This is a genomic window from Chryseotalea sp., assembly GCF_057350905.1.
In genome coordinates, this window is sequence record NZ_JBMRCF010000015.1 from 1 (window position 1) to 57,671 (window position 57,671).

Genomic DNA, 57,671 nt, shown 5'->3' on the forward strand with positions numbered 1-57,671 from the left:
ATCACTTCCCACTCAAAGGTGCTGCCCGCTACATTTGAAGTAAACACGGTAGTCGGTGTCCCATCACTACAGATCGTCTCTGCTGTTGCGCTCGTCATCACCGGCTTGGGTGTAATCGTAATCACGATGTTTTGGTAAGCTCCTATACAATTATCTGGACCAGGACCAATCCCACGAACACGATACGTAACCGTAGCTAATGCGCCTGATACGTTAACTAAGGCCTGATTCAAATTACCTGTGCCTACATCGCCAATCGTGGATCCTGTTGAGGTACCTGTCTTGCTCATCACTTCCCACTCAAAGGTGCTGCCCGCTACATTTGAAGTAAACACGGTAGTCGGTGTCCCGTCACTACAGATCGTCTCTGCTGTTGCGCTTGTCATTACAGGTGATGGATTTACTGTTATCACAACATCGCGACTAGTACCGATACACGCCCCATCAAAAGTTGTTATGGTGTACGTTGCTGTAATTGGCAACCCTGTAGTATTTGTTAATACATCGGTAAGGTGTAAAGCATTGCTTTGCAAAACACCACCAACAGGGCTAGCACTGCCCTGTGCACCACCACCAGACATTGCAGGTGCAGTCCACTCAAAACGCGTATTGGCTGGTAAGGCTGCCGGGTTCAATAGAATTTTATAATCTACAGCATCACCACTACAAATGGTTTTGACCTGACTTGGAACAATGACAGGTTCCGGATTAACAGTAACAAATACAGTTTGGGTTGCTCCCTCGCAATTTGGTGGGTTAGGCACATCATTTTCTATGGGTGTTACTTCAAAAGTTACGATACCCGCTACACCAGATATGTTGTTTAAAATCGCATTAATGTTTCCTGTACCTGTTTGCCCTTGAACAATACCAGTTACATTGGCGGGAACATTTACAGCCTCCCAATTAAAAGTAACTGGACTAGCTGGTGGTGCACCTCCAACTAGCGCAGAGAAGGTTAATGCAGAAGATGGTGCTAATCCACTACAAATAGTGGCCGTAGTCCCGGAGCTCATTACTGGCAAATCACGTAAAAACACATTGACTGAAACATCAGTACCTGAACAACCACCTGAGTTAACCTCAGTAACTGTTACAGAAGGTTGGATAACCGTTGATGTACCCCAGTTAATGGTTACGCTTGTAAAATTACCAGCGGATGGTCCAACGACTGAACCTCCGACAACGGTCCATGTATATGTTGAGCCGGGATTGGGAGTAGATGTTAATGAATACACAACACTTTGCTGACCTTTACAAAGTTCTGCAGGTGCTGCTAAAAATGCTAATGGAGCCGGGTCTGCAGTGATGGTAACAACTTTTACATTATCAGCACCAGTACATCCATCGATGGTTTCACTGGTAGTAAAAGTGAAAGTTCCCGGGTTAGGGAAACGCATAATGATGAGTGAAGATAAACTTCCATTTAACACGAAGTTATCTGTGCTTATGAATGTAAAAGTGGTAAGATCGAATACATCAAAGTTCACGCCTGCCCCATCAATCTCCCAATTGTACTGACGCAAGGTCCCAAAGTTATTAACTGTTGTATTAAAGTTAAAAGAAGTTATCGCGGTAGCATCAGAGCAACTCGTACTGATACCTTGTATAGCAGGCTGCTGTGGTAACGGATTTACAACAATCGGCACTGTTTGGTAATTAACACAGGTATTCACCCCAGTTACTAATGCGGCCAAAACATCTCCATTTGTTACAGCGTAGTTTTGCGTTTGACCAGCTCCAGCACCAGCAACAATTTCGTTGGTCAGCGCTTGAGCATCTGCTAAAGTAGGGAACCATCGTATAGTAGCAGCTCCATTAATCTGACTATTATAAAGTGTTTCAAGATTAATACCCGAAGCAAACAATGCTCCACCCTGAACATCATCACAAAAGGTTCTACTTGACAATGTTGGCAAAGCAACTGCCGGCAATGGTGTAACTGTGAAAGTAATTTCTCCTGTGTTTATACAAGACTGTGGTGCTGCTGACGTAACTCTGAAATAAAACTTTTCAGTAGTCGTATACGTTGCGTTTGTGTTTACATCAACAGTAGCAGGTGCTGCAATTGTTAAGGCAGCGTTTTCGAACCACTCTATAGTTGATGTTGCAGCATTGTTAGTTATTGATGTGTTATAGGTTGTTAAATCAACACCTACTACTGTTCTGCTTCCAAATGTGTCTTCGCAAAGCACTGGCAAGGGATCAACCGCAGTGGGTAAAGGATTCACAGTAAGAATTACATCACTCGTGCCAGGGGCGCAAGTACCTAATTGACTACTAGTTACCCATCGAAGTGTAGTTGCAATCGGTGCTCCACCAGGTGCATCCTGTGGTAAACCGCTTACAGTACTTGTCGGACTATTGGCATCTGCAAATGTAATAGCTGACGCTGCAGCAGTTTTTACCGTAACATTATCAAAGGCAATTCTATCGGCTACTCCGTCATTCGCCACGCGAACGCGTATCTCCAGTTGATTACCTGTTAATCCTGTTGCTGTAGCTGTTACATTAGCAAAATTGCCATTTCTGTTTCCATTAGTCAAGGTCGTGTATCCGCCAACCTGATTGAGTCGATATTCAGCAATAATGAAGTCGTCTGTTCCACCCAAACCACCAGATACATTAACTAAATCAATTGACAAATTAACAGCACCAAAAGTTGAAATATCAATCACGCTTGAGTTCCACACAAGCTCTGCTACATTGGCTCCACCCGCACCTAACGTTCCATTGGTATTATTAGCTTCAAATCGGTTAGATATAATATGAAAATATCCAGATCCACCATTAAAAGTTTGTGGATCACTTACTACATCTCTGGTATAACCATTAAATGCTGTAGAAGTATTAGTTGAATTGGGTGCAGTAAAAGTTTGGTAATAGGCAACAGCTCCCGGAATTGTCCAAGTGCCTAATCCTCCAGCACCAACTGAAGTAGCTGCTAATGTTATGCTATTCCCTGAACATAGGCTGGGTTGATCGAGGCCAGCATCTGCAACTGCCGGCAACTCATCAGAAGTTAGTGTAACGGCAGTTCTTGTACTGCTGGTACAAGTTGTGCCAGCATCTCTGGCCTCTGCATAAAGAGTAACAGTCGCGCCAGGTGCAGGTTCATTTCCAGCAACAGGGTTCAAAACAGGATTATTGGTTAACAGCAGATTACCCCCAGTTGGTGCATCGTACCAATCAATTTGAATGCCTCCTCCCGGGTTCACCACACTCACCGTTGCTGCGCCAATTACATCAGAGCATGAGATGATATTACCGTTTGATGTTGGTGCCGCGGGTCTCGGTTCAACAGTATACGTAACTGTGGCAACACTAAAGCAATTAGGTGTTGCATTTTCTCTTACCCTTGCATAAACAGCAACGCCATTGGTAACAGTAGCAGTTGCTGGTGCACCTATTGGTGTAGTCAGACCTGCATCACTAAACCAATTGATAGTAACCGTGCCTGTATTATTAATTGAATTTTGTAATGAGGTTAAATCTACAACTGCCGTGGTACCTCCACCTGTTGTTGAACATATCGCAGTAGGCGTCTGATCATTAGCTACCGGTAGTGGATTGACAATAATCGTAATGTTCTTAGCTGGATCTGTTGTGAAGCTACAACCTCCATTATCCTCAACGAAGTAGCTTAATTCATAAGTTCCAGGAGTTGTAAAGTTAAAAATCGGGTTCGGAATATTAGTTGCTGATAAGGAACCAACAGCACCACCTGGTTGGACTTCGATAGTCCATACATGGGTAGTATATGTTCCTGAACCACCTGTTGGATTACCATTTAAGAATAAATTTGTTCCTGCACAGATGGATGCGTTTAGTGTGTTGTCAGTTATCGTACCTGCATCAAATCCATACAAAATGTTGGCATCTACCTGGGTAACATTTATGGTAATCTCATCAAAATCTGTACATCCTAAATTGTCAGTAGTGGTGAGTCGTAGAATATACACACCAGTTTTATTTGGTCCTAACCCATCTGAATTAAAAATAGGATTAAGGGCTGTTCTTCTAGAACCAACTCCTCCATCGGTCAACAAAGCATCAAGATCAGCAACTGTCAGTGGAATTAAGGCAGTAGGTCCGGTTTCATCATAAGTACCAGTCCAAATCCTACTGGCAAAACTCGTATTTGAAAAAGATTCATTCGCTAATAAATTTAAGTTAGCATCCGCACAAACATTTGCTGATGCGCCTGTCGTTATATCCACTGTGGGGCCATCAACTGTTAGCAACGCATCAATCGATGTGTCTGTATTACCAGCGCACTGAGCACCACTTGTGCCAACAATCACTCTATATAAAAATCCATCGAAGGTTGATCCTAATCCACTAGTATTCACAGTAAGTGTCGCGGATGTTGCTCCACTATATGCCCCACCATTACTGATGTTGCCAAAACCAAGGCCTGTATCTACCTGCCATTGATAAGTTAATGTAGTTTGTCCTGTGGCAACCACATTAAAGGTTGTGCTTCCTTCAACGCAAATTACCCTGTCAATTGGTTCAGTTGTTATTAACGGTTTGGCTCGTACAGTTAATGTTCTGGCTGTAGATGTTTGGGAGGGCGAACACGTTCCACTCACAACGCAACGGTACTGAGCTCCATTAAGTGTTGTTCCAAGTCCAAGGCCAGCTAAGTTCACGTTTAATGTAGCAGAAGTTTCTCCTGTATAAGGGTCTCCACCAACTGTTGGTATAATAGCAAAACCTCCGGGACCTGCACCATCCGCATCTATTTGCCATTGGTAAGTTAGCCCGGCTCCTGTAGCGGTTACACCAAATGTTGTCGAACCATCTTCGCAAATATCCCTGTTTACTGGTTGAACTGTTATGGCAGGAAGGGCTAATACTGTAACTGCTTGAGAAATTGATCCTGAGGTACATTGAGGATTGGTGGTATACCGCCAAACTACACTAGGACTTTGGCTTCCCGCTGCTGCACTGGAATTTAAGGAGACTGTTATCAGATTAGTCCCCTGCCCAGCTGTAATTGTCCAGTTAGTGGGTACTGTCCATACATATTCTGTATTTCCACCAACAGGTCTTGCATTTGGTGCTGCTGGCATACTTAATGCAAATGTATGACCACTAGTTCCCGGACATAAACTACCATTAATAGTTGGTGTGATTGTTTGAAGAGGACTAGTAAGGCTCAATGGTTCTCTAACACTTCTTGTAACGGCAACCGGGAAACTCTCACAAAGTAAGCTACCAGATGCACCCACATAGCTTGCCCAAACAATATAGTTTTCGGCTGGCATTACGGTGCCGGCTGCACCTGTAAAAGCCGTTGAGAATGGAATAGATGAAGCACCAGCACCGTTAGCCGTAGTTGTAGTTATTAAAGCTCCAACAGTACCCGGTACTTTTGGTGTTGCTGCGTTTGTATTAGCATACCATCTAACCGTTGAGTTTGCTGTAGCTCCTGTAATAGCAAAAGTCGGCATGCCTGATCGTGTTGTTCCATTACAAACAGCATTGCTGGCTACAACCGCAGGAGCAGTTGGCTGAGCAACAACTCTAACCCTCGATTGGTTAAATTCCACAGGAGGAACACCTGCAAAATTGTAAGAATTACAAGTATTCCAATAGCGTGTAGTAATGACGAATTCTTCACCAGGTTGCGCAGTAGCTGGTATAGTTATATTAAGTGTATTCAGGGGGGTGGGAGGATTCACAAATGCAGCTGAAACTGCCGGTAAGTCAGGACCACCTCCGGGACCAATCGGTGCACCACCTGTAAGTGCATAAGTAATAACTCCTCCATCTAAACCTGTGCCTGTGGCTACTGGCGTTGCATCCACTAATACTGACCCTGTTATGGTATTCAATGCACCGGATCCTCCATATACATATTCCCTCCACCTTCTTACATTGTTAATTCTGGCTGCAGAGGTAACATCATTCGGTCCTACTACATTACAGTTAAAATTAGACCTGTCCGTGAAACTAACAGTTGTTGCTACTCCTGCACACACCTCAATTACTGCATTAGCTGGGTTATTTGTATCGGTAACTATGATATCAGAACTCGCGGAGTTTGCTATTCCTTCTCTATTATATCTTAAAATTGTCGGTGGTGTACCCCAACTAGGAAAACACTCTGCTGCACCATTTATCCGAAACTGAACAATAGGGTTGTATTCACAAGCAGTATTGGTAACAGGGAAATAGAACTTTGGACTATTTCCCCTATGAAGTCCGCCACCTAAATCAGCTAGATTAAAATACGCAGTAAACCCTAAAGCAGTTCCTGTGCCATCCCAATCTATACGAGCCTGAACAACGTCTCCAGGAAATACTTGCCCAACTGTAACCTCTAGTATTGCACCACTTGCCGCAACAAAAGCATTTGCATTATCGATGTTAACACAAGTGAATCCTGATTGAACTAAATTTACTCCACCTGAGAAAATACCATCTCCAGCAGCAGCCAAACACCCTTGAGAATAGGTTTTGTTTGTTTTGAAAAGAAATAATCCAAAAAATACCAGTGAGGCTATAAAAAAATTTCTCATGCGGGGGCAGTGCAGGTTTACAGGTGGTTAATAATCAAAAAGCCAAGGGTGTAACCGAAAACAAACCTCTAATATATGTTAAAAGTCAAAATAATGTGATAAAAAGCTCCACAAGAGGCGTCTTTTCATTTTCAACCATGGGGCTATACGAAATCTCCTTTTCAGTTTCGGCATTCCCCTTAAAAGCCTACCTTTGCACGCGATTTTTTACTGCTTTCACAACCACGCATGTCTAACGTTAAGTACATTTTTGTTACCGGAGGGGTAACCTCCTCCCTCGGAAAGGGTATTATCGCTGCTTCCCTGGCACGCTTACTTCAAGCCAGAGGCTATCGCGTTACTATTCAGAAGTTTGACCCCTACATTAACATCGACCCGGGTACCCTTAACCCTTACGAACATGGCGAATGCTATGTAACGGATGATGGTGCTGAAACTGACCTTGACCTGGGCCATTATGAACGATTCTTGAATGTGCCCACCTCTCAGGCGAATAACGTTACTACAGGCCGCATTTATAATAATGTCATCACAAAAGAGCGCAAAGGCGAATATTTGGGTAAAACGGTACAAGTTATACCTCACATCACTGATGAAATCAAGCGCAACATCATGTTGCTCGGCCAAGATGACAAGTACGACTTCATTATCACAGAGTTAGGTGGTACAGTCGGTGATATTGAGTCGCTTCCGTTTATAGAAGCGGTGCGTCAGGTAAAGTGGGAATTAGGACCTGGTAACTCACTGGTCATCCACTTAACGCTTGTGCCTTACCTGGCTGCAGCTAAAGAATTAAAAACAAAGCCTACGCAACACTCGGTAAAAGAACTCTTAGAGGCCGGTATTCAGCCGGATATATTGGTTTGTCGTACCGACAGACCCTTGCCGATGGAGATACGCAAGAAACTGGCTTTATTCTGTAACGTTAATATCAACTCAGTAATAGAAGCAATGGATGCAGACACCATTTATGATGTACCTCTTCTCATGCGCAAAGAAAAACTAGACGAGCGCGTACTCTCTAAACTCAAAATACCAGTTAAAGGCGAGCCTGATCTGGAAGGCTGGAAGGAGTTTTTAGGCAAGCTCAAAAATCCCGATGAGGAAGTAACTGTCGGCCTGGTCGGTAAATACGTCTCCTTGCCAGATGCTTACAAATCCATCGCTGAGGCTTTTGTACATGCCGGTGCAGAGAATGATTGTAAGGTAAACGTCAAGTGGATTTCCTCTGAAGATATTAATAAAGACACTGTTGTCGATGTATTAAAAGGCCTTGATGGTGTATTGGTCGCGCCTGGTTTTGGTGAACGTGGTATGGAAGGCAAGATTGAAGCCATCCGTCACGTACGCGAAAATAAAATCCCCTTCTTCGGCATTTGCCTGGGTATGCAGTGCTGCGTTATTGAATTCTCCCGCCATGTTTTAGGCTGGGCAGATGCAAGCTCAACTGAATTAAACGCTGCCTCCAAACATCCTGTTATCGACATGATGGAAGAGCAGAAAAAAATAACCACAAAAGGTGGTACCATGCGCTTAGGTGCTTATGCTTGTAAAATCAAGAAGGGAACCAAGGCTTACGCCATTTATGGCGAAACATCCATACAGGAGCGGCACCGCCATCGTTACGAATTTAACAACAAGTACTTCGATAAAATTGAAGAAGCTGGTTTGAAAGCTTCAGGTATTAACCCTGATTCCGGTCTTGTTGAAATTGTAGAATTGAAGGATCACCCCTGGTTTGTTGGTGTGCAGTACCATCCGGAACTGAAAAGCACTGTTATGAACCCACATCCGCTGTTTGTAAAATTTGTTGAAGCAGCTATTAATCACAAGAAAGAAGCAGAGAAATAATGGATAGAAACACCGCGATCGGGATGACCCTCATGGGCGCCCTCTTATTAGTTTATTTTTATTGGTTTAGCCCCACCCCTCAACCACAGGCAGCACCGACTACTTCCACTGAGTTAAGTACTCCAGCTGCGGCAACGACAAGCGACAGCAGCGTAGCTGCAACGACTCCCCTGCTGGACAGCGCCAAAGTGTCTGCCTTACAGGGCTTCGGAGCTTTTGCTACAGGCCGTGATGAGAAGGTTAGTGTTGAGACACAAGATCTAAAAATTGAATTCTCTACTAAAGGGGGTGTTATTAAATACTTGGAACTTAAAAACTATAAGACTTACTTTGGTAAGCCATTGGTTTTAGTGGAACCTCGTTCTAATGCTTTTGAGCTCTCTACAAAAGTGAAAGGTGAACCACTTGATCTCTATTCACTTTATTATAGCTCTCAGGTAAGCAAGAAGAATGACACTACCTTAGTAACTTTTACCCTGCGAAATGAGACAGGTTCATTCACTCAAACCTATAGCATTCCTCCTGTTGGTTTTGAGATTGGTTACAGCTTAAAAAATAGCGGTCTTGCAGAACAGCTGAGCACCGAACAACTGACCTTCAACTGGACTAACATACTTCGTCCATTAGAGAAGGATCTGGCCGATAGCCGTAATAACACCACTATCAATTCATATACGGCTGCAGGTGAATTCGATTATATCAGTGAGCGTTCTACTGATACTGAAACTGAAACCTTTGCAGATCCTTTAAAATGGATCAGTATTAAACAGAAGTTCTTCCTGGCATCTATCATTGCTAAGGACAGTTTTTCGGGTGGTGAATTACAAACCTCTGTTAACCAGTCAGATACTTCGGTTGTAAAACGTGCCAATGCAAAACTATTTATTCCGCTAAAGGCTGTTACAGACAATAAGGCTGACTTCACTTTCTATTTTGGCCCTAACGATTATAATCAATTAGAAAAAGTAACAACCGGCTTCAACGAAAACGTTTATTTAGGTTGGGCGCCCATCAAGTACATTAACAAGTTTGCTATTCGTCCACTCTTTAATGTGTTGGTTGATTTCAACATGAATTACGGTTTGGTAATTCTTGTGCTTGTATTGGTCTTGCGCCTTGTTTTATTGCCTCTCTCCTACAGCTCGAATTTAAGCATGGCGAAAATGAAGGTGTTAAAGCCTGAGCTTGATGAGATCAAGGAGAAATTCCCGGATGATATGGCCAAGGCTCAGCAAGAGCAAATGAAGCTATACCAGCAAGTGGGTGTTAACCCTCTCAGCGGTTGCATTCCTGTATTGCTGCAATTGCCCATCTTAATGGCCATGTTCTATTTGTTCCCCAACAGTATAGAGTTACGTCAAGAAAGTTTGTGGTGGGCTGAAGACTTGTCTTCTTACGATTCTATCCTAACATTACCGTTTACAATTCCATTCTATGGTAACCACGTTAGTTTGTTTGTATTGTTAATGACAGCTGCCACGCTATATTATACCTGGCAGAATAATCAAATGACTACCGTACAAGGCCCGATGAAATCCCTGGGTTACATCATGCCCGTTGTGTTTATCTTCGTATTGAACTCATTCCCTGCAGCACTAAGCTTCTATTACTTTGTCTCCACAATGGCTACCATTGTGCAGCAAATTGTGATTAAGCGTTTTGTAGACGAAGACAAAATCCGTTCAGTAATGGACGAGAACCGTAAGAAGATTGCAGCTGGTGGCGGTTCTAAGTCGAAATTCATGAGCAAACTTGAAAATGCCATGAAGGCCAGCGAAGAAGCCAGGAAAAAAGCTGAAGAGGAAAAAAAGAGCAAGAAAAAGTAATTTCAAATTTGAAATTTAAAATTTCAAATTATTGACTAGCAGATACTTAATCTTAAATTTTGAATTTTAAATTCTGAATTGTTCGATTGTGGATAAAGCGTGGAACGTTTGTGGAACATAAAATATCCACCACATAACAAATCATCTATATTTGAAGCCCTGACGAAATTTTAACCGTCAGGGCTTTATTTTTTTACTTATTCTATCCGTACAATGGGAAAAATTATCGCAATTGCGAATCAAAAAGGAGGCGTAGGCAAAACCACTACAGCCATCAACCTGGCAGCCAGTTTAGCAGTACTCGAGCAAAGAACGCTACTCATTGATGCCGACCCACAAGCAAACTCAACCTCTGGCTTAGGGATCAATCCCAAAGATGTTGAAAACGGAATTTACGAATGCATGGTAGACGGTGTGAAAGCACAAGATGCCATTGTAAAGAATGAGCAATTGAAGATGCTCGATATCATGCCTTCACACATTGACCTGGTTGGTGCCGAAGTGGAAATGGTGAGCATTGAGCGCAGAGAAGAAAAAATGCGAGAAGCACTCCAGCTTATTAAAAACGATTATGATTATGTAATTATTGACTGCTCACCTTCCCTGGGTTTAATTACCATTAATGCCCTCACAGCAGCCGATTCTATTATTATTCCTGTACAATGCGAATACTTTGCCTTGGAAGGATTAGGCAAATTGTTGAATACCATTAAAATTATTCAAACCCGATTAAACCCTGGCCTGGAAATTGAAGGTATTTTGTTAACACTTTATGATTCACGCACAAGCCTGGGTAATCAAGTGGTAGAAGAAGTAAGAACACATTTCCAGAAAATGACTTTCAGCACAATAATACCACGCAATGTAAAGTTAAGTGAGTCGCCCAGTTTTGGTTTACCAGCAATTGTGCATGATGCGGAAAGTAAGGGTGCTATAAGCTACCTGAACCTGGCCAATGAGATTTTAAAGAAAAATGGTAAGTCGAAATGAGTAAGAAAAAAGCTTTAGGCCGTGGACTCAACGCCTTGTTGAGTGATAACGATACGACCGACCGTCTGGAAGCAGAAATGGCCGTAGCCAACGTTGCGCCTGTTAGCAGCCCCAGAAGTGGCATAAATGAAATACCGGTTTCTGAAATTGAAACCAACCCCTTTCAACCCCGCACGCATTTTGATGAGGATGCTTTGCTTGAATTAGCCGAATCTATCAGGGTGCATGGTATTATTCAACCTATTACTGTAAGACGCTTAGCCCATAATCAATACCAACTGATTTCTGGTGAAAGACGTTTCCAGGCATCTAAACTGGCTGGTCTTGAAATGATTCCGGCCTACATCCGCGCGGCCGATGATCAGCAAATGTTGGAGATGGCGCTGATCGAAAACATTCAGCGCGAAAACCTGAATGCCATAGAAATTGCCCTTAGCTATCAGCGCTTATTAACGGAATGTAATCTGAAACAAGAACAACTGGGTGAGCGCGTGGGTAAGAACAGGGCCACTGTAACCAACTATTTGCGACTGCTTAAACTCCCACCCGATATTCAGATTGCCGTAAGGGATAACCGCATTACCATGGGCCATGCCCGTGCTATTATTAATGTAGATAGTGCCGACCAGCAGCTTTATATTTTCAAAAAGACCTTAGCAGAAGAACTATCGGTACGCAAGGTAGAAGAATTAGTGCGCGAAATGGGGGGTGCTAAAACTGAAAGTACTCCAAGCCCAAGTCAGGCAGGTGGAAGCGCGGCTGCCAAAGAAATGACGCAGCTTCAATCCAAGCTTTCATCGCACTTCAGCACGAGGGTGATGGTAAAAAGTGATGGGCGAAAAGGTGAGATTAAAATACCTTTTGTTTCCGTTGAAGATTTGAATCGCATACTCGACATTCTTCGCGTATCTTAGCGCCTCAATGCGTAACAGTAGCAATACCTTCCTTAAAATGAATCCTTCAGCAACTGCAAAAGTGCTGATGGTAAGCTCGCTTACCTGGCTCTTGTTTAATTGCGCTTTGTCGGTGCAGGCACAAGATAGTCTGGCAAATAAAGTCATCAACACCTCTCCCGTCCGCATTCAACAGGAAAGTCAAAGTCAGGCCGACTCTGCAAAAATGGCCTACATAGCGAAACGTTTCAATCCGCAAAAAGCCTTATTGTATGCAGCTATTTTACCAGGGGCGGGTCAGGTTTACAATAAGAAGTATTGGAAGGTGCCCATTGTTTACGGAGGCTTTGCCTTTTTTGGTTACTACATAGACTTTTACAATGACAGATACCGCTTTTACCGTGGTGAAACTTTTCAATTCTTAAATACCAAATCAAGTTCCACTGGCTTACCCGAAGCAAGTCTAAGAAGCATTACTGAGCGTTACCGTAGAGAAAGAGATTTCTTTATTATCCTAACAGGCTTGTGGTACGCCTTGCAAATCATCGATGCCCATGTGGATTCTCATCTTAAAGAATTTGACATTAATCCCAATCTGCAGGTAAGGGTTGAGCCAACCTTTCAACAAGACATGCTTCTAGGAAGACAAACTGGCTTTACAGTGTCCATCAGATTTTAAAATATGAATATTCTACTCATTGGTTACGGGAAGATGGGTAAAACCATCGAAAGTCTGGCAGTAAAAAAAGGGCATCGAATTGCCGGGATTATCGACATCCATAATCAGGAGGAGATCAAGCAGGTAGAAGCCGATGTCGCCATTGAATTCTCCAGGCCAGAAGCGGCATACGAGAATGTAAAACGTTGTATTGAAAGAAGGCTTCCGGTAGTCTGTGGCACTACAGGCTGGCTGGAAAAGAAAAAAGAAATAGAAGCACTTTGCCAGCAACAACAAGGCACTTTCTTTTATGCCTCTAACTTCAGTGTTGGTGTTAATATCTTTTTTAAAGTAAATGCTCACCTAGCCAAAATCATGAACAGCTTTCCTGGCTATAATGTATCGGTAGATGAGATTCACCACACCCAGAAAAAAGATGCCCCTAGCGGAACAGCCATTACTATTGCGGAGGACATATTTAAAAACTTACAGCGCAAGAATAGTTGGATCAACAAAAGCGAGGAAAACCCTGAACAACTCTCCATTATTTCGCATCGTATTGACCCCGCCCCCGGTACCCACAGCGTTAAGTATAGTTCTGCAATTGATGATATTGAAATAAAGCACACAGCTCATACCCGGGAAGGCTTTGCCTTAGGTGCTATAGAGGTAGCCAATTGGATAGTCCAGGAAAAGCAACAGGGTGTTTTAAATATGGACGACTTTTTGAAATTATAGTCTTATCTGTGCGACTTACTACCCTGTAAAGATGCGATTCATTCAAAATGAAGCCCCTTTCTCTTAAAAGTCGTGTTTTCAAAAGATTTAACTTTATTTGCAACCTGATATTGAATTATGAACTGGCAGTTTTGGAAAAAGAACAAAGAGGAAAAAAAGGAAGTACAACCTAAGTCAAAAGTACGGGAGTGGGTTGATGCTATTGCTTTTGCAGTCGTGGCTGCTACTCTCATCCGTTGGTTGATTATGGAAGCTTACACCATCCCCACACCTTCCATGGAGAAATCCTTATTAGTGGGCGACTTCTTATTCGTAAGCAAGTTTCATTATGGTACACGCACACCGAAAACACCACTGCAATTACCCCTCACCCACCAAAAAATATGGTTCACGAATATTCCTTCCTATAGCAAGGCTATCCAACTACCTCAATATCGTTTACCCGGCATCTCCAGTGTTAAGCGTAACGATGTTGTTGTGTTTAATGTGCCTGGTATAGAAGAAAACAATCTTTACGTACCCAAATCAAAGTGGATTGATTATCCTGTTGATTTGAAGACTAACTACATCAAACGCTGTGTAGCTATTGCCGGTGATACCCTTCAGATTAAAGATCATCAGGTCTATATTAATGGTGTTTTGTCCGAGCAGGAACCTGGCATGCAGCACGACTACTCTGTGTATGCTAAGAGTCTGATCAACGACAGGATATTAGATAAGTATGAAATAGATGGATTTCAGATTATTAGTAATACTGAAAACCAGGTAAGGTATGCCATGCCGCTCACCCAAAATACAGTAGAAGAATTAAGAAAGCTTCCCTTCATCGACTCGGTGGTGATGGAGACGCGAAAGAATGTTGAGTTCAATATTTACCCGGACGCTGCTAAATTTCCCTGGAGTGGCGACTTCTTTGGTCCTTTAGTGGTGCCGAAGGAAGGAATGACAATTACCATTGATTCTACAACGCTCACTTTATTCGGAAAAATGATCGAGCGCTATGAGCACAATGAAGATGTTAAGATCGAAAACGGAAAGCTCTTCATCGAAGGAAAAGAATTAAGCACCTATACCTTTAAGCAAAACTATTATTTTATGATGGGCGATAACCGTCATAATTCGCTAGACTCGCGCTATTGGGGCTTTGTACCTGAAGATCACATTGTAGGAAAGGCCTTCTTTATCTGGTTGTCGCTGGACAGCAACGCAAGCTTCTTTAATAAAATCAGGTGGAGTAGATTCTTTAATCTGATTCACTAAGATCAAAATTGCTTCAAATAAAAATGCCGGAGTAAATTCCGGCATTTTTGTTTAAAACAGCTTGGGGATGATCTGTAAATCCGAGAATAAATAAAACTACATTCTTTCAGTTGACACCTCAGGCCAACTGCATCACTCATTTCATTCAGTTGGTAACTACGGACTGACTAATAACAATACCTTACCTGATAGCGGGCGGTTGCCTGCAGATGCCCCCCCCACAGGAAACGAAGATCTACCCGCTACCGGAAGGTAATGTTAATAGGTATGCGTCTTACTAAACCGAAATACCCTAATCAAAATAGCGTTGGAATTGCGACCAAAATTATTTTGATGAAGCAATTTGCTATCAACTCAACATAATACCTAAAAATAGATGTATACAAAGGGTAGACAAATAATAAATCTGTAAAAATTCGGGTAGGCAAACAGTAGACTAGGATAAGAACGAGAACTACTTATTCTATTTGGATCAAAATATTAATAAATAAGCTCTATGTTATTTGAAATAGAAACGATGCCTATGCATACTGCAAAACCATTCTCCTCACCTGATCCTCAAGTTTCTCACTACTTATCTTCTCTCTCAGACGATCAACCATAATGGGAAAAGCAAAAGGCGTTGGTTTTTCCGGACTTCTAAGAATGATTTTTTGGTTATTAATTCTATCCAGCGCTTTCCTTAGCCTGCCTTCTTCCAACTGAAAATCCATTACTTCGTCAAAGGCTTGTCTCAATAATAAATTATGTGCTTCGTAATCATTAAATACATTAAAAAAAAGTTGTGTGCTTGATTGTAAATGCCTGTCTTTAATAGGTTGACCGGGATATCCTTTAAAGACTAAGCCCGCTATAGCCGCAATGTCTCGGAATTTTCTCCTTGCCATTTCAGTGGCATTAATGCTGGCCTGTATATCTTTCAATAAGTTTTCAGTATCAAAAAGATTTTCTTCTAATGCCTGCTCAATTGGTATTGCCTGATCGCTTAACAATTCGAAACCATAATCATTCATTGCTATAGAAAACGTAATGGATTGAATCTGAGAAATCCGGTAGGCCACTAATGCGCCCATGCCTTCATGTACAAAACGACCTTCAAAGGGATACATCACCAGATGATATCCTTCTTTCGTTTCGAAATATTCAATCAGAAATTCAGTTTTGTCAGGTACATGCGATCTTTCCTGTTGTAACTGAAATAAGGGCTTCAGAAAAGTCATCTCTTCATCATGGTCTGTACCCTTCACCATCTCATGAATCTTATTGCGAATCAATTCGCTCATCTGTGAGGATAAAGGCATACGTCCACCCTGCCACGATGGAACTAAACCAGTTTTCCTTTTTGAATTGCGCACGTGTGCCTCCATGCCCTGCATGCGAATGAGCTCCAGATTTCTGCCGGCAAACCAAAATACATCCCCCGGCTTTAATCTAGAGATGAAGTACTCCTCTATGGTTCCTAAAAATTTACCTGATTGGTATTTTATAAGAATTGAAGTATCACCCACGATGGTGCCAATAGACATGCGGTGGCGCATGGCAATTCGCCTGTTGTCTACTTTATATACGTTATCTTCTATAACAACCTTCCTGTATTCATCATAAGCCTGCAAGGAATCTCCGCCTGTAACGATAAACGCCAGCAACCACTCCCACTCCTCTTCACTCACGGAAGCATAACTAAATGTGCTTTTAACTTCCTTAAAAATTTCTTCGGAAATAAAACCACCCCCTACTGCCAACGTAATCAGGTATTGTACTAAAACATCAAATGATCTTATGTAGGGGAAGCGGTCTTCCACAATATTGTGTTCTATGGCTTCGCGAATGGCAGCAGCTTCCATCAGTTCGAGTGAATGCGTAGGCACAAAATGAATTTTACTGATAGCCCCGGGTTGGTGCCCACTCCTGCCAGCCCGCTGCAGAAAACGTGCAATGCCTTTGGGTGCGCCCACTTGTATAACTGTTTCTACTGGTCGAAAATCTACGCCCAAATCAAGACTGGACGTACACACAACTGCTTTTAGTTTACCTTCATGCAATTGTTCTTCAACCCAGTTGCGCAGGTCTTGTGAAATAGAGCCGTGATGCATGGCTATTAAACCGGATAACTCCGGGGCTACATCCAGCATCTTCTGATACCATATCTCTGCAAAAGATCTTGTGTTGGTAAAGATCAGGGTTGTCTTGCTGGCTTTTACAATGTCAACCACCTTCTCTAACAGGTGTATACCTAAGTGGCCAGCCCAAGGCATTTTCTCAAGTGTATCCGGCATGACGGATACAACCTCTATTTTCTTTTTTATATCCGCCCGGATAATTTTACCGGGCACTGTCAATGTGTTTCCTAACAATGCCTCTACGGCCTGGTCCATATTACCAATGGTGGCTGAGATACCCCAGATCTTTAGGGAAGAAGATAATTTTTTAAAACGCGAAAGTGCCAGTTCTACTTGTACACCTCGTTTTGATCCCATCAGCTCATGCCATTCATCGACCACCATCACTTTTAAATCAGCAAAAAGCATAGCGTGATTTTTCTGTGCTAACAGTAAATGAAGACTCTCGGGTGTGGTAATGAGTAATTGTGGTGGTTTCTGCTTTTGCTTCTCTCTTTCTTTGATACTCGTATCGCCAGAACGTATAGCCACTTCCCAGGGCAAATGCATTCCTTCAATCATTCTGCTGGCTGACAGATATATCTCTTTAGATAAGGCACGTATAGGAGTAACCCAAATGGCCTGTAAACCCTGTGGCTTCTCCTTTTTATAATCTGGGTGCGTGCGCATGTACTCCAACACGATGGGCACTAACAATGAATACGTCTTCCCACTTCCAGTGGGCGCATTTACCAAACCACTTTCGCCATTCAGGTAAGCTTGCCAGGCATCGGTTTGGAATGCAAATGGTTTCCAGCCCCTGGAATCAAACCAGTCAGTGCCCTGCTTGAGCAAATCAGAACTATGGCTTAACTTAGGGGGCATAACAAAAGTTTAAACAATACTAAATAATTGCTGTTATAGATGGTTAAAGATTGGCTAAAAGCAAGGTTTATCCAACAAATTTCTTGAACCAAAAACAAATGGGATCATATTCAATTAAAGAGCTGGAGCAACTGTCGGGGATTAAAGCCCACACCATACGTATTTGGGAAAAGCGACATAGAATTATTGAGCCCGCCAGAACAGATACCAACATCCGCTATTATTCTGATGCCGAATTAAAGAAGATCATTAGTGTTTCGCTCTTAAATAACAACGGCATCAAGATCTCCAAAATTGCTGACATGAGCACGGATGATCTTAATAAAAAGGTATTAGAGATCAGTGAACTCAAGAGCGATGTAACCATACACATAGACCAATTGGTAATGGCTATGATTGATATGGAAGAAGAGAAATTTGAAAAGATACTCTCTAACCTGATTTTACGGTATGGCTTTGAAAAGACCATTACGGAAATAACATATCCCTTTCTTGAAAAAATTGGTTTGCTATGGCAAACCCAGAATATAAGCCCTGCCCAGGAACACTTCATTTCAAACCTGATCAGACAAAAAATGATTGTGGCCATTGACGGCCTGTCCATCCCATCTCATGAATCTAAACGGGTGGTGTTATATTTAAGAGAAAGGGAATTGCACGAGATTGGCCTGCTATTCTACCATTACATTGTTAGAAAAAGTGGGTACAGAACTTACTATCTAGGCCAGAACGTTCCGCATGAAGATTTACTCCAGGTAGTTCAACAACATAAGCCCGAAATATTAATAACCTCCATTACCAGTGGCAGCGAATTGATTACACTAGAGGATTACCTGAGTAAACTTTCTTCTGATTTTCCACAAAATCGTGTTTTTGTATCAGGAATGCAATTGGCTAGCTATACGGGGCGAGTACCGGAAAACATCGTTTTGTTTAAAAATGCCCTGGCATTAAAAGATTTACTTTAAGATATCCATCTAATAGACTGGCAGTCAAGGAAAAGAGGCATTTGTCTCTTTTTTTGTTTAATACCATTCATATAAATATTAAACAAATAATAAATCAAAATGATGTTTAATTTCTTTTTGTTTAACTTTTATCTCATATTTGTTAAACAAAACAAAGAAGCATATGACCGCCATCGAATTCTCTGATAAAATTGCTGGTTTGCGTCCAACGCTCCAGACCTTTACGCGCAGGTTTACTTCAAGCCGTGAAGAATCGCAAGACTTAGTACAGGACACCATCATGAAGGCCCTGATGTACAAAGACAAATTTCGCGATGACACTAACCTGAAAGGTTGGTTGTTCACCATCATGCGAAACACATTCATTAATAACTACAGAAAGAATCAGCGTGCTAAAACATCGCACGATACTACGAAGGAGCTCTACTTCCTTAATGTGAAAGATGATCATACCTTCAACTCACCAGACTCCAGCTATGAATACAAAGATGCCTGGAAGAAAATTGAAACTGTGAAAGATGAGTTGTTGATCCCATTCAAGATGCATACTTCAGGTTATAAGTATAATGAGATCGCTGATCATTTGAACATTCCTATCGGTACTGTTAAAAACAGAATCTTCCATGCACGCAAAGAGATTCAAAAACAGTTGGAGGGTTATTAGTAACTTCCGCAAAACATTTTGAATGAAGAAAATTGCTGTTATTGGTTCCGGCTTTGCAGGCTTGTCGGCTGCCAGTACTTTAGCCAAGGCAGGCTATGAGGTTACTATATTTGAGAAGAATGAAAGTGCCGGTGGCCGTGCGCGTAAATTCGATGTAGACGGTTATATGTTCGACATGGGGCCAAGCTGGTATTGGATGCCCGATGTTTTTGAAAACTACTTTAACTTCTTTGGCAAGAAAGCTTCCGATTTTTATACACTTAAAAGATTAGACCCCTCCTACCGCATCTATTACAGCAAGGAGGATGTATTGGATGTTCCTGCAGGGCTTGAAGCCTTGTATCAAATGTTTGATACGCTCGAACCAGGTAGTAGCGTACAGCTTAAGAAATTCATAGCTGAAGGCAAATACAAATATGAAGTAGGCATCAATAAATTGGTAAGAAAGCCTGGGCTTTCGCTTACTGAATTATTAGACCTGGATCTTTTTAAAGGTCTCTTTAAACTTCATGTTTTTGAATCCATCAGTACTTACGTTAAGAAATACTTCAAACATCCACAACTTGTACAACTGCTGGAGTTCCCTGTTTTGTTTTTAGGTGCAACACCCGAGAATACCCCAGCGCTATATAGTCTTATGAATTATGCTGACCTGGCATTGGGTACCTGGTATCCGGAAGGCGGCATGCATAAAATTGTTGAGGGCATGGTGAGTGTCGCAAAAGAACAAGGCGTTAAATTTGAGTTCAATAGTGCAGTACAAGCCATTGACGTTGATGGAAATAAAGCCAAGGGCCTAACTGTTAATGGTACATTCAGGGCATTTGACTTTGTTGTAGCAGGCGCGGATTACCACCACGTAGAACAGACCTTGTTACCCCCTGCTTACAGACGTTACACGGAGTCATATTGGGATAAACGTGTGATGGCGCCCTCATCACTTATCTTTTATTTGGGCATTAATAAAAAACTTAACAAACTCCTGCATCACAACCTCTTCTTTGATCAGGATTTCAGTAAGCACGCTGTTGAGATTTACGATAAACCTGCCTGGCCCAGCAATCCGCTTTTTTATGTGTGTTGCACATCCAAAACTGATACAAGCGTAGCTCCGGAAGGCCACGAAAACGTCTTTATTCTTGTTCCTGTGGCGCCTAACCTGGAAGACACAGAGGCAATACGCCAAAAGTACTTCAATATGGTGTTGGATCGCCTTGAAAAACTGACGGGCGAAAGCCTGCGTGATAATATTGTTTACAACAGAAGCTACGCCCACCGTGATTTCATCTCGGATTACAACGCTTTTAAAGGAAATGCCTATGGTTTGGCGAATACCCTTAAACAAACAGCAAATCTTAAGCCTTCGATCTTAAACAAAAAGCTAAATAACTTGTTCTATACGGGTCAACTCACTGTTCCCGGGCCCGGAGTTCCCCCTTCATTGATCTCTGGCCAGGTGGTTGCAGAAGAATTGATGAAAAGAGATCGATAAAATTGGCTAACTTATAACAAATGACCTCTAAACAACTCTTCGATAAAGTATCTATTCGCACAAGTCGCATGACTACCCGTGCCTATAGCACCTCTTTCTCCCTGGGTATTTTCTGTTTAAAACCCGAATACCGCGATCCAATTTATGCGCTTTATGGCTGGGTTAGGTTTGCCGATGAAATTGTAGACACTTTTCACGACTTTGATAAAAAGACTTTACTGGAGCGTTTTCGCAAAGATACTTATCAGGCTATTGAAGAAGGCATTAGTTTAAACCCAATCCTCAACAGTTTTCAACATACTGTTAATACTTACAAAATTGAGAAAGAACTTACGGATACTTTTTTAAGAAGTATGGAGTGGGATCTTTCAAAAACAGTATACGATGAACAAAGCATGAAAGAATACATCCTCGGCTCTGCCGAAGTTGTAGGCCTGATGAGTCTGCGTGTATTTTGTAAAGGTGATAATGCACTTTATGAGCAGTTGAAGCCCGCAGCCATGAGCTTGGGTTCTGCATTTCAAAAAGTGAATTTCCTTCGCGATTTAAAGGCAGACTTTAGTATGGGGCGTGTCTACTTCCCTGAACTGGAACTGGATAATTTAAATGAAGAGAATAAACAACAAATTGAAGATAGCATACAACGTGATTTTGATAATGCCTTAATCGGTATTAAAAATTTACCAAGAGGTGCAAGATTTGGTGTATATGTTGCCTATGTTTATTACTTGTCGCTGTTTAAAAAGATCCAAAACTCACCCTCTGAAATAGTATTGAATAACAGAATACGTGTGCGCAACAGGCACAAAATCCGTTTGCTCGCCTATTCTTATGTTAAACACCAGCTGAATTTAATCTGATGGAGCACGTAGTACTGGTAGATACCAACGACAGCCCTATTGGAACCATGGAAAAGCTGGAGGCGCATCAAAAAGCCTTACTGCATCGTGCATTTTCTATTCTACTTTTTAATACCAAAGGCGAATTATTATTGCAAAAACGGGCTGCAAGCAAATACCATAGTGGTGGCTTGTGGACAAATACTTGTTGCAGTCACCCCTTGCCAGAAGAAAGCATGGAAGAGGCTACGAAACGAAAACTTTTGCAGGAAATGGGCATTGAAGTTGAACTGGAGTTTGCCTACAAGTTCATCTACAAAGCTGAGCTCGATAAAAATCTAATAGAACACGAATGTGATCATGTTTTCATAGGCCAGTTTGATGGTGTGCCCAACACAAATCCCGCTGAAGTCGAGGATTGGAAGTACATTAACCTAAGCCAACTGAGAGAAGATATCCGAAAGAATCCTGAACAATATACTGCCTGGTTTAAATTGATTATGCAGCATCCTGAAATGACAGCCATTGCCATCTGATTTTATACTATTCAACTTGTAAAACATGTTCGGTTTATTCAAATCTAATCCTGTGCAAAGCCTTGAAAAAAAGCGAAGTAAGCTTTTAGAGGAAGCTATGCATATTCAACGCAGTGGTGATTTAAAATTATACGCTGTTAAAATGGAGGCCATCGATAAACTGGAAAAGGAAATTGAAAATCTCAGAAATTCAAAATCTTAATAAGTTAGTCACCAAAGACACAACGCTTGTCTGGCTCAGAAGGGACTTACGCCTGCAGGATAACGCGGCACTTTACTATGCACTTAAAGAAAACAAAGAAGTTCTTCCTCTTTTTATATTCGATTCCGCCATACTTGAGCAACTCGAGGATAAAACAGATAAGCGTGTGGTCTTTATCCATCAAAGTTTACTGCAAATACAAACAGAGCTCAGTAAACTAGGCTCGTCATTGTTAGTTCTGCATGGTAAGCCTGAAGATATTTATCAAAAATTAAGCCCTAAAGCTGTTTATACGAATCATGACTATGAGCCTTACGCCATAGAAAGAGATGCAGCAGTTAGTAAAATACTGACAGCTAAAAGCGTTGATTTTAAAACGTATAAAGATCAACTGGTCTTTGAAAAAGATGAGGTTTTGAAAGATGATGGCAAGCCTTACACCGTTTTTACACCGTATAGCCGTAAATGGAAAGCTAAACTCAATAAATTTTATTTAAAGAGCTATCCTACAGAAAAATACTTTTCGCATTTTAAATCATGCGAATCTATCGCCATTCCATCTTTGAAAAGTATTGGCTTTGAGTCTGTTGATGCGACTTTTCCAGAGCGCATTATCAAACAAAGCATTATTGAAAAATACGATACGCAACGTAATTTTCCTGCTATTGCCGGAACAACAAGGTTAAGTGTTCACCTGCGCTTTGGCACTGTCAGCATTCGCAAGTTGGCTCAATTGGCTGTCAAGAAAAATGAAGTCTGGTTAAATGAACTGATTTGGCGCGATTTTTACCACATGATTTTGTGGCACTTTCCGCAAACGGTTAACAAAGCTTTTAAGCCAGCGTATGATAACATTCCCTGGCGCAAGGATGAAGAACAATTTGCATTGTGGTGCGAGGGAAAAACTGGCTACCCCATTGTTGATGCGGGCATGCGCGAACTCAATGCTACTGGCTTCATGCACAATCGGGTACGTATGATTGTTGCGAGCTTTTTAACCAAGCATTTACTGATAGATTGGCGTTGGGGCGAAGCCTACTTTGCTAAAAAATTACTCGACTTTGATTTAGCAGCTAATAACGGAGGCTGGCAATGGGCCGCGAGTTCTGGTTGTGATGCCGCACCCTACTTCCGGGTGTTCAATCCTACTTTGCAAACAGAAAAATTCGACCCGAAGTTTGAGTACATCAAAAAATGGGTGCCTGAGTTTGGTACAAAAGACTATCCTGCGCCAATGGTTGAACACTCCTTTGCGCGGGATCGCGTACTAAAAACCTACAAAGAGGCACTTGCCGAATAAGTAAACATCAGTGGTGTTTGCTTTTACATATAGCAGACCCTCATCATATGAAAATACTCCTTACAGGATCAACCGGGTACATCGGCAGACGTTTACTGCCAGTACTCGTAGAAGACGGACACCACGTGCTTTGTTTAGTACGTGATAAAAGACGTTTCGACTTTGAAGATTTTTCTGAGGCCCATCTCAAAAACATTGAGGTAGTGGAAGGAGATTTAACTGATGCCAACACACTTCAACATCTACCTATAGATATAGATGCCGCCTATTACCTGGTGCATTCTATGGGAAATAATCTGAATTCATTTCAATCACAGGAAGCATTACAAGCGAATAACTTTATCAGGTATTGTAATAAAACCACTGCACAACAAATTATATACTTGGGTGGTATTGCCAACGATGTTAAACTCTCCAAGCATTTAAGCTCACGCAAAGATGTAGAAGAGATCTTGAAATCAGCCAAAACTCCACTGACCGTTTTACGTGCAGCCATCATTATCGGTTCAGGAAGTGCCTCCTTTGAAATTATTCGCGACCTCGTAGAAAAATTACCTGTGATGGTGGCGCCAAAGTGGCTAAAGACTAAATGTCAACCCATTGGTATTCGCAACATCATTGAATACTTGCGTGGGGTATTACTCAAGCCTGCTGTTTACAATCAGACTTTTGATGTAGGTGGCAAAGATGTACTAAGTTATCATGATATGTTGATGACTTACGCCCGCATTCGCAAATTAAAGCGGTGGATTATTCCTGTGCCACTTCTTTCTCCTAAACTTTCTTCGCATTGGCTTTATTTTGTTACGTCAACTTCATTACCCCTTGCCAAAACATTGGTGAGCAGCTTACGCAATGAGGTAGTCTGCCAGGATGATCGCATTCAGCAGCTTGTGCCCATTAACTTACTTAGCTACGAAGAAGCACTTCAAATGGCCTTCGAAAGGATTCAGCAGCGCAATGTCGTTTCCAGTTGGAAGGATGCAGTAAATAACCCATCCATCAACACACATTTCTTAAATTATGCAGAGGTGCCTTATTTTGGTTGCTTCCTGGATAAGCGCGTTGTGTCTTACACGGATTCTAATGAAGTAATCATTAAAAGACTTTGGGGTATAGGCGGAGAAAAGGGTTGGTTTTTTGGTAACTGGATGTGGCGCTTACGTGGTGTGGCTGATAAAATGGTAGGTGGTGTTGGTTTAGGAAGAGGCAGGCGAAGTGAGGACGATTTAAAGCCGGGCGATGCCCTTGATTTTTGGAGAGTGTTGGTGGCAGATAAAGAACAGGGCAGACTTTTGTTGTATGCCGAAATGAAATTACCCGGTGAAGCCTGGTTAGAGTTTAAGTTAAAGGTCCATGCCGGTAAAAAAGTGCTGATCCAAACGGCTACCTTTCGGCCCTTAGGAATTTGGGGACGTTTGTATTGGTATGCGGTGTTGCCCTTCCATGGACTAATCTTTCCCAAGATGGCCAAGGGCATAGCATTAGGTAAATAGAAATATTAATTTCAAGTTTAAAATTTGAAATTTGAAGTTACTGAATGATGATTGAATTTAAAGTAAGGGAGATCAGAGAAGAAACGGCCGATACAAAATCATTTGTCTTAGAAAAGCATCAGGAGTTATCGTATCAACCTGGTCAGTTTTTGACCTTGATAAAAAAAGGGTTAAATGGAGAAATACGAAGACAATATTCTTTCTCTTCACATCCTATACTCGACCCCTTCCCTACCATTACCGTTAAGCGCATTAATAATGGTGAAATCTCGCGCTGGCTTTTTGATGAAGTAAAAGTAGGTGATACGCTGATGAGCAATGGTGCTTCCGGACTATTCACCTTGCCAAAAGACAACACACAATTCACTACGATCATTTTACTGGCTGCAGGCAGTGGCATTACACCACTCATTTCTCTTATGAAAGAGGTATTACACTTTCAGCAACACCTGAAAGTAGTTTTGATCTATAGTAACCATGATGAAAAAAGTACCATTTTTTTAGCTGAACTCAGAGAACTAGAAAATAAATTCTCAGGACGGCTGCGTATAGAATTTCTGTTTAGTAACGCTAAAAATCTAATGCGCGCACGACTAGGTAAAAGCGTGTTGGAGGAGCTTTTTCAATTGTATGTAGATCAGCCGGCCAAAACTTTAGCCTATGTTTGCGGACCTTTGGATTACCGGCAGATGGCTATGGTTACGCTTATTGCGCAAGGTGTCCCTCCTGCGCAAGTCTTCAAGGAAGTTTTTCATACACCACCTGCACGCCAACAAGCACTTCCGCCCGAAACAAACAAGCATACTGTATTTATTCAGTTTGAAGGGACCCTGCATAAAATTACTACCCAATATCCTATTAACATTTTACAAGCAGCCAAAGCGAAGGCTATTGATTTACCCTATAGCTGTGAAGCTGGTCGCTGTGGGGCTTGTGCCGCTACTTGCACAAAGGGCGAAATATGGATGCAACGCAATGAAGTGTTAACGGATGCTGATCTTGCCAAAGGAAGGATACTGACTTGCACCGGCTTTCCAGTTCATGGCGATGTGTATCTTCAATTTTAAATTTTAAATTACCTACCTAGCTGAAACGTGCGCGTTATGTTAAATCCGAAGTGAATATCACCATCAAAGAAATCACCTGACGTTTCATTAATGATGGTGCGCTCAACCATACCTTGAGTATTAGATACAATCAATTGAAACACATGCCCCCCCGTTTCAATATCCAATCCAAAAGCCAGTGAATTATAATAAGGGCTTGGGTCTATTGGATCTACACGATAATAATATTCTGAATTAAGCGAAAGACTCCTCGTCAACTTATATCTACCTGCTATACCAAGGGCATACTGATCATTCTTCATCATTTGCTGATCGACTCTGTTGGTATGAATAATGGTCGGTGAGAGTTGCAATGAAAGTTTCGGAGAGAATTTCCTTCCGATATGCAGCTGTGCTGTATAAGCAAGTCTGTCGTTAAAAACAAGGGTTGGATCATCGCTGCTCCGCGGTGCAGATTGTATGGCCAAACTACCAAAGGCAGTAACCGTTACAGGAACATTCTTTATACCGCTTTGCTGACGCAACACTTTGTATTTTATGTAACTGTCATAAATTTTATTGAAAGAATTGCGCCCTACGCCTACGCCAAGCCTGTCGTTAATACCATATTCAAAACCTAACCTGATAAATGCCTGATCGAGTCCCCAAAACTCATAGGCGCCTGAGTTAAGCCTGCCAAAGCGATGACTGATCAAAAACTCTAACTCACCTTTACGCTTCGTTTCTATTGAATGCCCATTAACAGCCCTCGTTCCCTTAAAAGTTGCTTCGGTATAAATTGCTTTTACCGGTTCTGATTCTTCCAATTCTTTCAGTAAATCATCTTGTGCTGTGGCATCAACAGTCAAGATCAATAAAAAAACAAATGTGCTTAATAATGGCAGCACGGGCTTCATACTTAACGACATTTTAAAACTATTTAGTTTGTAGTGTAAAATCGATTGTGACCTTTACTTCTTCTGCTATATTTTCCCAAAGCAATTTCGGTATTTTTACATTGTAATCCTTTAAGGCTACAACAAAGGCTGCATTCAATTTAATTTTGCCATCTGTTCCTGCTACTAGTGTTCCTGTAATCTGCACATCTTTAGTAACACCATGTATCATCAGCTTACCTTTGGCCGTTACTGTTTGGGAAGCAGTATTCGTTAATGAAAAATCTGATAGTACACCCTGAAAGGTGGCTTTAGGATATTTTTCTGTCTCCATATACTTCTCATTAAAATGTTCCTGCATCAGTTTTTTCTCGAATTGAAATTCAATGACAGGTACTGAGAAAGCCAATTGACGGGAACTCGCGTCAAGTATGGCGAGCGCAGCAGTATTCTCTGCAGCAATGTCTTCTATTACAGCATCGGATAAAAAAGAAATACTTCCTTTTATGGAGTTATATTTTTGCGCTTCTGCGGCTGTACTTAACAACAGGCATAGTATGAAGAGGGCTTTGCATATTTGCTTCATGTAATTAGTGTTTATCCGACTTGTGTCAGCCATTGCCATTAAAAGCATAACAGACGTCTTTCCTTATTTCCATTTTTAAAGTAAGGAATGCTGGTATAACCGTTACTTATAGCATAACAACAAGTTACACCAAACTAATGTTTGCTGATATTAAGTTTCTTACAGGACGTAAGAAGTTGTGTATTCGTTAATCGAAAATGATATTTTAATCTTTTACCCTGTTTAGGGAGAGCATGCCTAGCATCCAGTTAGGAAGCGGCTTTTCCGGAGCCCTGTTTTTGATATTCAGGAACAAGCCCAGCTTTTCGATAATTGGAATTTTATGCGTTTCCACAAACTCGATAAGGGTTTGATCCGGATCTTCTATGTATGAAAAGTGACCGGCTGCTTTCCCCATGTCAAATGAATTGCTGCTATCTACAGTAAATGCATTGCCAGCTTCCGTACATTTTTTGGCCAACAATTTCATACCACGTATATCGAAGCAAACATGGATGAAACCAAGATCGCCCCAGTTTCTGCTTTCGTAGATTTTGGCTGGTTTACGCTCCTTTGTCTCTACCAACTCTATCTCCGTACTGCCTAATAAATTACCAAATGCACCTCTGCAAGGTCCTGAAACCTTTAAAAGCACTCTTCTGAAAGTATCTTTTCCTCCTTCGAGATTTTCCAAATCGCTGAATTTTTGAGTGCTATCGTAACACACAGATTGATGCCCCAAAATATTTTTATACAGTGGCAATGCTTTTTCCATGTCAGAAACGCCAATGACCACACCACTCACACCACCATTGGGAAAAGTACCTCGCTTAAACCAGCTGTGGCCTTCCGTTATTTCAAACAAATTGCCATAAGGATCTTCCACAAAGAAGTGCATGCGCCCATCAGGTGATTTTTCAGGTTTACCTAAGACATGTGCGCCCTTGCTTTTCAGTGATTGATACGATTTCTCTACATTATTTGACTTAAGCTTAACTGCAAAAATTCCCGTATCTCCCAAAACGTGTTTAGCCGATGCTGCAACAGGCTCCTTAGAGGTATATTGCCAGATTTCAAAGCCGCCACCCCCTTGGAGGTTCATGGCTAAAATCGCATAGCGTGTTTCGGCAATACCCGATGTATATCTTGTCATTAAAGAAGCACGGGCTGCATCCTTAAAAATGGGTACATCAAAACCAAAATGCTTACGATACCAGGTCCAGGCCTCCTCCGCATCTCTTACCCCTATACCAACTTGTTGTATTCCACTAATTACGTATTCCATCGTGCCGATAGTTAAGCATTTTTTTGTAGGCAATCTTAATTTTTTTTGGCGACATTTTAAAACGAAACATGGAAAAGGCCACCAGATTACTGAGCTGAACCCTTAACCAGGAATTGTATTCATATTTGCGTGCACTTACGGTCACATTTTTTGGGATTATCCTAAATGAGGCCTGTTTTCGCAATCGTTTTAAAAAATCATAGTCTTCCATGATTACGAAATTTTCGTCAAAGCCATTTAAAGCCTTAAACACCTCTTTTTTTACAAAAAGTGTCTGATCTCCGCCTCTGCAAAACATCAAGTCAAATCGGGTAAACCAGGCATTGACTTTTAGCATAAGCTTTTCTGAATCAAATATATAGCGATAACAACCGGCATCGTAACCTTTTGATACACAAGCGCATATATCTTCAGCAAAAGTACTGATTAACTGTGTATCCGCATGGACAAAATAGAGTATATCTCCCCTGGCCTTGGCTGCTCCGGCATTCATTTGCAAAGATCTGCTGCGTTCAGCACAACGGATTATTCTGGCTCCAGCTTTCTCTGCATGCATAACAGTATCATCATCACTGTCCCCATCGCAGACAATTACCTCTGTAACGGCAGTGCCGCCATGTTCAAGGATGAAAGAAACCTTGTCCTTGATGAGGGTCGCTTCATTTACGGTAGGAATAATGACGCTAATCATCATAACCCCTGGCGACCACATTGTAATTTTTAAACTTGCTATACATGTTGGCCAGCACTAACCTGCCCTCTTTATACTGAAAGGAATTCTTATTGCCGATTACATCAACTTGATACAGGCCTGCTTTTGTTGTCGTTACATCTGTCATTACACCAAAACCATCCAGCAAAATTTTTTTTACTGTCTTAGGCTCTTGAAAATAAAGTGTAACCACATTGTGCGCTATGGGTGTGGAGATGTTTTTTTTGTTTACATAATCATAGCTATTCACATTAACATCATATTTATCCTTATTCCAGACGATGTCACTTGTAAAATTACCTTTGTTCGATATTGAGGTTGACTTGGAGTAAATCAATTTGTCGTTATGATAAAGCACTTGGGTTTTGTGTTCCACGTTTATGGTTACAAAAAACCAGAATTTAACCTTGCTGTCTAACGTATAGTAAGTGACTGTATCTTGTTGTTTTTTAGTAGCTTTCATTTCACCTATACTTACCCCAGCCAGTCTTATATCAAAATACCGTATATCTTCCGTTATAGCATCTTGCGAAAAGACATAAAAGCTGAACCCTAACAGAAGTATCGTTGTTAATAGTAATGATCTCATATATGCTATCTTCCAAAACTAAGTATTCTTCAACAATGTTGACCAGGCTTCCACAAAATTCTTCTTTGAGCATCTTTGGCTCGGGAAGTCTAGCTATTTTGTTACTTATCCTTTTGGCCTTCCCTACAAAAGGCTGGTCACAAACAAGTGCTCCCTCGCATACTATATACGATGCTTTGCTGAAAAAACATGTTTCACCAGAGGGAAGGGTAAATTATAAGGGTTTCATTAAAGATTCGGTTCTATTTAATCAATATCTAAACCTGATTGGCAAAAATGCACCCAATACAGCCACCTGGAATAAAAATGAGCAAATGGCTTATTGGATAAATGCTTACAACGCCTATACTATAAAATTGATCATGCAATACTATCCAGTTTCAAGTATTAAGGATATAGGCAGTAAGATTCAAATTCCTTTTGTGAACACACCCTGGGATATCAAGTTTATTCGCATCGGCAAAGAGAAAATGGACCTGAATAATATTGAGCATGGTAAACTGAGAAAAGACTTTGACGATCCGCGGATTCATATGGTGCTTGTTTGCGCCAGTAAGTCATGCCCGATTTTACTAAACGAAGCATATACTGCAGAAAAACTCAATGCGCAATTGAATAAACAATCAAGTGCATACCTGGCCGATACATTTAGAAACAAGCTAACTACTGACAGGGCACAACTGAGTATGATTTTTAAGTGGTATAGCATGGATTTCAATAAGAAAGGTGGAAGTGTCAGAAGTTTCGTCAACGAACATTCCAGCATTCAGTTATCACCTAAGGCTGAAATTTCTTATCTGGAATATGATTGGGGACTTAACGACTAATTTTTAATTAAAAAATTGTCTGAGGCAATAAAGACTTCCAAAAGGTTGTAATTTGGTGCATGAAAATCCAAATCATCAACGGCCCCAACCTTAATTTGTTAGGTGTAAGAGAAGAAAGCATTTACGGGAGTCGAGATTTTAACAACTATTTTGAAGAACTTCAGAAACGTTTTCCTGAAAATGAGCTCCACTATTATCAATCCAATGTAGAGGGTGACTTAATCAATAAAATTCATGAGGTTGGCTTTTCGTTCGATGGCATTATTCTGAATGCCGGAGCATACACACATACTTCAGTTGCCTTGCATGATGCACTTGGTGCTATTAAAACAAAAACAATCGAAGTTCATATCTCCAATATTTACGCACGCGAAGAATACCGGCATAAAAGTCTGATCACTTCAAAGTGCATAGGCTTACTTTCTGGTTTCGGGTTGGAGGGTTATGCCATGGCCATTGAATACTTTGAACGCTATAAAAATTTATAAGATGGTTTCATTTTATCCAGGCCCCTCCCGTGTTCATGATGCCATACCGGCTTATGTTAAAGATGCTGTAAAAGATGGGGTTGTAAGTATGAACCACCGAAGTCAGGAGTTTATTGCACTGGCAAAAAAAACGGATCGTCTGCTCAAGCAAAAACTTAGCATTCCTAAAGACTATACTATTTTCTATACGGCATCAGCTACGGAATGCTGGGAAATTCTGGCGCAATCCCTTAGCGGAGAAAAGAGCTACCATCTTTTTAACGGAGCTTTTGGCAAAAAATGGTTCGATTACACTGTAGCACTTAACCATCAGGCGGAGGGCATACTCTTTAGTCGGGAAGATGTCTTGCATCCTGAAGAATATGTTTTCCCATATCGGCAGGCCTTGATTTGTCTTACCCAAAACGAAACCAGCAATGGAACACAGGTAAGTAACGAAATACTGAAACGCTTCCGAATACATAATGCTGATGCGCTTATTGCTGTAGATGCCACCTCCTCTATGGCTGGTGTGTATTTAGATTTTAAACAGGCTGATATATGGTTTGCTTCAGTTCAGAAATGTTTTGGTTTACCAGCGGGACTGGCCGTCATGCTTTGCTCTCCTAAGGCCATTGAACGAGCACATCAGATTAATGAGCGACTTCATTACAACAGCCTGCCATCGATGATTAATATGATGGAGGTATGGCAGACTACACATACACCTAACGTACTGTCCATCTACCTGCTGATGCGTGTAATGGAAAACCAGGCGTCTATTAAAGTCATTCATAAACAAACGCAGTCAAGATTTAATCAATGGAAAAACTTCCTGTTACAGCAAGAGGATATCAAAATGCTTGTTGAAAATCCGGCTGTGCAATCACAGACAGTACTACCGCTTATGGCTGATCCGGCTTATGTGGTTCACGTAAAGTCTAAAGCAAAAAAGGCTGGTTTTTTACTTGGCGAAGGCTATGGCGATTTGAAGCCTACCACTTTTCGTATTGCTAACTTCCCCGCGCTGCAAAACAAGGAAATAAAGGCATTGCAGAAATTTTTAGCTGGTCTGAAGAAAAAATAAAATAGTAGATTTGCATCATGCTAGACCTAAAGGAAATATTTTCGGTAACACTTATCCTTTTCTCTGTAATCGATATTCTGGGGTCAATACCTTTTATTATCATTATCAGAAAAAGAGAAGGTCGTATTCAATCTGAAAAAGCAACTATTATCTCGGCTGTATTAATGGTTGGCTTCTTGTTTCTTGGTCAATCCATCTTAAAACTTTTCGGTCTTGATGTCGCTTCTTTTGCTGTGGCGGGTGCTATTGTAATCTTTATTGTAGCCATGGAAATGATTCTTGGCATTACGCTCATCAAAGATGATCCCGAAGCTTCGGGCACAGGATCCGTGGTGCCCCTGGCATTCCCCCTGATTGCCGGTGCTGGTACTTTAACCACAATTCTTTCGCTACGGGCTGTCTATTCGGAAATAAACGTACTTGTTGGCATTGTTGTCAATCTTGCCTTTGTCTATCTCGTTTTGCGTTCATCGGTTTGGCTGGAACGCGTAATTGGTAAATCTGGCTTCGCAGTATTAAGACGCGTGTTTGGTGTAATCCTGCTTGCCATTGCCGTTAAAATCTTCAAAAGTAATTTTAGCTTCTAAGTATGATCCGGATCTATACGGATGGAGCCGCCCAGGGCAATCCAGGGCCTGGAGGCTTTGGTACCATTCTTAAATTTGGTGCACATGTCAAAGAGTTATCACAGGGATTCCGTTTAACCACAAACAACAGAATGGAACTGCTGGCCGTTATTGCAGGACTGGAGGCCATTAAGAAAAATGACTTACCAGTCATGATTTTTTCTGATTCCAAATATGTAGTTGATTCTGTTGAAAAAGGTTGGTTGTGGAATTGGGAAAAGAAAAATTTTAAAGATAAAGCCAATGTTGATCTCTGGCTTCGATACATACCCCTGCATAAAAAGCTAAAGCCGCGCTTCACCTGGATTAAAGGACATGCCGGACATCCGGAAAATGAGCGTTGTGACCAACTGGCTGTTAATGCGGCCAATGGCACAAACTTACCGGTTGATATTGGCTACGAGCAAGGCTTAAATTGAAAAGATATTTTTATCTTTCAAACAAATTAAGCGAGTGGAACCACAATTAAACTTCTCTCCTTCTTCCCTGTTTGCACTAAATCTGTGTTTGGCTTTTATTATGTTCGGGGTGGCCCTGGAAATAAAGCCAGCGCATTTTTATCAACTGCGTCATAATAAAAAAGCCTTGCTCACAGGCTTTCTTTCGCAATATCTCTTATTACCACTGATTACTGTAGTTCTTATTTTTTTATTAGACCCAGCACCCGGATTAGCGCTTGGAATGCTATTGGTTGCTGCCTGCCCCGGAGGTAATGCTTCAAATTTCTTCACCTTGCTGGCCAAAGGTAATCTTGCCTTATCGGTAACACTTACGGCCTTTTCATCACTCTTTGCTTTTATTCTTACACCACTTGGCTTTTTTGCCTGGGCATCATTTTTTCCTGAATTGAGTAATAATTTAAAATCACTCGAAGTCAACTTCTTCGATTTATTCTATAACATGATCGGCATTTTATTATTCCCACTGTTAGCAGGTATGCTCTTTGCACATTATTTAAGTGAAACAACCTTAAAAATTGCAAAAACTGTAAGGATATTATCAATACTCATGTTAATTGCATTCATACTGGTGGCTCTCTACAATAACCAGGAAGCCTTCAAAAATCACATACTGACTGTATTCTGGATTGTGGTCTTACACAATGCATTTGGTCTTTTGGGTGCATATTATTTTAGTGCAGCTTTAAAAAATGATGAAGCAGTTAACCGAACAGTAGCTATTGAAACCGGTATACAAAACTCAGGACTTGGTTTAGTATTGATCTTCACTTTTTTTGATGGCAATGGTTCAATGGCCTTAGTGGCTGCCTGGTGGGGAGTCTGGCATTTAATTAGTGGTTTTATTTTCTCTTATTTAATCAGGCGCAAAGCGATTTTTCAATCTACATGAATCCTTCTTTTACCTATCGTTTCTTAAAATCATATTGCAAACTTGGGCTGAGATTCTACTATCAACAGTGGCAGATAAAAGGCAAGGAAAAAATACCCGCACAAGGGCCACTCATTTTTATAGCTAATCATCAGAATGCATTTATTGATGCCATTTTGATGACGTGCTCCGGATCACGCAATCCATACTATCTGACCAGGGCTGGTGTCTTCAATAAACCCTGGGCTGCTAAACTCTTAAGCATTATTCATCTTAAACCCATTTACCGCTTTCGCGATGGTTTTGGTACACTAAAAAACAACGATATTATCTTACAGGAGTGTGTAGACCTTATGAAACAAGATGAAGTAATCCTGCTTTTTCCAGAAGCCAACCACAATGAACCATGGAGCATGCGCGATTTTCAAAAAGGTTTTGCGCGTTTAGCACTCATGTTTAACAGCCAACACCCGGATATACCCTTACACATCGTTCCCTTTGGCATTCATTACACAGAGCATCATGGTTTTAATGCCAGGGTATTAATAAATGTTGGCGATACGCTATCGGTAAATGCCATCATTGCAGATGCAAAAAATGAAAGAGAAAAGCTTGATCTCCTTGTTGATGAAGCGTACAAAGCCATTAAAGCGTTAGCACTTGACTTAAAACCTGAAACTGAATACCATGAGCGCCAACAACATTTGGTCAGCAACAGAGAATATCATGCAGATATGATCAAACAGTTTGAAGCAGATTGTAAAGTGGCTGCACAATACCCTGAAAAATCTGAAGCTAAAAAAACCAATTCGATACGATCAATTCTGCTCCTGCCCATACAACTCTATGTTTATCTAACACATGGACTTCAGTACTGGTGGATTAATACCTTGATAAAAAGTAAAATCAAAGATCCTCAATTCATCAGTTCGGTAAAATTTGCATTAGGCGTTTTTACCACACCGCTTTATTATGGTTTGATAACGATGATCTTTTACCTGATAACGAAAGACAGTACATGGACATGGCTTTTCCTGGGATCGCTTCCGCTTAGCTTACTTACCTTCAAAAAGCTGAAAAGAAATTAAACTTACTTTAATCTTCTCTCTGCTTCGTGCATACGAATACCCAAGCCATCAAGCTCCTGTAAGATTGGCTCATACAATGTTGGTCTAATCGGTAAAGAAACACCACGCTCGGCTATTTTATCCTGTAATAGAAGTTTGGCTGCAATGGCCAGGGGCCAGCCTACTGTTTTGGCCATAGCTGTATATGTAGCATCATCCCCTTTAGCGACCAATGAAGCTTGCACCTCATATACTTGTTCTCCCAGTGCATAAGTAAACCGATGCCACATCACTATCATATCTTTGTCATGAGGTGAGAGTGTCCAGCGCTTTGACAAAATGTGCTCAACTACCAAAGCTGGTGTTCCCTTTGTGAGTGTTATTTTTTCATCTGAAAAGAAACCAGACCAACGCAAACGCTTCATTTCCTCACCCTGCTTATCTAGCTTTAACTGTTTACACAAACGATCTTCAACAGAACCTGATCCTGACGCAAGATAAGTATCTATAAAAGATTGGTGCGTCATTTCATGGAGATTATCCAGTTCATACCCTTCATCACAGCAGCCTAACTGAACCAGGACATTCCAGGCACTACAATAGCCTTGGTTTCGCAAAGTACCCCGTATCATGGTTTGAATATTTTTCAAACCATAGGTATCAATATATTGCAAGGAGTCTCTATTGGCATATCCTTCGTAAGCGCCAAAACCGGGCACCTCAACGGGCGTTGTTCTTGTAAACAATTGCTGATAAGGAACATACTTAAATTGTCCACCTTCCAGAAACCTGGCTGTACCATGCCCTGCCATCACCACATTGCGTGCATTCCAGGTAAACTTGTAACGCCAGGGGTTTTCCGGATCTGTCTCGGGCGCGATCAAACCACCAGTATACGATTCAAATGAGATCAGTTTTCCTTGCTTAGCATGTATCCTATCAATAATCTGCATAGCGCTCATGTGATCGATCCCTGGATCCAGACCACATTCATTCAGGAATAATAAACCTTTGTTTTGCGCTTCGTCATGCATTGCCTTCATTTCAGGCGATATATAACTCGCGGTGAGCAAATGCTTGTTTAAGGCCAGACACAACTTTGCAACTTTAGGATGCAGGAATGCAGGCAGTAATGATATAACACAATCTGCTTTTGCGATCCATGTACTACTTAATGCAGTATCCTCAATAGAAAAGAAAATTCCTTCGCCATTTTTATGTTTTCCAATCTTTTCCCGTGCAGCCTCAATAGACAAATCACCTACGATGATATGCCAGGCGTGTAGTCTGGCCTCATTGAGTAAATAGTTTATTAAGCTGGAAGAAGAGCGACCGGCACCCAGAACAAGTATACATTTCATGAGCAGCAAATTAATGTAATTTTTCTTGTTCCTAGCGACCAAAACCTTGTTGACATGGTTAAACTTTTTTTTCTTAACTTGACCTCCCCATGAGTGATTTTAAATACTATAAGCGCCTGGATGAGTTAGATCCGGAAACACAATACCTGGCACATCGTGCAACAGAATGGCTACCGCATGCTTATGCACCTTATTCAAATTTTCACGTATCGGCTGCCGTCCTCCTCGAAGATGGTAACATTGTGCTCGGCACAAACCAGGAAAATGCTGCTTACCCTGCTGGTTTATGTGCCGAACGCTTAGCTGTTTTTTCAGCCAATGCCCAGCATCCAGATAAAAAAATAAAGAAGGTTGTGATTGTAGCCAGAAAGAAAGACCATAAAGATCTTACACCTGCAGCATCGTGTGGAGGCTGCCGACAAGTAATGCTGGAAAGTGAAAAACGTCAAAACACTCCTTTTGAAGTTGTTATGCTTTCGCATGATCATGAATGGATTGTAGCACCCTCAGCAGCTTCCCTCCTTCCTTTTGCATTCAGTAAAAGTAATTTATAAACTGTGCTTACTCAGGCATTCAATACAACCTCTTTACTGAAAATAATTTTCCCTGACGTAAGCGAAATCGATGCTATAACACCTCACCTCAGAGAACTTTCATTTAAAAAAGGGGATGTACTTATCAACCCTGGACAAGTACAACGCAACCTCTATCTGGTAAAATCCGGTTTACAATACTCTTATCTGGAGACAGACAATAAACAACATGTGATTGCCTTTACCTACGCTCCGGGTTTTTCTGCCATCCCCGACTCCTTCTTGCTGCAAAAACCATCGGCTCACTATTTACAATGTCTTACCGACAGTACTTTTGATGTTATTTCTTATAATGACATCCAATTACTTTTTAATCAGGTAAAAGGATTGGAAAGAAATTTCAGAAAAATTACCGAAACTATTTTAAGCGGAGTTATCCAGCGCCAGGTCGAACTGCAAACTATGCCTATGGAAGAACGCTTCAAAACCTTTTGCGAACGTAGCTCCTATTTGCTTAACCAGGTACCGCATAAATTACTGGCCTCCTATCTGAAAATTGATTCAACCAATTTCAGCAAGCTTTACAATAGCATAAGAATATAAAACTTGGTATAGACCAACTTTGATCTACTCAAATAGATATTGCTTTGTAAAAAAAGCAATGACTACACCCCAATGGCTAGATAGAAAAGAATATTCTTTTCAAAGTAAGTTCTTCAAGTTTGAGGATGTTAATCAACACTACATTGACGAAGGACAAGGTGACATTCTGCTATTTGTACATGGAACCCCATCCTGGAGTTTTGATTTTAGAAAGGTGATGAAGGCCTTACTACCCTACTATCGTTGTATAGCCATTGATCACATTGGCTTTGGACTTTCTGATAAGCCTGCTGATTATAACTACACAACGCAACATCACGCAAAAAGATTTTCTGCCTTCATTGCGCATTTGGATTTGAGGAACATAAATCTGATTGTTCACGATTTTGGAGGGCCGATCGCATTCGATTATGCCATACAACATTCAAGTAACATCCGGAGTTTAACCATTCTCAATTCCTGGCTCTGGAGCAGCGAGGGCGATCCTGATTTTGAACGTTTGAAACCTATATTAAAAAGCCCCCTCTTGCCCTTACTCTATAAGTATTTAAACTTCTCGGCTCGTTTCGTTTTGCCAGGTGCTTTTGGCGACAAGCCTTTAAGCAAAAACATTCGGAAACAATACACAGCTCCTTTCCCGCGAGCCACACATCGGTTGGGCACTGTTGCATTTGCCAAATCCTTGTTACATGATCAGGCCTGGTTCGAGTCCCTATGGCAGCAAATTCATCAGTTAAAAAATATTCCTGTCCTCTTTATCTGGGGAATGAAGGATCCGGTAGTCCGCCCTAAAAATCTTGATAAATTTCTAACTGCCTTTCCATCAGCAACTGTTATCCGGCTGGAGGAATGTGGGCACTTTCCACAAGAGGAACAAGCCAGTGCGGTAAGTCTTGCCATTCAAAACTTTATGAAGCAATCTGTAATTAAGTAAACATTTAATTCAAAAATCCGCCCGTTTTTTAGTTTGATTTTAGATATATTCGGCTTTCAATAAGCTGTTTATATGGGGCGTGAATTCGTTAACTGGATAAAGAGGTATTCTTCTGAAGTACTGCTGGGTGCAAGCATTGTTTTAGTACTCATACTTACTATACTGGCATCAACCATTGCCGCCTACATCATGGGGCCTGTTGTTATTGCCTTACTTATATTTTTTCTAATCCAAATCCGAAAGGCAGCAAAACTCAGAATTCAGCGATTGATGGAGCTCGACCTGGGTAACCGTGGACAATTGCTGAATAATGCCAAGCCCTTCAACCCTGATACTGTTATCACTGACATCACAGATAATCTTCGCTACGCAACGGAGTTTGTACGGGAAATAGGCAAAGGTAATTTCAATGCCCGTCTGGAAGGCATTAATGACGAAACATTCAACCTGAATAAAGAAAACCTGGCTGGCGAACTCGTCAATATGAAAATTAAAATGAAAGCCAGTGCCGAGGAAGAGAAAAAGCGGGTGTGGGCTACTGAGGGTCTCGCCAATTTTGGTGAATTGCTACGCACCACAAATCATGACATGACCAAGCTTTCTGAAGAAGTTATCATCTTCGTGGTTAAATATTTAAAAGCCAATCAGGGCGGTGTTTTCATCATGAATGACGAAGACGAGCATAATAAATTTCTTGAACTTAAAGCATCCTATGCCTTTGAGCGAAAAAAATACCTGACCCGGAAAATTGCCATAGGTGAAGGTTTGGTAGGTCAGGCATATCTTGAAAAAGAAACCATTCATCTCAAAAAAATTCCTAAGAATTATGTCACCATCACCTCAGGCCTTGGTGGTGCCAATCCTCATACGCTCATACTTGTTCCATTAAAAATTGAGCAGGAAGTGGTAGGTGTTCTTGAAGTAGCATCCTTCAAGGATTTCGAAAAGCATGAGATCGAGTTTTGCGAAAAGATTGGTGAGAGTATTGCCTCTACCTTCTCAGCCGTAAAGGTTAACGAGCGCACCAGAGTATTATTAGACCAGTCGCAACAACAAGCAGAAGAAATGCGCGCACAAGAAGAAGAGATGCGCCAGAACATGGAAGAGCTTCAGGCTACGCAAGAAAGTATGGAACGTGTAGCCAAAGAATCACAAGACAAAGAAGCCTATCTGCGCAGCATTCTGGATGCTGCTAAAGATGCCATGATGACCATAGACCGCAATTATAAAGTCGCGGTAATCAACAAGTTCATATACGACAGCTTCAAGTTACAAGGTATAGAGTTAAAAGAGGGTATGGATGTTTTCTCCATCACCAAAGGAGATCGTAATGCTGTTAAAGAAAGGTACGATCGTGTTTTTCGTGGTGAAACAATTGTCATCAATGAAGAATACTTCGGTAAGCACTACGAAATTACCACTACACCGGTATACAGCCGGGAGGGTGAAATCATGGGTGCCTGTGTATTTACAAAAGACATTACTAACGATGTACTGCTTCAAAACAAAAGTGAGGAATTACTGAAACTGGAGTCACGTAAAGCGGAAGAAATACTCGCTAACCGTAAACTCCTGCTAGACCTTACACGCAACGAGCACGTACAGAACGGGGATTTGGATTTAGCATTGGAAGCCGTTACTAAAGCGCTTGCCCAACGGTTTGGAATTACACGCTCTGCTATTTGGTCTTATCAGGCTCAAAATAAAAGCATAGAACTGGCCAAATTATACGAGCAGGAAAAGAATAGCTTCAGTGCCGGCATGACCCTTTATCAAAAAGATTTACCGCGTTACTTTAAATCCATTGAAACCGAAGAAGTTATTGTTGCACAAGACGCATTTAACCATGAAGCCATAGCTGAATTTAAAACAGGTTATCTGGATGTGCTCAATATCAAATCCATGTTAGATGTACCCTTTTTCGTAAACGGAGCTGTGGGAGGCGTTATCTGCTGCGAGCACCAGGGTATTCAAAAGCCATGGTCACCTGAAGAGGTCGATTTCGCAAAATCAGTAGCCGACATCATAACCATTGCCTACAAATCAGCAGGTATGAGGGAAATGCTAAGGGAAGCAGAACGCAAATCAGAAGCTCTGAAAGCACAAGAAGAAAGTCTGCGGCAAAATATGGAGCGCCTATCTGCCATGCAGGAAGAAATGCAGCAAAAAGAACAAGGATATCAGCAGACCATAGCCTCCCTTCAGAAAACCGGGGTTAAACCGGCAATAAATAAGGGGCTTGAGTCGGTTGAACATGACCTTCGCATACAACTTGAAGCCTTAAGAATCACCAAGGAAAGTCTAAAAAACAAATAATCAGCTAGTTACATATACACTAGACACTGGGTTGACAAAAAATGCTTGCCACAAATCATCATTTTTATCGAGGCCGTCTTTTGCTTATGGCTTTATTGTGGGGCTTCCATTACGGTCTAATGTTTAACATTGTAAACTAAAATTCATTTTTAACTATAAAATCGTTAGCGATTTACATCAAATACCTATATTGTTTTCCCAATTATGTGGGTTGGTGGCTTGTATCGATTATGTGTTGGCAAGGCACTAAAACATGGACTTAAACCGAGCTAAACCGTTCTCTATGCAGGACATTGACATTGCAGACCTCAAGCGGATAACGGAAGTAATTTTCCAAAAATACCGATACGACTTTCGCAACTATGCGATGTCTTCATTCAAGCGCAGGGTGCTGCGCATTCTGGAGCTAAAAAAACTGAACGTTGACGGGCTTATCAAAAAGCTTACGGATAACCCAGGCTTCATCTACGAATTTCTGGACGAACTGACTGTCAATGTAACAGAGATGTTTCGCGACCCAGGCTTTTGGCGTATTCTCCGTGAGGAGATTATCCCTGGTATCATGCTTAATCACAAGCAGTTTAAAATCTGGCATGCCGGCTGTTCTTCCGGTGAAGAAGTTGTTTCAATGGCCATACTGCTCAAGGAAATGGGTATCCACCAGGACGTTACCATCATAGCCAGCGATTTAGACACTAACATTATTGAGCGTGCCAAAGCCGCTACTTACTCCATGAAAAGCATGGAGCTCAATGAGAAAAACTACATTCGTTTTCAGGGCACAAAAACATTAAAAGATTATTACAAGGAGGAAAATGGTAATGCAGTGTTTGACAAGAACCTGCTTATGAACGTTTCTTTTAGAAAGCATGACCTTGTCATGGGTGAAGTCTTCAACAAATTTGACCTCATTCTTTGCCGAAACGTCATGATTTATTTCAACCAAACCCTGCAAAATGAGGTTTTGAAGAAGTTCCACGAAAGCTTGTTCAGGTATGGATACCTTGCCATCGGCTCCAAAGAATCATTGATTTGGTGCGATTACGCTAGCCGCTTTATTGTGGTGAATAATGAAGAGAAAGTTTATAAAAAGATAAAGGACTAAGCGAAGTTGTCAGCGATGAACAAATTCAATTTAGATAACAGCTACAAGGCGGTTGTGATTGGAGGTTCAGCAGGCAGCTTTCAGGGGATGATAAAAATCCTCTCGCAGTTGCCGAAGAATTTTCCACTACCGATTATCATGGCTTTGCACAGGCTTAAGCACGTGCGCCATGGTTTTGTGGAGGCATTGTCGCTTAAAAGCGTAGCGCCTGTAACAGAACCCAATGATAAAGAGCAGATTAAGAAGGGTGGAATTTACCTGGCACCGGCTAATTACCATATGTCAGTGGAGTTGGGGAATTATTTTGCCATGTCAACAGAAGAAATGGTAAACAATTCCCGCCCTGCTATTGACATTACCTTGGGCACTTGTGCTTATGTTTACAAGGATAAGCTCATTGGCATTTTACTGTCTGGTGCCAATAAAGATGGTGCTTTGGGGATGAAGCATATTAGCGAGCGAGGCGGACTGACCATTGTTCAGGAGCCCACAGAGTGTATGATCGATACAATGCCTAAAGCAGCCTTAGCTGTAACAAAAATTGATCATGTGCTAAAGGTTGACCAAATTGTGGAGTTTTTTAAAGAGTTAGACAAGCAATACAAATAATGATGAAAGCAATTGATCCTCACCGTATAAGCCTCCTTCTGGCCGTACTTTTTGTTATCGGACTCGGGGCAACTGCTTATGCGGTTTATTCCTTGCAGGCTGAAAATAGCGGACAGGTTTGGTTATTTATGGGCCTCAGCACACTCTTGGGTGGAGCTTCATTGATCATTGCTCTTCGCAATAAAAAGGAAATATTGGTTTTCAAAGAAAAGACCAACAGCAATGCGGGTGACTCTTCGCAGTCGACTAACACTGCTGATGGCAATATCGACCTGACAGAAATTAAACAAATTGCTCAGAAAGGTGGAAAAGGCGCTATTCTACAAGCGCTTAAAACTATTTGCAGGCAACTGGAGGCTGGTCAGGGTGCACTTTACGCATTTAGGGAAGAAGAAGATAGAAGGTGGATTGAATTGTCGGGAGGCTATGCACTTACCATTGGTGAAAACACAACCATTAAATTTGATTTAGGCGAAGGTCTGATAGGTCAGTCTGCTGTAGTTGGTAAAACCCTTTACATTGACGAGGTACCTGAAGGCTATATGAAAATAGCATCAGGATTGGGGATGGCCTCTCCACGTTATTTGCTAATTACGCCTTTAAAGAAAGACGAAAAAGTGATTGGTGTCTGGGAATTGTCCACTTTTAAAGCACTCACTGAAAACCAGAGAAAATTTGTAGAAGATGCCGCTAATCTATTAAGCGCAAACGTGTAAGATATTATGCTGAAGAATATAAAAATAAGTACGAAGATCAGTCTGCTAGTATTGCTGCTTACAGGACTTGCCATAGTGGCTATTAGTTTCTTCACAAAGGACTTTAACAAGAAGAACATTTACGAAAAGTATGCTGCCACGCTGGGCGCATTGGCCGACACCAAGGCCGCCTATGTAAACCAGCAGGCAGAACGTATTAAGCAAGCACTTGTTATCTTGCAAAATTCAGATGTGCTTAAAAACCAGAGTACACCTGCTGCTGACGAAGGTGGCATGGACCTCATGGATATGTTCGGTGGCGGAGATCAGGGTGGTGAAAGTGATAGCCTGACAGGAAGCGATCCTGTAGTATCATTTCTGCAGACACAAAAAGATCTTTTTGGCTTTGAATCGATCATGGTGGTGACACCAAAAGGAAGCATCCTTAAATCAACTGAGGGTGAATCCGGTAACTTCAAAGATCCTGATGGCGCTACCTTCGATAAAGGGAAAATGGGGTTTTATTTCAGCGCAGTGTATAAGCAGGAAAAAGATTATTATGGTTTTGCTGCGGCTCCCATTGATATTGGTGGAGAAACACAAATCATCATTATCAGATACTCCCTGAATGATGTCAACGCTTATTTAACCAACTATACAGGTCTTGGAAAAACCGGTGAAACTATTCTACTCCGCCAGGACCCCATACTAAAAACCTTTACCATCATTACCCCTACCCGTCTTGATCCGGAGGGCCCCATTCGGGTTGTTGAAAATAAAGAGCTGGTGGAAACACTTCAGGCAGAAGACAAATCCAAAGAAAAGCTGCACCAGGCAAAAGATACACGCGGTGAAGAAGTTTATCGCATTTTGAAAAAAATCGATAATACGGGCTGGGTATTGCTTACTAAAATTACGAAGTCTGAGGCCGATTCGAAAGATGGAAGCCTGACACGTGTATTCATGTATGCAGGCATCTGCATTATGGCGCTAGCCCTGCTGCTGACCATGACTTTATCACGGGCATTAACCCGCCCCCTACTGGATGTACGCAATACACTTAACCTAGTGGCACAAGGTGTGCTGCCTGAAACAACCGAAGAACATAGCAAAGATGAATTCGGTCAAATGGCCAGTAAGGTAGATGAGCTCGTAGTCACCCTCAAGAACAATGCGCAGTTTGCCCAGCGCATAGGAGAAGGTAAATACGACTCACAATTTACACCAGCCAGCGAAAACGATTTATTGGGTATGTCGCTCATTAACATGCGCCAAAACCTGGTAGAGAATGAAAAACGTGATAATGAAAGAAACTGGATTGTACGTGGTGTGGCCGGTATCAGTGAGGTACTGCGTATGCACGATAGCATCGAAGGCATGGGCGATGATGTTATCAAATTCATTCTCGATAAAATTGAAGCCATTCAAGGTGCTTTCTATGTGGTCAATGACGATGACGAGTCGCAGAAACTTATTGAAATGCGTGCGAGCTATGCCTATGGCCGTAAAAAATATTTAAAGCGTTCCTTCCGCTTTGCTGAAGGATTAGTCGGACAGGCTGTAGCAGAGAAAGATACCATTGTAAGAACTGAAATTCCTGATGACTATGTAACCCTTACTTCGGGTTTGTTAGGCGATCAACGCCCTACTGCCCTGCTCATTGTACCCTTAATTACCAATGAAGAAGTATATGGCGTACTGGAGTTTGCCGGTTTCAAAAAATTCACACCCTCTCAGATCAACTTTGTAAAAGAACTAAGCTTGATCCTGGCCCGTACCATCTTTAATATTAAAGTAAACGAACGCACCCGCAAACTGCTTGAAGAATCTCAGAAAATGAGTAACGAACTTCAGGAAAAAGGAGAAGTATTGCGCCAGAATGCTGAAGAGATGCAGGCTACTTCCGAAGAGTTGGAACGTTCTAACAAAAAACTCGAAGAACAGATTGAAGAAGTAAATCGTACGCAAAAACGTATGCAATTACTACTCGAAAATGCTTCAGAGGTTATTACCATCTATGAAGATGATGAATCGATCCGTTACATCTCCCCTTCTGTAGAAACAATTCTTGGTTATGAACAGAAAGAGTTGATTGGCCATAGTGATATCGACAATGTAAAAGCTGAGTACCACGAAGTAATGAAAGGCTTCTTCCAAAAACTCAGAGAACACCCTGAAGAAAGAGCCTCCGTACAATACGAATACAAAACAAAGAGTGGCGAATTTATCTGGATAGAAACTACTGGTACTAATGCCATGTCAAATCCGGCCATTCACGGTTTCATTCTCAACTCGCGCGATATTACCGAGCGCAGAAGAGCAGAACAGGAAACACGCATGCGTTCTAAAATGCAGGCGCTTTCTGAAAACTCACCCGATCTTATTACACGTCTGGAAAACGAAGCCATCTCCTATATCAACCCTGTTATTGAATCTTACACGGGTCAAAAACCTTCCCTGTTCCTTAACAGAAAGATGCAGGATACCGATATCGACCAGGCTATTATCAATGGTTGGTTAAGGGTGCTGGAAGAAGTAAATGCTACTAATAAAACAGTAGCTACCGAAATGGACTTCCCTTCAGAACTCGGCCAGCGTGTTATGCAGGTAAATGCCATTCCTGAATTTGATGAAAACAGCAAGTTGGAATCCGTACTCGTTGTATCTCACGATATTACCGAGCGTAAGATGATCGAACTTGAAATTCAGAATAAAAACAAGAAGATCACAGAAAGTATCAACTACGCCAAGCGTATTCAAACAGCGATCTTACCTAATAACCGTGTTATCAATAAAACCTTACCGGATTCATTCATCTTGTATAAACCACGAGATGTGGTCAGTGGTGACTTCCCTTGGTACATGCAGGTAAAAGATGATATTTATATTGCAGCCGTTGACTGTACAGGTCACGGAGTACCAGGCGCCTTGCTTTCCTTGATTGGCTATTTCTTATTGAATGACATCGTACGAAGCCGGAAAATTACCGAGCCGGGTATAATCCTGGATTTACTCGATGAGGGTGTTACTAAAACCCTTCGCCAGGATGAAGACTCTACAACCAAGGATGGTATGGACATCGCTTTGTGTAAGATAAACATGAACAGTCGCGAAGTTGAATATGCTGGTGCACACCGTCCGCTATATGCCATGAAAAATGGTGTAATGGAAGAAGTAAAGGGTAACAAATTCCCGATCGGTGGCGGTATTTATAAAAACCAGACCAACTTCACCAATACTAAATTAACCTTAGGAAAAGGCGATTCCATCTACTTTAGCTCCGATGGTTTCCCTGATCAGTTTGGCGGCCCCGAAGGTCGTAAGTTTGGTCCTAAAAAGGTGAGAGAAGTAATTGAACGCGTGCATAAATTACCAATGACTGAAGCGCATACGATATTTGATGACGAATGGGAGAGCTGGAGAGGCGAGCATAAGCAGACCGATGACGTGCTCCTGATTGGTATTAAATTTTAAATACAATAGGCAGATCGTTAGGTTATTAAAGACAATTAATCACCGACTTAAGCCGTACTTAGAAAAGTGTAGAAAATAATGCAGATTTGAGCCCGAAAGGGCACTGAAATAGTAAAACTTAGTTAACTTTATCTCATTCCCAACTAACCCACAATGGGCCAATGAACTACATCTACGACTTGCACCGCGCCATGATGGCGCAGAACCTGATTATCGTTTACCAGGGAGAATTTACCCAGGAAACCACGAAGTCTATTCTGGCAATGGCTGAACGCAACCTCGATTCTTCGGGAGAAGAATCAGGTATTAAACGGAAGGTATTCAACGTCATGGTTGAGTCACTACAAAACATTGTTAAGCACAGTAGTGAGGCCAATGCCGCTGCCGGAAACCTGACAAGCCAAAGTGCTATTTTCATGATTGGCAAGCAGCCGGATCGCTACTCCATCATGACTGGGAACCCCATTAAAAAATCAGTTACCGCAGATTTGAAGCGTAAACTTGATGAACTAAACCAGTTAGATAAAGAAGGTCTAAAGGAGATGTACAAAGAGATTATTAAGAACACGCAAATCTCTGAAAAGGGCGGTGCTGGTCTTGGCTTTGTTGATATGGCGCGTAAGTCGGGCGAGAAATTGGAATTCGATTTCCCTGAAATGAATGCCGATTACAACTTCTTCTGCCTCAAGGTTAACGTACCACGCGAAGGCTAATCTAAAACATGTTGAACTCTATAAACTGCACATACAATGGAAATTCTTAATCTCGAAGGAACGGAAGATACACCTAAAATAATGCTCGATAAAAAGAATGGTATTTTCGAGATCTCAGGCCGTTCCCTGCCAGAAGATTCTGCTGAATTTTATCGTCCTGTTATTGATTGGATCACCAGCTACGGCAAAGATCCTAATCCATCTACTGAGTTTACCCTAAAGCTGGAGTATTTCAATACTGCATCTTCTAAACTTATTCTTGATGTACTTTCTGCTTTGGAAGATATCAAGGGTATGAAGATCGTATGGTACTTCCATGAAGATGATGAAGATATGGAAGAAGCCGGACAGGAATTCTCTGAATTAGTAGAGATTCCCTTTGAGTTCAAAACCTACTAATAATTCAAGATACAACGTTCAAAATTCAAGATTGAGGGTTCATTGGTAAAATTTTGAATCTCTGATCTTGAATTTTTTAATTTATAGAGGATGAGTGAGGAAATACTCAAGGCGTTAACCCAACTTTTTGCCATCATTACCAAACAAGATGGCGGGGTTACAGAACGCGAGCGACAATATGTAATTAACTTCTTCCAAACTGAACTTGATCAGGACACGGTTAAGGAGTATCTCGCCCTGTACGATGAGTTCGTGGGATATGGTAAAACCGAAGAAGAGGATGGCAAAAAGAAACTGACCTCTGTTAAGGACTCCGTACGCACACTTGGTATCTGTAAAAAGATCAACAAAACACTTACACAAAAACAAAAGGTTGTTGTATTGACCAAGCTTTTGGAACTGGTAAGCGTAGATAAAAACTTCTCCCCTCAGCGCAAAGAAATTATCAATACAGTATCTACTGTTTTTAATATTGTTGAAACAGAATACAACCTGATCGAAAGTTTTATTACCGGTGCAGACAAAGAGGCGCTGCAGTTTACCGATATACTGGTTGTAGAAGAAGGCGATAAAGATCCTAATGCGGTCTACCATCACCTGCACGGGCATGTAGAAGGGCTTCTTTTCTTCATGCGCGTACAAAGCGTTGACATGTTCTATGTGCGCTACCTGGGGCCGGAAATTAACATGCTCAATGGTTTCCCCATGAGCAATGGCAGGCTTTACCTTTTCTCGCCCGGCAGTACTATTAAAACACAAGCCGGTAATGCTATTTACTATAGCGATACCGTTGCAAACTTTAACGAAGAACTCAAAACTGCGAGGCTTTCTTTCAATGCGCGCATTGATGAGTTACAGTTCCCCAATGGAGGTATTGGTTTGCGCAATGTAATGATTGCAGAAGGCCCTGGTAAACTCATTGGTATTATGGGGGCCAGTGGTGCCGGTAAAACAACTTTACTAAATGTTTTAGCCGGATTGGTTAAGCCTACGAAAGGGGAAATCATTATTAACGGCTTCAATATTTTTGAAGAGAAAGACAAGATTCAGGGGGTTATTGGCTATGTAGCCCAAGACGATTTACTCATAGAAGAATTAACTGTCTACGAAAACCTTTATTATAACGCCAAGCTTTGCTTTGCCAACTTCACAGAAGAGCAATTGCATCAGCGGGTGATGGAAGTTCTGGAGAACCTTGGCCTTGATCAGCGCAAAGATTTAAAGGTGGGCAATCCTTTGGAGAAAACTATCTCTGGCGGTCAGCGTAAACGACTCAATATTGCATTGGAACTTATTCGTGAACCTGCAGTATTATTTTTAGATGAACCCACATCAGGTTTGTCTTCACGCGATTCTGAAAATGTAATCGACTTACTCAAAGAACTTTCGCTAAAAGGCAAGCTTATCTACGTTGTTATCCACCAACCATCGTCAGACATCTATAAAATGTTTGATAAGATGATCATCATGGATACGGGTGGTTACCCTGCGTATTATGGCCCTCCTGTTGAAGCAGTAACCTATTTTAAAAAATCAACCCATCAGGTAGATAGCAATCGTGGTCAGTGCGAAACTTGTGGTAATGTTAACCCTGAACAAATCTTCAATATTATTGAAGCAAAGGTTGTTGATGAATACGGCCAACCAACCAATAAACGAAAAATAAGTCCCCCACAGTGGTACGATTTATATGCAGAGCGTTTCAAAATTAACCGTGTCGAAGACATTAAAGAAGCGCCAGCTCAATCATTGTTTCTACCCAGTAAATGGAAGCAGACCTTAATATTCACTACCCGAGATACACTGGCTAAGTTGAGCAATAAGCAATACCTGCTTATTAACTTATTAGAAGCGCCTTTGTTGGCTGCTATTCTTGCCTTCATTATCAAATATAGAAGTGCGCCAGGCGGCAAGGAATATCTCTTCCGCTTTAATGATAACTTCCCGGCCTTCATGCTCATGTCTATTATCGTAGCGCTTTTCATGGGCTTAACGGTGAGTGCGGAAGAAATTATCAGGGACAGGAAAATTCTGAAACGCGAATCATTCCTCAATTTAAGCTGGAATAGTTATCTGCAATCAAAAATTATTATTCTGTTTTCACTTTCAGCATTGCAAACGCTGACTTTTGTATTGATCGGCAATCTTATCCTGGAAATTGAATGGGCTATGCTCCTGCCCTTTTGGTTTGTGCTTTTCACTACCTCGTGTTTCGCAAACATACTGGGGCTTAATATTTCTTCAGCCTTTAATTCGGCCGTTACAGTCTATGTCATGATCCCGCTCCTGCTCATTCCTCAAATGATTCTGAGTGGTTTGTTATTTAGTTTTGATAAACTGAATAATATTATCAGCACAAAAGGTAAAGTACCTGTAATTGCAGATATGATGGCATCGCGCTGGGCATACGAAGCCTTGGCCGTTTACCAGTTTAAGAATAACAGCTATGAGGCACCTTACTTTGCCCTTGAAAAGGAAGAAGCTCAGGCTGATTTTAAAACAGCTTTCCTGGTAGAAGAACTCAAGAAAAGAAACCGTTACGCAAACGATCATTTTGAATCTAAAAATGACTCCATCCTGCGTATTGTCGATAAAGAGTTACGCATACTAAGAGAGGAGATCCAACACGAACCCTTTAAAGAAGGATTGGCACAAATAGACCTGGATAAAGTGTTAACCGCGAAGGGATACTCAAATGCAACCTTTAGAACGATAGAGACATATCTGGCAGACTATAAAGACCAGTATCAGAAAACCTATAACCAGAAAATTGCGCTTCGCGAACGCATGATTGCCTACTTCGAGAGCAATAAGGAAATGGATTATAACCTTAACGATTATAAGAACCAATATTACAATGAGAGCCTGGCAGACCTGGTAATGAATATCTCAGAAAAAGACCGCGTGATTGAATACAACGGGCAACTTGTCCAGCAGATTAACCCAATCTTCATGGATCCTAAAACCAAAGGTCCTTTAGACTACAGGGCTCAGTTTTTTGCTCCCTATAAGAACTTTGTAGGAATGCAAATTGATACCTTCTGGTTTGATCTAATCATCATTTGGTTGATGTCAGTAATCCTTTATATTACCCTCTATTTTGAGCTCCTGAAAAAGGCTTTAGATAAGGCCAGTAACCTGAACCTGAGCGTTAAACTGCCTGGTAAGAAGTAAAAGGTGCGTTTGGTTAGGAAAAGCGATTTTATAACTTTGTACAGTCAAATTTTCAATATGAGAATTGTTAAACTATCAATTGTAATACTAGCGGCAACTTTAGCCGCCTGCGGTGGAAAGAAACCTTCAGAAACTGAGTTTCTCGAAAGTCTTGATTCTGCCAAAGTTGAAGGCCCCTCTATTTCTGAAGAAGTCATTGGAGATATCCTGCAGCAAATACCAGCCCCACTTGAAATTTCCGTTTTATTGAAGGAATCAGGCCAAAAGTATAATGTATCCTACTTAAACACCCCTGATAACCTTTCAAAATACAATTCTTCATATAAGAAGGCTCTTAATTTGGGAATCTATGGTACTGACTTAGGGTACACTAATATCTACGAGCAAAATCAGGATGGCGTTAAATACATGGCATCAATCAAGGATTTGGCCGATGGCTTAAATATTGGTCAGTTTTTTGATATTGAGACCATTGGACGCCTGGCTACTAACAGCAAAAATCTTGATTCTCTGCTCCTGATTACGACCCAAAACTTTAATAGCATTAACCATTATTTACAAACACAAAGCAGAGCTAATTTAAGCATCCTTCTTTTGGCAGGTGGTTGGTTGGAGGCGGTTCATATTGTATGCAACGTGGCTCAATCTAACCTCTCTAACAAACAATTACAGGAAACTATTGGAGAACAAAAGGTAATTTTGGAGAATATCATGTTGCTCTTGTCTTTTTACAAAGATTCAGATCCTAATATGGCATCATTGTTGAATGACATGGAGGCAGTAAAGAAGGAATACGAAAAAGTGAATATTACTTATACGTACAAGGAATCAACATTTGAAATTGTTGATGGGGTTATGGTTATTAAAGATAACAGCACAACAACCATCGACATCACCCCTGAAAACATTGCGAACATTGGCAATGCGATTAAGTCGGTTAGAAATAAAATTATCAATTAAGCATACTCTCAATACCCTTATGAAAAAATTAATAATTTTTACATTCCTTGTTTTGTTTGCCAGTTCAGCAACGGTAATCGGACAGTGTGATGCAGAAGGACTTAGCAACCAATGCATTCCAAAATTGGCAACAGGATTCAATTTTTTAAAGAGCTATAAAATTGATGGTCTGGGTGGAACCAAGGACAAAGTTGAGTATAGCTACGTATTCACAAAAGGAACTCAGTACATGATTAACCTTTGTGCTGCTGGTGCAAATACAGATGGTATTGTCGTAAGCTTGTATGATTCTAACAGAAACAAGGTTGCTTCAAGCAAGGTAAATGGTCAGTTTATTTCGGCTATAGCCTACCCATGCAATGCAACAGGTATCTATTACATCCAATACACCTTTGACGGTTCTGCTTCGTATTGTGGTGGTAGTGCTTTAGGATTTAAGCGTTAATTACTCAAACTAAAATTATACGAAGGCTTTCTTAACGGAAAGCCTTTTTTGTTTTATGAATACTCTTAGCATCAATTTTAAATTTAGTGCCAGGTACCAGACTTTGGGTACGCTGAGCGCCCAAACTAAGAAAGTCTGGTTTGTCTTGCACGGTTACGGTCAGCTAGCAGAGTACTTCTTAAAAAAATTCAAAAGCCTTGAAGCTCACGGCATTTATATAATTGCGCCAGAAGGTCTCTCCCGCTTTTATATAGAAGATGTAACAAAGCGAAGCCAGGGTGGCAGCCAGCGCGTTGGTGCTACCTGGATGACGCGTGAGAACCGTTTGATGGACATTGAGAATTATTTGACCTATCTCAATACAATCTACCAACAAGAAATAGGTAAGCGAAAAGACCTGGACATTACTGTACTTGGTTTTTCGCAAGGTGCCGCAACTGCCTCACGTTGGGTGTTAGAAAACACCATACAATTCAATCGACTCCTTTTATGGGCTGGCATGTTTCCTGACGATATGGACTTTGCAAAAGGCCATGAAGTATTGCTTAACAAGAAGGTTCAACTGGTTTATGGAAAGAATGACCACTTCCTCAGCGATGAAAGACTGGTACACATGGAGAAGCTTACACAAAAACTAAACGTGCCTGCTGAGGTGATCACTTTTGATGGAGGACATGAAATTGATGAAGCTACACTCGGTGGACTTGTGTGAGATTTGACAATTAATTAAAACTAATAAATAGAAACCGTAGCATAAGCACGGGTTTATTCAATACGTAACAATAAGTACCGTGCCCGAAGAAGGAAATGAGGATAAGAAAAAATCAATCTAATCTTAGCGCGAAGAATGCAGTTGTTCACAGTGCAATAACTTCATCTTTGCGAACCTCTGCGGGCTCTACGGTTTATGTCAATACGTATCACAAAGAAGGATACCTGTGCTATGGTTTATCCCTGCCTACAAACCTGTTCTTACCCAATAAAAATCCAATGGCTCGATCTATATTACGATCAACACTTGCTTCGGATTTTAAGGAAGAGATATAACGTACAATCTCTTTTTGCATTGAAGGGGATAGTGTGTCAAATACTTGCTTCGCCTGCTTATTTGAACGCAGCGCTTTCACCAGTTTGGGATGTGGCTTTATCGTACGATCCCTTTTGTCAAATTCAATGCTTATGTCTATCATTTCACCAATACGCTTGGGCGAATCTTTCAGCATGATGGTGTTTATGTACAATCGCCAATGTCCGCTATACCTTACCAAGGTTTGTGTATAGGGTTTACCGTTAATCATGCCACAGATGGGAATGTGACCTTTGTCCTTACCGGCATCCTTGAAAATTTGCAACAGGATTTCGTCAGGCACAAATACGAATGGGTTGATGCCTATTATCTCTATTGATGCTTTAAATGTGGGCATTAGTTTCTTTTGTTTCAGTCTCGTTTATTCAAAACTAAATTACAGCGGTTCTATTTGCCATCACTTTTTCATCATCGCCAATTCGCTTAGCTGAAAGCCTACACGCACGACCAAGGGGCGCGGATAAACAGGGTCGTTGGCTTCGTGTAAAAAGTTATAGGCGACTAAGCAGGTCATTTCCACTTTACGGTGCACTAAAAACTTGCGCCCTGCTCCTGCCAACAAAGCCGGTTTCCAGATTCTGTGATTCCCCGTTTCTGTTTTCTCAAAACCGGGCGAGTTGTTGGCGAACTCACCATAAGCAAAAATGGATTTGATCACATCGTAACTCACAAATGTTTTATAGCCCAATACTTCCGGTGAAAGTTTGCTTTGCTTTTTAGTAAATGTCTCCCGATAGGTGCCACCGATACCCATGATAAGATTTCTATTGAACTTATAACCAAGGGCCGGAGCAAAATCAATAGAGAAAGGATCAAGACTGATCACCTGAAAATTAGTGGCCACATGCAAACGCTGTTTGAGGGGTGCTCCTGCTAACGATGAACGCTTAACAGCTGAGCTCAGGTCGTTGGAGTTGGGGACTACTGAATACTTCTTCATCAGAAGCGCCATCTTCTTCTGTACTTTTTCTACTACAGCAGGATTCTCTTCAATGTACTGCATGGCTAGTGCTTCGGCCTTCTTGCGTGCTTGCTCTTTCAGGTAGGTAGAATCCTGTAACTGATCGGCCTGTGCTTTGTAGTCATTCTCCCAGGGATTGGCCATGGTGTTTTTACCCAACTCTTTCTTGAGTGATTCAAATTCCTTCATCTCCTTGCGTTGTGCCGCGAAGGAAGCAAGCTTTGATTCACCAAAATCAATCACACCATCTTTGGAGGTGGGCAAGTCTCCATAGACTTTTTTATAAGCCTCAGCCTGCGCCTGGTATTTCTCTACTTTTTTACTTTGTTTACGCAGCTTGTTAGTTGCTTTATGAGAAGTTAATTCTTGCTTGTAATTAGTTATCGATGCTTTTCCTTTGGCGAGTGGATCATTCAGGTTCAGATTATTTTGCACTTCTGCTTGAGCAGCCTCTGCCTGCGCCAGGTGTTTACCCGCCAACGATTTGTTGAGTGGTAATTGAATATGCGCAGACTCCGTTTCCCACTCCGTGATATAAAAGCGCATATAGCAATACAAAGCCTCCAGGTTTTTGCCTGTGTAATAACGCTCCCACTCCTTACTGAGTTTATAATCTTTTTCGCGTAAGCTTGCTTTGGCCTGTAATACATCTGCCTTGCGTTGCAGGCGTTGTTCCATGCGCGCTGGTGCTCCAAGCACTTTATCTTGTATGCCTTCTCTTTTTGCGTTTACCTTCTCTCCTGCCTTGCTTACGCTATCCGTAAAATGTTGTATAAAGCGGTCTGCTTGCTTAAAAAGTTTCAGGCTGTCTTTACTATAGAACTTGCGGTACTTCTGTAGTTTTTTGGCAGGTGACTTTGTCTTCTCAACTTTGGCCAAATGTTTTTCTGATAAAGAAATACTTGCTTGCTGGGCATGGAGATTTGACCCAGTTAGCTGCAAGGCAAAGATGATAAAGACTATGAAGGCTAAGCGTGTCAATACTTTTTAATTCAACTTGATTTGAAAAGCCTCAGCGTCCATTTTTGAACGCTGAGGAGTTTAAGATTAGCAAATGTTCAATATTATTGAGTCTTATATTTGTAAGAAATCTGTTTAACAACATTTCCATTATTGTCCTTTATCCATTTCAATCTTCTGAAGTCATCATATTCATAAGTGGTTGTTATTCCATTTGGATCTGTTGCTGAATACAAACCAATATAAGGTAGATAGGAATACGTTGTGATTAAAGCTCCTGCCAGAGAAGATTTCAAAGAGGCTATCTGACTTGGGCTCAAAGCACCAGATCCCAAATCGATTGTGGGGGTAGCGATACCCAGGGCACTTTTTGCTTGCTGATAGGTTGCATTTTTTATCTCAGCTACCGGATAAGTTGAATGATAGCCCCACAGATAAGAATTAGTAGTTCCATCTGCTGTCGTGAATTGCAATATATTCCCTTTGTTGTCGAATAGGTCGAAACTAACTTTTTGTTCATAGCGACTGTCTGGTACACCCAATGCAGCATCCTTTGAATAGTTAAAAGTGCTTAAGGGAGAGGTTATACTTAAGCTAAGTTTTTGCTTAGGTCTGATTTTACCAGAGACTACATGAAATTCATTATACTCCGCAGCGACAATTAAGCCATTTTTTTTCCTAATTATTTCGATTGGAGTACCAACCATATTTAAAGTAGTCATACTATTGATTGTTTGACTTGGGTTGGTATAATCGTATGCATAGCTAAATGTTGTTGATTCCAATTGACCACTACTTGAGGTTTTAGACTCTTCTCTCACATGACTTAAGCTTGGGGTATATGTATAATTAATTTCTGTAATTCCGTTATTATTAACATCGTCAGAAGCATAAACTCTATCAATTGAATTTTCCACTGCACTCTTACCAATAATAACATCATAAAAACCAGACTTGTAATTTTTATACAACTGATTACCTCCCAAAAACAAGACAGCCAAACCAGTTGAATTTGTTTCAGCGAATGTGTACTGATTACTCTTCTCCCTTACAATTTGATAATTGCCACCTAAGTATTTAAAGTCAGATTGTTTGCGTAATAAACCTGTTTTGAAGGCTCTTGATCCAGCTGGTCTGAATGGTAGTTCTGTGTAAATAACATCGTTATAGGTATAAGGACTGGTGAACTCCGAAATTGTTTTTCCATTTATGACACTACCATTTCCATAGGTAGTCACAACTTCCCTGTAACCAATGTAACTATTTTGTGTAAGTCCAAGCACGGTAACATTATTGGCTAGACGCACATAATATCTGGTATCCAGTTCTCCCTGCTCTGTTAAACAATATCTTTTAATTTCATATCCATAAATAGGTTCCTGATAAATTACGCCACTTGATACATTATCAGGGCTGGATCCCAAACTACCTGGTTGAAGTGTGTAAGAAAATTGTCTGGTTTTGTAATCAGGATCTCCAGTGAAAGCATATTGTCTGATTTCCTTTATCCGAAGGCCTCCTGCCATCTTTTTAAATGAAGGTGTTGTTGAAAATTGCTCGTATTGAACACTAATAGTTGCGTAATCATTGACTTCATCAAATAATTGGCAGCTGGCCTG

48 protein-coding genes (1 of these 48 running past the window's edge) are annotated in these 57,671 nt (G+C 41.2%); 37 read left to right on the forward strand and 11 right to left on the reverse strand.

The window, feature by feature from the left end:
- The coding region (locus ACO1XM_RS16480) for a PKD-like domain-containing protein (protein ID WP_486230983.1) at positions 1-6,530 on the reverse strand (6,530 nt) is incomplete at its 3' end.
- A 228-nt stretch (positions 6,531-6,758) separates the two neighbouring features.
- On the opposite strand from ACO1XM_RS16480, the gene pyrG reads away from it, so the two are divergent.
- From pyrG to lepB, 7 genes are all read left to right on the forward strand, one after another.
- Positions 6,759-8,381, forward strand: coding sequence for a CTP synthase (gene pyrG, locus ACO1XM_RS16485; RefSeq protein ID WP_486230985.1), 1,623 nt, complete (start codon positions 6,759-6,761; stop codon positions 8,379-8,381).
- Positions 8,381-10,207, forward strand: coding sequence for a membrane protein insertase YidC (gene yidC, locus ACO1XM_RS16490; protein ID WP_486230987.1), 1,827 nt, complete (start codon positions 8,381-8,383; stop codon positions 10,205-10,207). Before pyrG ends, yidC begins: the two co-directional genes overlap by 1 nt.
- 213 nt (positions 10,208-10,420) lie before the next feature.
- A complete protein-coding gene (locus tag ACO1XM_RS16495) occupies positions 10,421-11,197 on the forward strand; it encodes a ParA family protein (RefSeq protein ID WP_486230989.1) in 777 nt (258 codons plus the stop codon).
- Positions 11,194-12,111 (forward strand): ParB/RepB/Spo0J family partition protein, encoded by a 918-nt coding sequence (locus ACO1XM_RS16500; RefSeq protein ID WP_486230991.1) that lies wholly within the window; start codon positions 11,194-11,196, stop codon positions 12,109-12,111. Before ACO1XM_RS16495 ends, ACO1XM_RS16500 begins: the two co-directional genes overlap by 4 nt.
- Before the next feature lie 37 nt (positions 12,112-12,148).
- Positions 12,149-12,769 carry a DUF5683 domain-containing protein gene (locus ACO1XM_RS16505; RefSeq protein WP_486230994.1) on the forward strand — a complete coding sequence of 207 codons (621 nt, stop codon included), beginning with the start codon at positions 12,149-12,151 and terminating at the stop codon, positions 12,767-12,769.
- A 3-nt stretch (positions 12,770-12,772) separates the two neighbouring features.
- The gene (gene dapB, locus ACO1XM_RS16510; RefSeq protein ID WP_486230996.1) at positions 12,773-13,486 is read left to right on the forward strand and encodes a 4-hydroxy-tetrahydrodipicolinate reductase; all 714 of its coding nucleotides are present in this window, start codon (positions 12,773-12,775) and stop codon (positions 13,484-13,486) included.
- A 117-nt stretch (positions 13,487-13,603) separates the two neighbouring features.
- The gene (gene lepB, locus ACO1XM_RS16515; protein WP_486230998.1) at positions 13,604-14,746 is read left to right on the forward strand and encodes a signal peptidase I; all 1,143 of its coding nucleotides are present in this window, start codon (positions 13,604-13,606) and stop codon (positions 14,744-14,746) included.
- A 521-nt stretch (positions 14,747-15,267) separates the two neighbouring features.
- Here lepB and ACO1XM_RS16520 read toward each other — a convergent pair.
- Positions 15,268-17,730, reverse strand: coding sequence for a ligase-associated DNA damage response DEXH box helicase (locus ACO1XM_RS16520; RefSeq protein WP_486231000.1), 2,463 nt, complete (start codon positions 17,728-17,730; stop codon positions 15,268-15,270).
- A 98-nt stretch (positions 17,731-17,828) separates the two neighbouring features.
- Here ACO1XM_RS16520 and ACO1XM_RS16525 point away from each other — a divergent pair, with 98 nt between their 5' ends.
- The 9 genes from ACO1XM_RS16525 (at position 17,829) to ACO1XM_RS16565 (ending at position 26,294) form a co-directional block, all read left to right on the forward strand.
- Entirely contained in the window at positions 17,829-18,698 is an 870-nt protein-coding gene (locus ACO1XM_RS16525; protein ID WP_486231002.1) for a MerR family transcriptional regulator, read from the forward strand.
- A gap of 163 nt (positions 18,699-18,861) precedes the next feature.
- The gene (locus ACO1XM_RS16530; RefSeq protein WP_486231004.1) at positions 18,862-19,362 is read left to right on the forward strand and encodes an RNA polymerase sigma factor; all 501 of its coding nucleotides are present in this window, start codon (positions 18,862-18,864) and stop codon (positions 19,360-19,362) included.
- A gap of 22 nt (positions 19,363-19,384) precedes the next feature.
- Positions 19,385-20,854 (forward strand): phytoene desaturase family protein, encoded by a 1,470-nt coding sequence (locus ACO1XM_RS16535; protein WP_486231006.1) that lies wholly within the window; start codon positions 19,385-19,387, stop codon positions 20,852-20,854.
- 20 nt (positions 20,855-20,874) lie between these two features.
- The gene (locus ACO1XM_RS16540; protein WP_486231008.1) at positions 20,875-21,714 is read left to right on the forward strand and encodes a phytoene/squalene synthase family protein; all 840 of its coding nucleotides are present in this window, start codon (positions 20,875-20,877) and stop codon (positions 21,712-21,714) included.
- The gene (idi, locus tag ACO1XM_RS16545; protein WP_486231010.1) at positions 21,714-22,229 is read left to right on the forward strand and encodes an isopentenyl-diphosphate Delta-isomerase; all 516 of its coding nucleotides are present in this window, start codon (positions 21,714-21,716) and stop codon (positions 22,227-22,229) included. Before ACO1XM_RS16540 ends, idi begins: the two co-directional genes overlap by 1 nt.
- A 25-nt stretch (positions 22,230-22,254) precedes the next feature.
- Positions 22,255-22,431 carry a DUF6435 family protein gene (locus ACO1XM_RS16550; RefSeq protein WP_127120843.1) on the forward strand — a complete coding sequence of 59 codons (177 nt, stop codon included), beginning with the start codon at positions 22,255-22,257 and terminating at the stop codon, positions 22,429-22,431.
- Complete coding sequence (locus ACO1XM_RS16555; RefSeq protein ID WP_486231013.1) at positions 22,403-23,731, forward strand: cryptochrome/photolyase family protein; 1,329 nt, start codon at positions 22,403-22,405, stop codon at positions 23,729-23,731. The genes ACO1XM_RS16550 and ACO1XM_RS16555 overlap by 29 nt, the downstream gene beginning before the upstream one ends.
- A gap of 47 nt (positions 23,732-23,778) precedes the next feature.
- On the forward strand, positions 23,779-25,227 hold the full coding sequence (locus ACO1XM_RS16560; RefSeq protein WP_486231015.1) for an SDR family oxidoreductase: 1,449 nt from the start codon (positions 23,779-23,781) through the stop codon (positions 25,225-25,227).
- A 44-nt stretch (positions 25,228-25,271) separates the two neighbouring features.
- Complete coding sequence (locus ACO1XM_RS16565; RefSeq protein ID WP_486231017.1) at positions 25,272-26,294, forward strand: 2Fe-2S iron-sulfur cluster-binding protein; 1,023 nt, start codon at positions 25,272-25,274, stop codon at positions 26,292-26,294.
- 8 nt (positions 26,295-26,302) lie between these two features.
- Here ACO1XM_RS16565 and ACO1XM_RS16570 read toward each other — a convergent pair whose 3' ends face one another.
- From ACO1XM_RS16570 to ACO1XM_RS16590, 5 genes are all read right to left on the reverse strand, one after another.
- Positions 26,303-27,190, reverse strand: a complete 888-nt coding sequence (locus tag ACO1XM_RS16570; protein WP_486231019.1) for a DUF5777 family beta-barrel protein — start codon at positions 27,188-27,190, stop codon at positions 26,303-26,305.
- A 19-nt stretch (positions 27,191-27,209) separates the two neighbouring features.
- Positions 27,210-27,755 carry a YceI family protein gene (locus ACO1XM_RS16575; RefSeq protein WP_486231021.1) on the reverse strand — a complete coding sequence of 182 codons (546 nt, stop codon included), beginning with the start codon at positions 27,753-27,755 and terminating at the stop codon, positions 27,210-27,212.
- Positions 27,756-27,960: 205 nt separating this feature from the next.
- Entirely contained in the window at positions 27,961-29,019 is a 1,059-nt protein-coding gene (locus ACO1XM_RS16580) for a VOC family protein (RefSeq protein WP_486231023.1), read from the reverse strand.
- Positions 29,003-29,713, reverse strand: coding sequence for a TIGR04283 family arsenosugar biosynthesis glycosyltransferase (locus tag ACO1XM_RS16585; protein ID WP_486231025.1), 711 nt, complete (start codon positions 29,711-29,713; stop codon positions 29,003-29,005). The genes ACO1XM_RS16580 and ACO1XM_RS16585 overlap by 17 nt, the downstream gene beginning before the upstream one ends.
- A complete protein-coding gene (locus ACO1XM_RS16590; protein ID WP_486231027.1) occupies positions 29,703-30,320 on the reverse strand; it encodes a DUF6134 family protein in 618 nt (205 codons plus the stop codon). Before ACO1XM_RS16590 ends, ACO1XM_RS16585 begins: the two co-directional genes overlap by 11 nt.
- Before the next feature lie 98 nt (positions 30,321-30,418).
- Between ACO1XM_RS16590 and ACO1XM_RS16595 the strand changes: the two genes are divergently transcribed.
- From ACO1XM_RS16595 to ACO1XM_RS16625, 7 genes are read left to right on the forward strand one after another with little or no spacing between them, the layout of a single operon-like run.
- Positions 30,419-31,147: a DUF547 domain-containing protein gene (locus tag ACO1XM_RS16595; protein WP_486231028.1), complete on the forward strand. Its 729-nt coding sequence runs from the start codon at positions 30,419-30,421 to the stop codon at positions 31,145-31,147.
- Positions 31,148-31,206: 59 nt separating this feature from the next.
- The gene (locus ACO1XM_RS16600) at positions 31,207-31,635 is read left to right on the forward strand and encodes a type II 3-dehydroquinate dehydratase (RefSeq protein ID WP_486231030.1); all 429 of its coding nucleotides are present in this window, start codon (positions 31,207-31,209) and stop codon (positions 31,633-31,635) included.
- A 1-nt stretch (position 31,636) separates the two neighbouring features.
- Positions 31,637-32,701, forward strand: a complete 1,065-nt coding sequence (locus tag ACO1XM_RS16605) for an aminotransferase class V-fold PLP-dependent enzyme (protein WP_486231032.1) — start codon at positions 31,637-31,639, stop codon at positions 32,699-32,701.
- A gap of 17 nt (positions 32,702-32,718) precedes the next feature.
- On the forward strand, positions 32,719-33,288 hold the full coding sequence (locus ACO1XM_RS16610; RefSeq protein ID WP_486231034.1) for a MarC family protein: 570 nt from the start codon (positions 32,719-32,721) through the stop codon (positions 33,286-33,288).
- Between the two features lie 2 nt (positions 33,289-33,290).
- Entirely contained in the window at positions 33,291-33,746 is a 456-nt protein-coding gene (gene rnhA, locus ACO1XM_RS16615; protein WP_486231036.1) for a ribonuclease HI, read from the forward strand.
- A 34-nt stretch (positions 33,747-33,780) separates the two neighbouring features.
- The gene (locus tag ACO1XM_RS16620; RefSeq protein ID WP_486231038.1) at positions 33,781-34,677 is read left to right on the forward strand and encodes a bile acid:sodium symporter family protein; all 897 of its coding nucleotides are present in this window, start codon (positions 33,781-33,783) and stop codon (positions 34,675-34,677) included.
- Positions 34,674-35,744 (forward strand): 1-acyl-sn-glycerol-3-phosphate acyltransferase, encoded by a 1,071-nt coding sequence (locus ACO1XM_RS16625; protein WP_486231040.1) that lies wholly within the window; start codon positions 34,674-34,676, stop codon positions 35,742-35,744. Before ACO1XM_RS16620 ends, ACO1XM_RS16625 begins: the two co-directional genes overlap by 4 nt.
- Before the next feature lie 2 nt (positions 35,745-35,746).
- Here ACO1XM_RS16625 and ACO1XM_RS16630 read toward each other — a convergent pair whose 3' ends face one another.
- Positions 35,747-37,084, reverse strand: a complete 1,338-nt coding sequence (locus ACO1XM_RS16630) for a saccharopine dehydrogenase C-terminal domain-containing protein (protein WP_486231042.1) — start codon at positions 37,082-37,084, stop codon at positions 35,747-35,749.
- Between the two features lie 89 nt (positions 37,085-37,173).
- Between ACO1XM_RS16630 and ACO1XM_RS16635 the strand changes: the two genes are divergently transcribed.
- From ACO1XM_RS16635 to ACO1XM_RS16700, 14 genes are all read left to right on the forward strand, one after another.
- The gene (locus ACO1XM_RS16635; protein ID WP_486231044.1) at positions 37,174-37,638 is read left to right on the forward strand and encodes a cytidine deaminase; all 465 of its coding nucleotides are present in this window, start codon (positions 37,174-37,176) and stop codon (positions 37,636-37,638) included.
- Positions 37,639-37,641: 3 nt separating this feature from the next.
- Positions 37,642-38,220: a Crp/Fnr family transcriptional regulator gene (locus ACO1XM_RS16640; protein ID WP_486231046.1), complete on the forward strand. Its 579-nt coding sequence runs from the start codon at positions 37,642-37,644 to the stop codon at positions 38,218-38,220.
- A gap of 58 nt (positions 38,221-38,278) precedes the next feature.
- A complete protein-coding gene (locus ACO1XM_RS16645; RefSeq protein ID WP_486231048.1) occupies positions 38,279-39,154 on the forward strand; it encodes an alpha/beta fold hydrolase in 876 nt (291 codons plus the stop codon).
- A gap of 72 nt (positions 39,155-39,226) precedes the next feature.
- Positions 39,227-41,470 carry a GAF domain-containing protein gene (locus ACO1XM_RS16650; RefSeq protein ID WP_486231050.1) on the forward strand — a complete coding sequence of 748 codons (2,244 nt, stop codon included), beginning with the start codon at positions 39,227-39,229 and terminating at the stop codon, positions 41,468-41,470.
- 253 nt (positions 41,471-41,723) lie between these two features.
- Complete coding sequence (locus ACO1XM_RS16655) at positions 41,724-42,575, forward strand: CheR family methyltransferase (RefSeq protein WP_486231052.1); 852 nt, start codon at positions 41,724-41,726, stop codon at positions 42,573-42,575.
- Between the two features lie 15 nt (positions 42,576-42,590).
- On the forward strand, positions 42,591-43,184 hold the full coding sequence (locus ACO1XM_RS16660) for a chemotaxis protein CheB (RefSeq protein WP_486231054.1): 594 nt from the start codon (positions 42,591-42,593) through the stop codon (positions 43,182-43,184).
- Entirely contained in the window at positions 43,184-43,900 is a 717-nt protein-coding gene (locus tag ACO1XM_RS16665) for a GAF domain-containing protein (protein ID WP_486231056.1), read from the forward strand. The genes ACO1XM_RS16660 and ACO1XM_RS16665 overlap by 1 nt, the downstream gene beginning before the upstream one ends.
- A gap of 6 nt (positions 43,901-43,906) precedes the next feature.
- Complete coding sequence (locus ACO1XM_RS16670; protein ID WP_486231058.1) at positions 43,907-47,353, forward strand: PAS domain S-box protein; 3,447 nt, start codon at positions 43,907-43,909, stop codon at positions 47,351-47,353.
- A 161-nt stretch (positions 47,354-47,514) separates the two neighbouring features.
- Complete coding sequence (locus ACO1XM_RS16675; RefSeq protein ID WP_486231060.1) at positions 47,515-48,066, forward strand: SiaB family protein kinase; 552 nt, start codon at positions 47,515-47,517, stop codon at positions 48,064-48,066.
- A 36-nt stretch (positions 48,067-48,102) separates the two neighbouring features.
- Positions 48,103-48,465, forward strand: a complete 363-nt coding sequence (locus ACO1XM_RS16680; protein ID WP_486231062.1) for a DUF1987 domain-containing protein — start codon at positions 48,103-48,105, stop codon at positions 48,463-48,465.
- Positions 48,466-48,555: 90 nt separating this feature from the next.
- A complete protein-coding gene (locus tag ACO1XM_RS16685) occupies positions 48,556-51,639 on the forward strand; it encodes an ATP-binding cassette domain-containing protein (protein WP_486231064.1) in 3,084 nt (1,027 codons plus the stop codon).
- A gap of 57 nt (positions 51,640-51,696) precedes the next feature.
- Positions 51,697-52,599, forward strand: a complete 903-nt coding sequence (locus tag ACO1XM_RS16690) for a hypothetical protein (RefSeq protein WP_486231066.1) — start codon at positions 51,697-51,699, stop codon at positions 52,597-52,599.
- Between the two features lie 19 nt (positions 52,600-52,618).
- Complete coding sequence (locus ACO1XM_RS16695) at positions 52,619-53,044, forward strand: hypothetical protein (RefSeq protein ID WP_486231068.1); 426 nt, start codon at positions 52,619-52,621, stop codon at positions 53,042-53,044.
- A gap of 55 nt (positions 53,045-53,099) precedes the next feature.
- A complete protein-coding gene (locus tag ACO1XM_RS16700) occupies positions 53,100-53,756 on the forward strand; it encodes an alpha/beta hydrolase (protein ID WP_486231069.1) in 657 nt (218 codons plus the stop codon).
- Between the two features lie 229 nt (positions 53,757-53,985).
- On the opposite strand, the gene ACO1XM_RS16705 is transcribed toward ACO1XM_RS16700, so the two are convergent.
- The 3 genes from ACO1XM_RS16705 to ACO1XM_RS16715 form a co-directional block, all read right to left on the reverse strand.
- The gene (locus ACO1XM_RS16705; RefSeq protein ID WP_486231071.1) at positions 53,986-54,468 is read right to left on the reverse strand and encodes a YdeI/OmpD-associated family protein; all 483 of its coding nucleotides are present in this window, start codon (positions 54,466-54,468) and stop codon (positions 53,986-53,988) included.
- A gap of 60 nt (positions 54,469-54,528) precedes the next feature.
- The gene (locus ACO1XM_RS16710) at positions 54,529-56,073 is read right to left on the reverse strand and encodes a hypothetical protein (protein ID WP_486231072.1); all 1,545 of its coding nucleotides are present in this window, start codon (positions 56,071-56,073) and stop codon (positions 54,529-54,531) included.
- Between the two features lie 83 nt (positions 56,074-56,156).
- Positions 56,157-57,671: the final stretch of an RHS repeat domain-containing protein gene (locus tag ACO1XM_RS16715; RefSeq protein WP_486231074.1), read on the reverse strand. The gene runs 1,755 nt beyond the window's last position; the window shows 1,515 of its 3,270 coding nt (coding positions 1,756-3,270); its start codon lies off the right edge, out of view; it ends in the stop codon at positions 56,157-56,159.

Excerpts from the sequence above, each read along its gene's own strand:
- ACO1XM_RS16675 (WP_486231060.1), top strand. The coding sequence starts at position 47,515 with ATGAACTACATCTACGACTTGCACCGCGCCATGATGGCGCAGAACCTG.
- ACO1XM_RS16645 (WP_486231048.1), top strand. The coding sequence starts at position 38,279 with ATGACTACACCCCAATGGCTAGATAGAAAAGAATATTCTTTTCAAAGT.
- ACO1XM_RS16685 (WP_486231064.1), top strand. The coding sequence starts at position 48,556 with ATGAGTGAGGAAATACTCAAGGCGTTAACCCAACTTTTTGCCATCATT.
- dapB (WP_486230996.1), top strand. The coding sequence starts at position 12,773 with ATGAATATTCTACTCATTGGTTACGGGAAGATGGGTAAAACCATCGAA.
- ACO1XM_RS16605 (WP_486231032.1), top strand. The coding sequence starts at position 31,637 with ATGGTTTCATTTTATCCAGGCCCCTCCCGTGTTCATGATGCCATACCG.
- ACO1XM_RS16590 (WP_486231027.1), bottom strand. The coding sequence starts at position 30,320 with ATGAGATCATTACTATTAACAACGATACTTCTGTTAGGGTTCAGCTTT.
- ACO1XM_RS16575 (WP_486231021.1), bottom strand. The coding sequence starts at position 27,755 with ATGAAGCAAATATGCAAAGCCCTCTTCATACTATGCCTGTTGTTAAGT.
- ACO1XM_RS16500 (WP_486230991.1), top strand. The coding sequence starts at position 11,194 with ATGAGTAAGAAAAAAGCTTTAGGCCGTGGACTCAACGCCTTGTTGAGT.
- ACO1XM_RS16695 (WP_486231068.1), top strand. The coding sequence starts at position 52,619 with ATGAAAAAATTAATAATTTTTACATTCCTTGTTTTGTTTGCCAGTTCA.
- idi (WP_486231010.1), top strand. The coding sequence starts at position 21,714 with ATGGAGCACGTAGTACTGGTAGATACCAACGACAGCCCTATTGGAACC.
- ACO1XM_RS16630 (WP_486231042.1), bottom strand. The coding sequence starts at position 37,084 with ATGAAATGTATACTTGTTCTGGGTGCCGGTCGCTCTTCTTCCAGCTTA.
- ACO1XM_RS16665 (WP_486231056.1), top strand. The coding sequence starts at position 43,184 with ATGATGAAAGCAATTGATCCTCACCGTATAAGCCTCCTTCTGGCCGTA.
- ACO1XM_RS16540 (WP_486231008.1), top strand. The coding sequence starts at position 20,875 with ATGACCTCTAAACAACTCTTCGATAAAGTATCTATTCGCACAAGTCGC.
- ACO1XM_RS16705 (WP_486231071.1), bottom strand. The coding sequence starts at position 54,468 with ATGCCCACATTTAAAGCATCAATAGAGATAATAGGCATCAACCCATTC.
- ACO1XM_RS16565 (WP_486231017.1), top strand. The coding sequence starts at position 25,272 with ATGATGATTGAATTTAAAGTAAGGGAGATCAGAGAAGAAACGGCCGAT.
- ACO1XM_RS16505 (WP_486230994.1), top strand. The coding sequence starts at position 12,149 with ATGAATCCTTCAGCAACTGCAAAAGTGCTGATGGTAAGCTCGCTTACC.
- ACO1XM_RS16655 (WP_486231052.1), top strand. The coding sequence starts at position 41,724 with ATGGACTTAAACCGAGCTAAACCGTTCTCTATGCAGGACATTGACATT.
- ACO1XM_RS16520 (WP_486231000.1), bottom strand. The coding sequence starts at position 17,730 with ATGCCCCCTAAGTTAAGCCATAGTTCTGATTTGCTCAAGCAGGGCACT.
- ACO1XM_RS16580 (WP_486231023.1), bottom strand. The coding sequence starts at position 29,019 with ATGGAATACGTAATTAGTGGAATACAACAAGTTGGTATAGGGGTAAGA.
- ACO1XM_RS16625 (WP_486231040.1), top strand. The coding sequence starts at position 34,674 with ATGAATCCTTCTTTTACCTATCGTTTCTTAAAATCATATTGCAAACTT.
- ACO1XM_RS16525 (WP_486231002.1), top strand. The coding sequence starts at position 17,829 with ATGGGATCATATTCAATTAAAGAGCTGGAGCAACTGTCGGGGATTAAA.
- yidC (WP_486230987.1), top strand. The coding sequence starts at position 8,381 with ATGGATAGAAACACCGCGATCGGGATGACCCTCATGGGCGCCCTCTTA.
- ACO1XM_RS16680 (WP_486231062.1), top strand. The coding sequence starts at position 48,103 with ATGGAAATTCTTAATCTCGAAGGAACGGAAGATACACCTAAAATAATG.
- ACO1XM_RS16690 (WP_486231066.1), top strand. The coding sequence starts at position 51,697 with ATGAGAATTGTTAAACTATCAATTGTAATACTAGCGGCAACTTTAGCC.
- rnhA (WP_486231036.1), top strand. The coding sequence starts at position 33,291 with ATGATCCGGATCTATACGGATGGAGCCGCCCAGGGCAATCCAGGGCCT.
- ACO1XM_RS16635 (WP_486231044.1), top strand. The coding sequence starts at position 37,174 with ATGAGTGATTTTAAATACTATAAGCGCCTGGATGAGTTAGATCCGGAA.
- ACO1XM_RS16610 (WP_486231034.1), top strand. The coding sequence starts at position 32,719 with ATGCTAGACCTAAAGGAAATATTTTCGGTAACACTTATCCTTTTCTCT.
- ACO1XM_RS16660 (WP_486231054.1), top strand. The coding sequence starts at position 42,591 with ATGAACAAATTCAATTTAGATAACAGCTACAAGGCGGTTGTGATTGGA.
- ACO1XM_RS16530 (WP_486231004.1), top strand. The coding sequence starts at position 18,862 with ATGACCGCCATCGAATTCTCTGATAAAATTGCTGGTTTGCGTCCAACG.
- ACO1XM_RS16550 (WP_127120843.1), top strand. The coding sequence starts at position 22,255 with ATGTTCGGTTTATTCAAATCTAATCCTGTGCAAAGCCTTGAAAAAAAG.
- ACO1XM_RS16585 (WP_486231025.1), bottom strand. The coding sequence starts at position 29,713 with ATGATGATTAGCGTCATTATTCCTACCGTAAATGAAGCGACCCTCATC.
- ACO1XM_RS16535 (WP_486231006.1), top strand. The coding sequence starts at position 19,385 with ATGAAGAAAATTGCTGTTATTGGTTCCGGCTTTGCAGGCTTGTCGGCT.
- ACO1XM_RS16700 (WP_486231069.1), top strand. The coding sequence starts at position 53,100 with ATGAATACTCTTAGCATCAATTTTAAATTTAGTGCCAGGTACCAGACT.
- ACO1XM_RS16570 (WP_486231019.1), bottom strand. The coding sequence starts at position 27,190 with ATGAAGCCCGTGCTGCCATTATTAAGCACATTTGTTTTTTTATTGATC.
- ACO1XM_RS16560 (WP_486231015.1), top strand. The coding sequence starts at position 23,779 with ATGAAAATACTCCTTACAGGATCAACCGGGTACATCGGCAGACGTTTA.
- ACO1XM_RS16670 (WP_486231058.1), top strand. The coding sequence starts at position 43,907 with ATGCTGAAGAATATAAAAATAAGTACGAAGATCAGTCTGCTAGTATTG.
- ACO1XM_RS16600 (WP_486231030.1), top strand. The coding sequence starts at position 31,207 with ATGAAAATCCAAATCATCAACGGCCCCAACCTTAATTTGTTAGGTGTA.
- ACO1XM_RS16650 (WP_486231050.1), top strand. The coding sequence starts at position 39,227 with ATGGGGCGTGAATTCGTTAACTGGATAAAGAGGTATTCTTCTGAAGTA.
- lepB (WP_486230998.1), top strand. The coding sequence starts at position 13,604 with ATGAACTGGCAGTTTTGGAAAAAGAACAAAGAGGAAAAAAAGGAAGTA.
- ACO1XM_RS16495 (WP_486230989.1), top strand. The coding sequence starts at position 10,421 with ATGGGAAAAATTATCGCAATTGCGAATCAAAAAGGAGGCGTAGGCAAA.
- pyrG (WP_486230985.1), top strand. The coding sequence starts at position 6,759 with ATGTCTAACGTTAAGTACATTTTTGTTACCGGAGGGGTAACCTCCTCC.